Raw genomic sequence first — 57,671 nt, forward strand, 5'->3', positions numbered from 1 at the left:
TTTATGACACTTGTTCATGGTTTGGAAATGGGACAAAATATGTGGGATTTCAATAACCAGCTTATCTATCTGCTTATTTGGTCTGCAGCCCTTTGGCTGCTGGGAGGATTTATTACAAAAAGCAGAACAAACAAAGGAATTTATTAAACGGCAAAGACGGCTGGCGAGTATTCGATCCTTGAAGGGATGATAAATTCTGCTTAGGGATTCTAGTGACTGTAGAATCCCATTCCTACAATGAAACCGCCCCTCAGCGGGCTGATTCCTTGGTTGAATATTAACAAAAATAAGTCTCAGACCCTCTTCCCCCTTTAGGGACAACATAAAATCAAAAAAATTGATTAAATATCTTGTATTCCCTCCTCCGGTTCATATATAATCAATTCATCAAATAAATTTGATATTACAAAGAAGGGATTCCATATGAAACAGATACCTTTGCATAACGACCAAATGCAGCGTACATTTCAGCATTACGAAAAAAAATTCAAAGCCTTATCAGATCAAAAAAGACTCCACCTTTTACATATCCTTTGCGAACGCGGTTCGACCTGTGTATGTGATTTGGTTGAAGACATGCAAATGCCGCAATCGAAATTATCCTATCATTTGAAAATTCTCTTAGACGCCGAACTGATTCATAAAGAGACAAAAGGAACATGGAGCTACTATTCATTACATGAAAAAGAAATCAATCACTTATTATCAGAAGAATTATGCTGTTTATTCCGTCCTTCTTCGTAAGAGACGGTTCATTTCCAGTATATAAATCAAATATTTTTGATTTATAGGAGGATAACTTATGAAAAATTCATTACCAGTGGCCATTATCGGCGGAGGACCCGTAGGAGCGGCCGCAGCAGCCCGCCTTGTTCAAAAGCAAGTGCCCTTTATTTTATTTGAAGCCGGAGAAGGAATCGGCACTCACTTCTTAGACTATCGTCACGTTCGTTTATTTTCCCCATGGGCCTATAACATAGACCAAGCTGCAAAAGAATTGTTAATGAAGCACAATGTGCCTCTTCCTCCTGAAGAAGAATTGCCGCACGGAGAAGAAATTGTTTCATTATATTTAAAGCCATTAACACAGCTTCCTGAGCTAAAACCTCATATTTATGTCAATAGCCGTGTGGTTCATGTCGGACGAAAAGGATTTGATAAAGTAAAAACAGCCGAAAGAGAGAAGGCTCCGTTTGTCTTACGGGTGAAGCATAACGATACAGAAGAAAAAATATATGAAGCAAAAGCTGTCATAGACGCAACCGGCACTTGGCAAAATCGCAATCCCATTTCTTCTGGCGGTATTTTCTCAGCTCAAGAAAAAAAAGTAGCAAAGCACATCTACTATGGGATTCCAGATGTCCTAAACCGAGACCGTGATCGCTTTCAAAATAAAACAATTGCTGTTGTCGGAAGCGGCCATTCCGCTATTAATACATTACTTGATTTAGCACAGCTGAAGCAGAATACAGACTACACGAAGATGATCTGGATATTACGAAAACAAATGAATGAGACATTCGGCGGCGGAGACAATGACCAGCTGCCGGCAAGGGGAGAGCTGGGTTTAAGACTGCGCCGAGCCATCGAGAACGGCTTAATAAAAGTATATGATTCCATGTTCATTCATTCTGTACGTCCTGATGAGAATGGCACATTACAAATTACAGGAGAACGCCAGAATCAGCCTCAGACGATCGAACATATAGATGAAATCATCGCCAACACAGGGTCAAGGCCGGATTTTACATTTTTAAGAGAGGTTCGCCATACGTTTGACCCCGCTTTAGAATGTGTGCCGGATTTAGCAGAACTGATTGATCCTAACATCCACAGCTGCGGAACAGTCCGTCCTCATGGTGAAAAAGAATTACGGCAGCCGGAAAAAGACTTTTATATCATCGGCTCAAAAAGCTATGGACGAGCGCCGACGTTTTTATTGGCAACGGGTTATGAACAGGCCCGCTCAGTCGTCGAATATATAACAGGCGACAAAGACGCCGCAAAACGCGTAGAACTAAAGCTTCCGGAAACAGGCGTTTGCAAACTTACTTCTGCTCCGAATACTGAGAATTCCTGCTGCAGCTAAAAAAGGTCTCATACAGAGACCTTTTTTTATGGGGTTAAAATTTTCTCCATGGCCATGACATCAACATATTGCCCGTCCAATTTCCCCTGCTCTTTAAAAATTCCAACCTGCCGATATCCCATTGAAGAATATAACCCTTGGCCAAGCATATTAAACGGAAATGTAAACAATACAATCTTATGTATATCAGCATCCACAGCCTCTTTTTCAATGCTCGCTAAAAGTGCTTTACCGATCCCTCTGCCTCGGTACGAGCGAGAAATATAAATAGATAGATCAGCCACACCCCGGTAAGCGCAGCGATGAGAATAAGGATTAAGAGAAGCCCACCCCGCCACCTCATTTCCAATTGCGGCTGTCAAAACCGCGTATTTATCGGAACGCTGGAGAAACCAGTCAGACATGTACTTCAAGTCTTTCTCTTCTGTTTCAAGGGTAGCAATGCGATCCCGTATACCTTGATTATAGATGTCTAAAATAGCGATAAGGTCTTCTTCCTTTGCTCTTCGTATATGCACCATTTGTCTCCCTCCCCATTAGACATATTTTAATTAAATCAATATTTCAAGAAAATTCAATGTTAATTCTTAAAGATGGGGTAGCGTCAGGAAAATGCGGATTTACAACGTTAAGGAATTCTCAATATTAAAAAAGCCTAATTTCTCAATTAAATGCAGAGAAATTAGGCTTTTTTCATCACTTCATTTTTTGGCTTTTGATGAAATGTAGACCTATTTTTTTGTTGTATACTCTGACACTTTCTTCCGGAACAATTACTAATGACTATTTATCCGTTTGGATTAAGCCACAACAAGCGTTTCAGATTGTCATCTATAAATTTATTATCGACACTGTTGATTCCGCGACCGGCAAAATGGCCCCAGATAGATTCGATAGGATTAAAAACAGCATTAGGTATAAGCTTAGCCTCGTATTCGTTATCGTCTGCAGTGCAGAAGAGATCCGTACTCCCTGGCATGACGCAGGCTAGCGCTTTAATGTTTTTAAGCGCCTCATCGAAATCTCCATTATAGACAGGATTTGCACTAATATCTGCATTTTGGCCTGTCCATAACATGGCGAGGACATTGTGCGGATCCATCTTCATAAAGCTATCTTCCCAGACGCCAGCCACAAAATCTTCTAATGAGTCAAATCCCATATCACGATAAAGTTCCTCTCTGTAATACGCCTGTGATAGGCCCCATCCCGCATAGACACGGGCAACGGTGCGCATGTCTGCTGAAGTCAACTGGTTTAGTTTACTTGAATCGAAGCCAACTGCAGCCATGAGCGCGGCTTTCATTCCGTCCAGAACCACATACGTTTGCGGCCAAGTCTTTGCACCTCCGCAGAAAGGTGCAATTCGTTCTACCATGTCGGGATAACTTGCCCCCCATTGGTATGATTGAATGCCTCCCATTGACCATCCAACTACGAGTGCAATCTTTTGAATGCCGAATTTCTCGGTCACCAGCCGATTTTGAAATTTAACGTTGTCATAGATGGTTACCTGCGGAAAATTAGCCTTGTCGAATGGAGGAGGCGTGTTACTAGGAGACGAAGATAATCCGTTTCCCAGCAGATTTGGAACAATAATGAAATATTTCTGCGGATCTAGTGCCATGCCGTTTCCAATCAGCCATTCATTCTGACCATGCTGGTCTCCAAAAGCAGTTGGATAGACGATGACATTATCTTTCTTTTCATTCAATTCACCATAAGTTTTATAAGCAAGAAAAGCGTTAGGTAAAGTCACTCCTGATTGCAATGTTACGTCACCTAAATCAAAAATTTCATAATCCATTGTATGATTGCTCCCTTCAAAGTGAAATCCAAAATGTATTTCTTGTTGCTAGTATAAGCCTGTGGTAATTTCAAGAAAAGTGAATAAAATTCAAAGTAGTATTCAAAAATATTGAAAGCAAAAAGGAGGTAGTGTGATGGAATTGCGCCAACTGATTACATTCCGCACGGTTGCTACAACTTTAAACTTCAGTCGGGCTGCGGAAGTGCTAAACTACGTCCCCTCCAACGTCACGGTGCAAATAAAAGCATTGGAGGATGAACTTGGTGTTCGTCTCTTTGACCGCTTAGGCAAGCAACTCGTGCTAACAACTGCGGGGAAACGCTTTTTAACTCATATCCAAAGCGTTCTAGACAAATTGGACGAAGCTCGCAGTGTCGTTCATGACAACGAAAATCTAAGCGGCACCCTAACGATCAGTGCCAACGAGGTTCTTTGCGCTTATCGGCTTCCAGTTGTCTTTCAGCTATTTCGTTTGCGTCACCCGGGAGTTCGTCTCATCTTCCAATATGTTCCAAACCAAAAACTCAAGCAAACGCTCTTTGATGGAACCGCGGATGTCGTCTTTATGCTGGACGAAACCATTCTCTCAACGAGACTTGCAGTAGAACCGTTACTGGAAGAAACTTTCCGCTTGTTCGTCGCTCCTGACCATCCTCTTGCGAAACTAACTGTACTGCAGCAGGAAGATTTTCACGGAGAAGTGTTCCTGGTAAATGAAAAGGGATGTACCTATCGAACCATGTTTGACCGGTCATTTGAGAAGAAGGGCATTGATGATATTACTTATTTAGAGTTTCAAAATGCCGAAGCCATTAAACAATGTGCAATTACGGGAATTGGTATTGCCTTTCTTCCCGAAATAACAGTGAATGCCGAAGTTGAACGGGGTGAACTTGTTGCTCTTCCATGGCAAATTCCGGACTTGCACGTATATACACATATGGCATGGCATAAAGACAAGTGGCTTTCACCAATCATATTATCTTTCATAGAAGCAGCAAGGGAAGTTATAGCCATGAAGGATGAGAAAAAAACGATTTAGCCTATTCAGTGATATTTCGATATTTTCCTAACTTCTGTTGGTTATCTAATTGGTACTTTCTATCAGGAAATTTAATACTTACATACAGCAGTAAGACATCTTGGTGTGATAAATAAGATGCCTTACTTATGCTTTTCTATAAATAATGATGTATTTTTTGCAGTTTTATTTTAATAAAAGATGCTAACACCTATTCATTAAGGTTTCGCGAAGAGTCTCACTTAAACTATACTGCCAGTTACTTTAAGTGCAAAAATTCATGGCCTCTTCAATTTTTCTTCAAAGTATTACTCAATTAAAAGGCCATTTAACGGAATAAGGAATGATTATTGTTTTCCTTCTGATAGCTTTCTATATTAGGGAACGAACCATCATCAGCTTCAAAGAGCCAGTGCTTTAAATATAATAACCAATACCCTCAGTATCTGGAAACTCTATATTCGTCTATAGCGATAGAACATAAAAAAGGATTAGCTTCTAAATGAGGATTTGTTGCATCATATGTTATTCGGAAACAAAGATCTCTTTAGATACTTTAAGACCATTAAGAGTTCCTTAACGTTGTTAAAATCAGGATAATCGTCATGAAAATATGCTTAGCGTTGTAAATCCGCATTTTCCTGACGGTACCCCAAGATGGCAAGAGAGAGTTCAACAAAGAATTCACGGAAATCTGATGACTCATAATATGCGGCGATTACCAGCCTTTTCGCCTATATAAAATGAAAAAAACTATTAAAAGACGATTCTAAAAGAGGAACAAAGTCCGGTTGAAATCAAATAACCAATCAATTAGAGTAATGGTGAAAAGAAAATAACGCAGGTTTGTTACTGATAAAGCAGGCAAGACCTAAAATGTGTTAAGGGCAAAGTGTATTCTTTGGCGTCATCCCTTTACATATTTTAGGTCTTTTTTTATTGTGCGTAACTGACTTGCCATTTATCAAACAGGAGGGCTGGAAGAAGCAGACCGCTAACACAGTACATAAAAAAAGGAGACACGAATGATGAACATCAAAAAGTTTGCAAAACAAGCAACAGTATTAACCTTTACAACTGCACTGCTGGCAGGAGGCGCGACTCAAGCGTTTGCGAAAGAAACGGATAACAAACCATATAAAGAAACATATGGCGTTTCCCATATTACCCGCCATGACATGCTGCAAATCCCTGAACAGCAAAAAAGTGAGAAATATCAAGTGCCTCAATTCGATCAATCAACAATTAAAAACATCTCTTCTGCAAAAGGGCTGGACGTATGGGATAGCTGGCCTTTGCAAAATGCTGACGGCACCGTTGCAAATTATCATGGCTACCACATTGTATTCGCTTTAGCGGGAGATCCTAAAAACGCGGACGACACTTCTATTTACGTGTTCTACCAAAAAGCAGGCGAGACTTCAATCGACAGCTGGAAAAACGCAGGAAGAGTGTTTAAGGATGGCGATAAATTTGCAGCAAACGATCCGATTCTAAAAGATCAAACGCAAGAATGGTCCGGTTCGGCGACATTAACATCTGATGGAAAGGTTCGTTTATTTTACACAGATTTCTCTGGTAAGAATTACGGCAAACAAACCTTAACAACAGCTCAGGTTAATGTGTCTCAGCCTGATCAGAACTCTCTCAAAATTGACGGTGTTGAAGATTATAAATCTATTTTTGACGGCGACGGCACAACCTATCAAAATGTGCAGCAATTTATTGATGAGGGCAACTATAGCTCCGGCGATAACCATACGCTAAGAGATCCTCACTATGTAGAAGAAAACGGCCATAAATACCTTGTGTTCGAAGCCAATACGGGAACTGAAGTTGGCTACCAAGGCGAAGAATCTTTATTTAACAAAGCATACTATGGCAAAAGCACATCATTCTTCCGTAAAGAAAGTCAAAAACTTCTGCAAAGCGATAAAAAACGCACAGCTGAATTAGCTAACGGCGCACTCGGCATTGTTGAATTAAACAATGACTACACGCTGAAAAAAGTCATGAAACCGCTGATTACGTCTAATACTGTAACAGATGAAATTGAACGTGCGAATGTCTTTAAAATGAATGGAAAATGGTATCTGTTCACTGATTCAAGAGGATCAAAAATGACAATTGATGGCATTTCGTCTAACGATATTTATATGTTAGGTTATGTATCCGACTCCTTAACAGGCCCATACAAACCGTTGAACAAAACCGGCCTTGTTTTACAAATGGACCAAGATCCTGGCGATATCACCTTTACGTACTCTCACTTTGCCGTACCGCAAGCTGAAGGAAATAATGTCGTAATCACAAGCTACATGACAAACAGAGGCTTCTATTCAGACAAACAGGCTACGTTTGCGCCAAGCTTTTTACTAAACATTAAAGGCAAGAAAACATCTGTTGTTAAGAACAGCATCCTTGATCAAGGACAACTAACAGTTAATAAATAAGAAGAAGTACTGAATAAGCTCCTGTATAATAACGAAAAGAAAATGCCGATGAACCGTTGGCATTTTTCTTTTCGTTATTCATTTATTTTCCAGGTGTACAGATTCTTCTCCAAATCAAATTTAATTGCATACATTCCAAGATGTAAAATAATGAAAGCGGGAAATCTATTTGATAAAAAGAGTCTTTAACAAAAAAGTATATAAGCGGTTAAGTGTTTTCATTGTGTGTTGTTTAGGCCTATTCATCGGCATTGGGTTAGCGGTCCACCATAAGGAGGAGAAGAAGAAAACAACCGATCCCCCCTCTTATCGGGCAGCGTACCATTTTACAACACCGGATAAATGGAAAAATGATCCGCAGAAACCTATCTATTTTGACGGAAAGTATCATTACTATTATCTCTATAATGGTGATTATCCAAGCGGCAACGGGACAGAATGGCGCCATGCAATATCAGAAGATTTGGTGCATTGGACAGACGAAGGAGTCGCCATTCCTAAATATACAAATAAAAATGGTGATATCTGGTCAGGCTCAGTCGTTGTTGATACAGAAAATACGGCGGGCTTCGGAAAGAATGCCATTGTCGCAATTATGACACAGCCCTCTGCCAACGGCGGCAAGCAGGAACAATATCTGTGGTACAGCACTGACAAAGGACAAACGTTCACATCATACAGTGAAGATCCGGTTATGGCCAACCCGGGAACAAAGGATTTCAGAGACCCTAAGGTAATCTGGGATGACCAAGCCGGTAAATGGGTGATGGTGATGGCAGAAGGAACAAAGATTGGGTTTTATGAATCCCATAATCTAAAGGACTGGCACTATACAGGAGGATTCCTCACTCAACATACCGGTCTAATTGAATGTCCCGACCTTTTCAAAATGCGTGCAGATGACGGGACGTATAAATGGGTGCTGGGCGCCAGCGCGAATGGCAAATCCGAGGGCAATCCGAACACCTACGCCTATTGGATCGGCGACTATAATGGCAGGGAATTTACGGCCGAGGACAAGGAACCCCAATGGCTTGACTATGGATTTGATTGGTATGGCGGCGTGACGTTTGAAGACGGGACAAGCAGTGATAAATACCAAAAACGTTATGCGCTGGCTTGGATGAACAATTGGGATTATCCGGACAATACACCCACGCTGCGGGATGGCTTTAACGGAACAGATTCTATTGTTCGCCAAATCAAGCTGGCACATGAAGGAGATAATGGATACACTCTGAAATCAGAACCAATCGAAGCCTTGAACAGCTTAATCAGTTCAACGGATACTATTGAACATCTTGAGGTGACTGGTGAAAAAACACTGAATGTCACAGGTGACACGTATCAGCTTGACACCGATATCCTTTGGTCTGATATCAAAAATACAGGTATACGGCTTCGTGAATCAGCAGATAAAAAGCGCCATATTGATGTTGGCGTTTTTGCAGAAGGCTCCTACTCGTATGTCAGCAGAGCTTCTGTACGACAGCCCGACAAAAAGAAAACATATCTTGAAAGCAAAGCGCCGTTTGATGCACATAACAAAAAAGTCCATCTCAAAGTATTGATTGATAAGACAAGTATTGAAGTATTTATTGACGATGGGAAAACCGTTTTTTCAAGTGAAGTATTTCCCCGTGCACACGATAAAGGAATCACCCTTTTTGCTGAAGGCGGCACTTCTGTCTTTAAAAATGTCGAGATCAAACATTTAGAGTCTATCTATAAATAACAGACTCAAGAAAACAGGTGCAGCATGGTCTAGCACCTGTTTTTATCTTACTGCTTGTTTGAGTGCTTTCGGCTAATCAAATATCAATCAACAGATCGTGTATGATCGGCTTAAGAATGGGTATTGTAAGTAAAGCGATCATTCATTTGAAGTGTTAAAAACGGCTTGATCTTAAGGAGGAAGCGGATGTCTAAACAAGGAAATTTCCAAAAATCCATGTCGCTATTTGATCTTATTCTGATTGGAATGGGGGCCATCTTTGGTTCAGCGTGGCTGTTCGCTGTCAGTAATGTCGCTTCCAAAGCAGGTCCGTCAGGCGCTTTTTCCTGGGTCCTCGGGGGTGCCATCATCCTGTTAATCGGTTTGGTTTATGCAGAGCTTGGTGCTGCCTTGCCCCGTACCGGAGGAATTATCAGATATCCTGTCTATTCACACGGCCACCTTGTAGGCTATTTAATTTCCTTCGTAACGATTGTAGCTTATACAAGCCTGATTTCAATTGAAGTAACGGCAGTCCGCCAGTATGTGGCTTATTGGTTTCCCGGCCTGACAGTGAAAGGGTCTGACTCTCCGACCATCGCCGGCTGGATCTTGCAATTCGCCTTACTTTGCTTGTTTTTTCTATTGAATTATTGGAGCGTCAAAACCTTTGCAAAAGCGAACTTCATTATTTCTATTTTTAAATACATTGTTCCGGTCACCATCATCATTGTGTTAATCTTTCATTTTCAACCGGGCAATATGTCAGCCGGCGGGTTTGCTCCATTTGGTTTTACCGGCATTCAGGCAGCCATTTCCACCGGCGGCGTCATGTTTGCGTACCTCGGGCTGCACCCGATTGTGGCTGTTGCAGGTGAAGTAAAAAACCCAAAGCGCAACATCCCGATCGCTTTAATTATCTGTATCATCGTCTCAACGATCATTTACACCATCCTTCAGATTACTTTTATCGGAGCGATTCCGACTGAGACGTTAAAACACGGCTGGCCGGCGATCGGACGGGAGTTCTCATTGCCGTTTAAAGATATCGCGGTCATGCTCGGATTAGGTTGGCTTGCTACATTAGTCATCTTAGATGCCATTTTATCGCCGGGAGGCAACGGAAATATTTTTATGAATACAACCTCGCGTCTCGTTTACGCCTGGGCGCGGAACGGCACGTTATTTCATGTGTTTTCGAAGGTGAATAAAGAGACGGGAACACCCCGGGCCTCACTATGGCTGTCGTTCGGCTTGGCTATTTTCTGGACGCTTCCCTTCCCTTCCTGGAATGCACTCGTCAATGTTTGCTCTGTTGCGTTAATTCTTTCATATGCCATCGCGCCAATTTCTTCTGCTGCATTGAGAGTAAACGCAAAAGACTTAAACAGGCCGTTTTATTTAAAAGGAATGAGTATCATCGGGCCGCTCTCCTTTATTTTCACAGCCTATATCGTGTATTGGTCCGGATGGAATACCGTTTCTTGGCTTCTTGGCTCACAGCTTGTCATGTTTTTGATTTATCTCTGCTTCAACAAGTATGCGCCAAAGGAAGATGTCAGCTTAGCGCAGCAGCTTAAATCGGCCTGGTGGCTTGTCGGCTTTTACATCATGATGCTGATCTTTTCTTATATCGGCTCCTTTGGACACGGTTTAGGCATCATCAGCAATCCTGTTGATCTCATCTTAGTCGGCATCGGCTCGCTCGGAATTTATTACTGGGCGAAGTATACGGGCCTTCCGAAAGCGGCCATTGATTATGATAAATAATTGGTACAGGAGAAGTAAGAGTGAAATCTTACTTCTTTTGTTTACAAAAAAACAGCTTTAAGGTAAAATGAATGATAGTCATTCATTTTAGGAGGATCTTCACTATGCCAAAACACACGTCAGGGAAATATGAAAAAATACTGCACGCGGCCATTGAAGTCATTTCTGAAAAAGGATTAGATAAGGCTTCCATTTCAGATATCGTGAAAAGAGCCGGGACTGCACAGGGTACATTTTATTTGTATTTCTCATCTAAAAATGCTCTTATACCGGCTATCGCAGAGAATCTTCTGACACACTCTTTAGATCAGATCAAAGAAAAAATGAACGGAAACGAAAATTTCTGGTCTGTCTTAGATATCTTAATCGACGAAACATTCAATATTACGAACCTTCATAAAGATATTATTGTTCTTTGTTACTCCGGTCTTGCTATTGACCATTCCATGGAAAAATGGGAAGCCATCTATCAGCCGTATTATTCTTGGCTTGAGGGTATCATTAAGAAAGCTGTTGAAAACAACGAAATTATTAGCGATATTAATGTGAGATGGACGGCCAGAACGATTATAAACCTGGTTGAAAATACAGCTGAACGGTTTTATATCGGTTTTGAACAAGAGGAAAATATCGAAGTGTTTAAGAAGGAGATCTTTACATTCTTAAAAAGAAGCTTACTTACCGCATAAAAATTGAGCGGGTTGTCCTGCTTATTTTTTGCTTCCTATAAAATGACTGACGTTCATTCATAAACTACAGAGGTGTTTCAAATGTATTGGTTACTTGTTTTCATCGCCGGTTTCTTAGAAGTCGTATGGGCCTCGGGCCTTAAATACGCGGATTCGCTATTCGATTGGATTATTATCTTTATGTTGATTGCAGTAAGCTTTATTTTGTTAATTCGTTCTTACAAAAAAATACCTATGACAGCCGCTTATACCGTTTTTGTCGGAATTGGGACAGTCGGCACTTACGTAACGGGAATCTTTTTAGGCGAACCCTTTTCCGCAGGCCAATTATTCTTTTTAGCCTTGCTGTTATTCGGAATTTTAGGAATGAAACTCTTTACCAAAGAGCAAAACAATCAATCAAGAGGTGAACAGTAATGGCGTGGTTGTTATTATTCATTGCCGGCATAGAGGAAATTATAGCTGCAATTGCAATGAAATATATAGACGGCACAAGAAAAAAATGGCCCATCATCGTGATGTGTTTCGGCTTTATTCTATCATTTTACTGCCTTTCAAAAGCCATGCAGGTCTTGCCAGCAGGAGTTGCGTATGCCGTATGGACCGGAGTGGGCAGCATCGGAGTTACAGCAGTCGGGTTTTTATGGTTTAAAGAACGGTTTACCCTTTCACAGCTGATCTCCCTTAGTCTCATACTCGTCGGCGTCATCGGCTTAAGACTTACATCATAACTTATACACATTGGAGGATATCCCCATGCATAACCAGCTTAAATTGCGTCCGTTAGAACGAGAAGACTTGGCATTTGTCCACCGTCTTAATAATGATGCGAAAATCATGTCTTATTGGTTTGAAGAGCCTTATGAAGCGTTTGTAGAGTTGCAGGATTTATATGACAAGCACATTCATGACCAAAGTGAACGGCGCTTTATTGTGGAAAAAGACACAGAAATGGTCGGACTGGTTGAATTAGTCGAGATTGATTATATCCACCGCAGAGCAGAGTTTCAAATCATTATTGATCCGCGTTATCAGGGCAATGGCTACTCAGTCATCGCGACCTATTTGGCGATGAATTACGCGTTTTCAGTATTGAATCTGCACAAACTTTATTTAATCGTGGACGAAGAAAATACAAAAGCCATTCACCTTTATAAGAAATCCGGTTTTTCTATGGAAAGCGAGCTGCAAGACGAATTTTTCGTCGACGGATTTTACCATAATGCCATCAGAATGTGCATTTTCCAGAAAGAGTTTTTGACAATGAAGCAGAATAGATCATAACAATAATCAGTAAAATACCAAGGGCCTGGCGCTCTTGGTATTTTATGCTGTTCTGAAGAATCATGGGGCAATCAGACGCATGACATTCAGTGTACACCTCTAGCAGAATCCCAACTGCCCTGCTCTTTGCGGATATGAAGAATCTGTCCGATATGATAGGTATTGTGAAGAAATAGATGGGTCAGAACAGAGGACCATGGTTCGTCATCGTTTATATAAGCAACAGAAGTAAATTTTTCGTCATCACTATGATGTAATTCCTCCCGCCATCTGAGGAAAATGCTCTCCATGTTTTCAACTGTGTCATGCCAAGACGTTTTTCCCGCATGAAATGTTGTGTTATTATCACCTTTAGAAGACAATACTTCTTCTCCTTTAAAACGAAGTAAATAACGCTCATTATAAAAATTAAGATGATTCATGATTTCTTGTATAGAGTTTGTGCCGCTGACACTTTTCCATTGTGCCTGTTCTTCGGACAAACCTTCAATTGCATGCTTTAATGAAACAAACCAAGTATTTTGATCATAACAGGCAGCCAACTGGTCGATAAATATTGTTTTGTCAGTCATAAGTGATCCTCCTTATGTGTAACTAACAAGCATTATTCGATGACTCAGTAAGTAATCCCTGCTCGTACATCTAACGAAAGGTTTGCGATTTCTTTTTACACATAAAAAAAGACAAGGACGGCAAACTGCCAAATCCTTGTCTTTCCTGTTGTTCTATTGGACGCGCTCGGAGGGATTCGAACCCCCGGCAGACGTGGTACCGGAAACCACCGCTCTATCCAACTGAGCTACGAGCGCATATAAATAAAAATTTCTTACAACGTCAGCACAACTTATTATACGGGATTTTACGGCGGATGACAACCCTATAATTTCTGGTCCTTTGCCTTTTCACAAACTTGCTCACATAAAGATTCACTTCTCTTCATAAACCATAATACAATGGTTTGAACGCCTTTTATTTTGGGAAAAATGGTGAAAAGATACTTCTTTTTGTTTTTAGTCAGCTTTTTGTTTGACCTTTATTGACCAAAAATGTATCATGTAACTACATACTTACCTAAAAGGTGAAGGAGGAGCATTATGAATTTAATACCTACAGTCATTGAACAAACGAACCGCGGGGAAAGAGCATATGACATTTACTCTCGTCTATTGAAGGACCGTATCATCATGCTTGGATCTGCGATTGATGACAACGTTGCGAACTCCATCGTGTCACAGCTTTTATTCCTAGAAGCAGAAGACCCTGAAAAAGATATTTCTATTTACATCAACAGCCCGGGCGGTTCTATCACTGCCGGTATGGCGATTTATGATACCATGCAGTTTATTAAGCCAAAGGTGTCTACAATTTGTATCGGTATGGCTGCATCAATGGGTGCGTTCCTGCTTGCTGCCGGAGAAAAAGGCAAACGCTATGCGCTTCCTAACAGTGAAGTTATGATTCACCAGCCGCTTGGCGGAGCGCAAGGTCAGGCAACGGAAATCGAAATTGCTGCGAAACGCATTCTCTTGCTTCGCGACAAATTAAACAAAGTTCTTGCTGAACGCACAGGTCAGCCGCTTGAAGTCATTGAGCGCGATACTGACCGCGATAACTTCAAATCAGCCGAAGAAGCAATGGAATACGGCTTGATTGATAAGGTTTTGACACGCAACACTGAAGAACAGAAATAAGATGAAAGAGCTGCCTTAACAGGCAGCTCTTCTTTATCCAAACGGATGATCATATTCCATTCGTTTCGCGGTCTGCTTTGCGGTTTGTTCTCCGAGAAGCCTCCTTACAATATGAAAAGACATGTTGATCCCCGCCGATATTCCGCCTGAGGTGACGATATGCCCTCCATCCGTATACTTTACTTCTCTGACAACCTCAACTTCCGGAAATTCCTGTTCCAGTCTGTCATAGCTTGCCCAGTGTGTGGTTGCTTTTTTACCGTCCAGCAGCCCGGCTTTTGCTAAAAGAAGCGCTCCCGTACAAACGGACAGCAATAATTCAACAGATGCAGACCGTTCCTTGATCCAATCAATCAGACGGTCATTATGTATTTCTGTATTTCTAGCTCCCGGTCCTCCCGGCACAATCAGAATATCGAATTCCGGTGCCTGCTCAATGGAATAATCAGGACTGACAGTCAAGCCGTTTCTCGCCTTTACCGGTTCCCCTGTTTCTGAAATTGTTTTGACGGAAAAAGGTTTGCACTCATCCCCTTTTTGATCAGTAACAGCCGTGACCGAAAAAACTTCAAACGGCCCGGCAAAATCAAGCACCTCAACATCATCAAAAAGCAAAATACCGACACTCCAGCTCCCTTTCATACTCCGCCTCTTTTCATGAATGTTTCAGCCCGCCAGTTCAGAAAAAACCACCGCGGGCAATGGAAACAAGTTCATATCAGTCTTTTAAATCTCTGTCCACTTTTTCTCTAAAATCGGGTAAGCGTAGTCTCTCATCTGCTGTATTAATTCAGCCGGACGGGAGGAGCTGTGGATGAGTTTTAAATGTGACTCGTTTGAAAAACCTTCCTGAATGCTGTATTTGATCATTTTCATCATCGGCTCAAAATACCCGTTGACATTATAAAGCCCGATTGGTTTTTGGTGAATCCCGATTTGCGACCAGCAAAGCACTTCAAATAATTCTTCATATGTACCGAAACCGCCCGGCATGGCGATATATCCATCGGCAAGTTCGCTCATCTTCGCTTTTCGCTCATGCATTCCGTTCACTTCAATCAGTTCTGTCAGCTTTTGATGGACAACCTCCCCGGAAAAAAGACCGCTCGGCATAACTCCAATCGCCTTTCCCCCATGTTCCATCAGCGTATCGGCTATCGTGCCCATAAGACCGACTCTGGAACCGCCGTAAACAAGGCCTATCTCTTGCTCCGCCATATACACTCCCAGTTCCGCCGCTTTTCTTTTGTACTCTTCATTGACTCCCGGGTTCGATCCTGCAAATACACAAATTGTTTTCATCCCGCCATCTCCAAATCAATATATTGTATAAAAACATAAAAACCACACTATATATTGTCCCATGCGTATGAGATAATATCAACATCATTTATAAAAGTTACAGGAGTGATTTTTTTGCAGTTGGCTGAAGCTGAAAAATGGATGAAGGATTTTTATGAAAAAAGAGGCTGGACAGAGTACGGGCCTTTCATACGGGTGGGGTTTTTAATGGAGGAAGCTGGAGAGCTGGCGAGGGCTGTAAGAGCCTATGAAATCGGCAGAGACCGTCCGGATGAAAAAGAATCGACTCTTGAAGAACGAAAGCAAGAGCTGATTGAAGAAATGGGCGACGTCATCGGAAATATCGCCATTCTGGCCGATATGTACGATGTGTCTTTAGAAGACGTGATGAAAGCCCATCAAGATAAACTGACTAAACGATTCGAAAACGCATGAAAAAACGGCCGCAATGGCCGTTTTTTTTTAACCTGTGATTTCATCCTGATGATCAAAGAAATGCTGCTTTCCTATTTTGTGAAAGAGGCCTGTTTTATGCAGAAGCTCTTTAGGCTGGGATTGCAGGCCGACGATCATCAGTTTACCGTTATTCCGTTTCATTCTGTTCATAATATTCACCAAGACCGCTTCGGCGGACGTGTCCATATAATGCACTTTATTCATAAGTAAAATCATGGTCTTCGGTTTCTCTTGGACACGCTCTAAAAGGGATGATTCCAGTGAATCAATCGATCCGAAAAACAGCGGTCCTTCAATAGAATACATGCTGACAGAAGGATCGGCTCCCTGCTGTTTGTTTGCGGCTTTGGCCATGACGGGATGCGATTCCTGATTGTGAATGCGGGTCGCCTCGCTCATTCTTCTGATAAAGAACACAAAAGCGAGCAATAATCCCGTTGCCACACCAATAATTAAATCAAAAAGAACCGTTAAGATAAAGGTTGCTGCTAAAATGAAGGAATCGGCGTTTCTTAGCCTCAGCACATTCGCGACTTCCTTCCGTTCACTCATATTCCACGCCACGACCATCAGAACCGGCGCCATGCTCGCAAGCGGCACATGGGAAGCATATGGTGCGAATACAAGCAGCACGAGCAGCACAACGACGCCATGAACGACACCCGACACCGGCGAAACCGCTCCATTTTTAATATTGGTTGCCGTTCTTGCGATAGCTCCGGTAGCCGGAATTCCGCCAAACAGAGGCGCAGCCATATTGGCAATTCCCTGGCCGACCAGCTCTTTGTTGCTGTCATGTTTCGACCCCTTCATGTTATCAGCTACCATTGCAGACAAGATCGACTCAAGACCTCCGAGAAGAGCGATGACAAGCGCGGCCGGAAACAGCATCACCATTTTATCCAGTGTAAATTCCGGAAATTGAAACTCTGGCAAATGACGCGGGATTTCCCCATATGTGGAGCCAATGGTTGCCATGTGATCAGGGAAAAACACAACCGCAACCATCGTTGAAATAAGCAAAGCCAGCAGAGCACCTGGAATTTTCGGCATCAATTTGGCAGACACAAGCAAAATGGCGAGTGCAATAACCGCAATCAAAATGGCATACCAATTAAATGTGCCGATCTTCTGTGCAATTTCAAACATATTCAGATGAAAGTTCTCATGTTTTTCTACATTTCTCAATCCGAAAAAATTAGCGATTTGCTCAGTGAATATTAATACCGCGATACCGGCCGTAAAGCCGATGATGACTGGTTTCGGAACGAACTTCATAATTTTACCGAGTTTAAACAGGCCGAATAGCACCAGCATTACTCCTGCCATAAACCCCGCAATCAATAGGTTTTCAAGTCCGTACTGCATCACGATGCCAAACAATATCGGCACAAAGGCGCCTGTGGGACCGCCAATTTGAAATTTCGATCCGCCAAATAAAGAAATACAGATCCCTGCGACGACAACAGTATACAGCCCGTATTCAGGCTCGACTCCCGAGGCAATGGCAAAAGCCATCCCTAAAGGAATTGCCACAACTCCTACTACTATACCTGCAATCAGGTCTTTCTGAAATTTCTGTAAATTGTATCCCTTGTATCTCCCTGAGAATCGCATATTACGTTATAACCTCCCTTATGAATTAGTCTTTATTAACTCAGTTTCATAACCGTTAATGACAACATCAAGTTTGCCTGTTTCGGGATGAATGACAAGCCCATGAACTGGAAAATTTTCTGGTAACAGCGGGTGATTCTTGATCATATTCACACTATGGGTAACGCTTTCTTCTACGCTGTGAAAACCCGTCAGCCAAGTTTCCAAATCCAGGCCCGCGCTATTCAGCAAGTTCAGACAGCTTTCTTCCACTCCGCGTTCCTTTGCTTTTTCAAGAATGGACGAAGCATTCAGCCCTGACATTCCGCACTCATGGTGGCCAATAATACAAACCTCTTCAGCCTGTAATTCATAAATGGCGACCAATATGCTGCGCATGACACTTCCAAATGGGTGGGAAACGATGGCTCCTGCATTTTTCACAATTTTAGCATCGCCGTTTTTAAGCCCCATTGCTTGAGGAAGAAGTTCAGTGAGCCTTGTATCCATACAGGTGACAATGACAAGCTTTTTTGTAGGGAATTTTGTCGTTTTGTAAGGTTCATATTTCTTCTCCCTGACAAATTGATCATTGTGTTCCAAAATCGTTGTTAATGAAACCATTCAATTTCATCTCCCATCCATATGATATTGCAAGCCTTCTTTCCTAGCCTACAGTAAGGAATTATAGCATAGGAACAGACAGCAAAAAGGCTTTCAAAAAAAGACACTATAAATGAACTGTAAATTAAAAATCATAAAAATTTATATCTTTCAAAGATAATAAAATTTATATTCATTCAATCCTATAATCCTGCTTTAAGAGGTTTGCTAGCAATTGTCTGACAAAAAATATAGGTGAATTCAGATAATTTAAAAACTTTTTTAATCAGAGAACGCCTTATTTTTATTCTCATGAATCATTTTAAGTTCAAAAGAACCAGAAATATGATAAACGCAGTCATAATTTTTAACTTCTATTTATTTCCGATATAATAAAATAGACAACAGCAATATAAAGGGGGAGCCTTTTTGAAACCATTTGTATTTATCGCAAAACCGATTCCTGAAGACATTGAGAAGATGATCGGCGAGCATTGCCGCTATGAGATATGGCAGGAGGATACACTTCCACAAGAGGTGCTCTTCGAGAAAATGAAAGATGCTGAAGGGCTTTTAACTACTGGAACATCAGGGCCGTCCATCAACAGCGAGCTGCTTGAACATGCTCCTAAGCTGAAGGTCGTCAGCAATCAATCCGTAGGCTATGATAATTTTGATATAGAAGCGATGAAAGCAAGAAACGTCGTCGGCACTCATACGCCTTATACACTGGATGACACAGTGGCCGATCTGGCCTTTTCTTTAATTCTTTCCTCTGCCAGACGTGTTGCTGAACTGGACCGTTTCGTCCGGGCCGGTAAATGGGGGACAGTTGAGGAAGAAGCACTTTTCGGCATTGACGTCCATCATCAAACATTAGGCATTATCGGCATGGGCAGGATCGGCGAGCAAGCGGCCAGACGCGCCAAATTCGGTTTCGATATGGACGTGCTTTATCATAACCGCCATCGCAAACAAGAAACTGAAGAAAGCATCGGCGTCAAATACGCTGAGCTTGACAAACTGCTGGAGCAATCAGATTTTGTTCTGCTGATTACTCCGCTGACTGACGAAACATATCACATGATCGGGGAACGTGAATTTAAGCTGATGAAGGATTCGGCAATTTTCGTCAATATTTCCCGGGGAAAGACGGTTGATGAAAAAGCGCTCATCCGTGCCCTTCAAGAAGGATGGATTCGCGGTGCGGGTTTAGATGTGTACGAAGAAGAACCAGTCGCAAAAGACAATCCGCTCTTGCAGCTTGACAACGTCACCTTACTGCCGCATATTGGCTCAGCAACAGCGAAAGTGCGCTTCAATATGTGTAAACAGGCTGCCGAAAACATGATCGCGGCTATCAAAGGGGAAACACCGAAAAATTTGACAAGAGAATTTCAGTAAATCAAAAAATCCGGTCTGATGAAGACCGGATTTCATATTACATATGCTGGAGGACAGCACGCTTGTAAATATGACGAGTGACGATATAATAAACAGCCTGGAACACAAAATAAATGAAGATGACAATCACGGCTTCAAGAAATAAGTTAGCATTCAGCATGTTGCTTAACGCCGCATACGCAAAGCCGGCGTGAATCGTGCCCGCAATAAATGGGATGAAGAACAAAAATCCAATTTGTCTTCCAAGGATGGAGTGAATCTCTTTGTCGGTAATCCCCATCCTCTTTAATGCTAACACTTGCACTCGCGTATCTTCTATTTCAGTAAACATCCGCAAATACAGCATGCTTCCTTGCACGATAAAAAACAGCACGCTGACAAACAGACCGATAAACAGCATTAATGCGACTCCCTGCTTCACCATTTGAAAACTCGGAGCACGCGTTTGAAAATCAGATGTATGTTCTTTCGGCACCATGTTTTCAAGCTTTTCAGAGACATCCACCGTCTCCTTCCAATGCTCAAGCTCATAGCCTACCACTCTCGTCTGATCCTTCAGCGGCACCTCCTGTGTCAGGCTGTCAAAGCTTTTTTCGTTGACAACTAATAAACGGCTGACTCCTCCGACTGACATCAATATCCCTTTGTTTTGCTGCTTTTTCATGACATAGGAAAGTGATTTTCCTGATTTTATATGAAATGCTGCTTTTTCCCCTTCTCTGAACGTGTCTTTTACCATCATCTGAAACGGGACATTGATAAACGCTTCATTTTCTTGTAAATGAATAACAGGGAAACCTTTTTCCTTTGCGACTTGATTATAGATTTTCTCTGAAATCAGCAAGGCCTCTGCTTCCGCTTTCTTGTTCCCATACGGCAAATCTGATTGAAATGTGACAGGAATCCCTGTGGCATTCACCTTATACTTGATGTCAGCATCTGCTTTTTTCAATGTGTTCTCAGCCATCTCAGGCTTCATAACCTGAAAGCGGGAAGCGTCTTTTTCCACCCAGGCAACAGATTGAGGAATACTTTGCTCCTCCTGCCTTTCTAAATCAGCATAAAACATATAGATGACTCCTGTAGCAGTTAAAATGACCGCCGTAATGACAGAGGTTAAAAACAGCATGCGTGCATGATCCTTCAGCCTAAATATCATGTTGGAACGCACAATGATATTGGTTCCTTTATAAAAGCTGTGTTTCTTTCTGTACAGCATGCGGAAAAACGCGACACTGCTTTGTGTAAAGAAGAAATACGTGCCGATTAACACTAAAATCAAAATTGGAAAGACACGAAACATCATGTCGATCGCATTGGCTGTGGCAGACAGATAATAACCGCCCGCCAGACAAAGCAAAGACAGCACAGAAAGCCATTTCGAATAGGCCGGTAAACTTTTAGGTTTTTGAGCGGATTTAATCAAATCTATGATTTCAAGCTTGCGAATCTGTCCCAGCGATAAAATGAGCAGGACTTGAAACAATATAAGAAAACCGGCAGCCGTCAGCACAAACGCTTTCGGTACAATCGCAAATGAGATCGGCACCTTCACGCTGAGCATCCATGTCATGATCATAAAAAACAGTTTCGAAAATAACAGCCCCGTTCCGATACCGGCTGCAATAGCCGCAAGAGAAATCAACGACTGCTCATAGTAAATCATCTTTCGAAGCTGCTGCTTTGATGTCCCGAACAGCGTAAACAAGCCAAACTCTTTCTTTCTCGCCTGCAGAAACGCTGAATTAGAATAAGAAATAAAGAATATACAAAACACGATAATGACGATAAGAGCCGCGCTCAAACACGTTTTCACAAGGCTTCCGCCATACACATTGTCTTCCGTCACATCCGGGTGAAAAATAAAAGAGGTGAAGACAAAAAAGACCGAGACGGCAAACACACAGCTTAAAAAGTAGGCAACATATCTTTGCAGATTCCCAATAATGTTTTTACGGGCGATGGTTCTCAAATTCATGAAAATCGCCTCCCAACACACTCAGGGTATCTAGTATACTTTGATAAAACACCTGCTGATTCGTTCCCCTGCGGATCTCTGAAAAAAATCTTCCGTCTTTAATAAAGACGATCCGTTTACAGAAGCTTGCCGCTGTAGCATCATGCGTAACCAATAGAATCGTTGCTTCCTTTTCTTCATTCAGCTGAGCCAGCGTGTTCATCACCTGTTTGGCAGACTTTGAATCAAGGTTGCCTGTCGGTTCATCCGCCAATATAAGTGCCGGATTATGAATAATGGCTCTTGCGCAGGCCGCACGCTGCTGCTGGCCGCCCGACACTTCGTATGTACGGTGGTCTAAAATATGTTTGATTTGCAGGGTATCTGCCAGTTCATCTAAGCGGTTTTCCATTTCACTCAGCTTTACGTTGTCCAATGCGAGCGGAAGCAGGATGTTTTCCCGAATCGTGAGCGTATCAAGCAGATTAAAGTCCTGAAAGACAAAGCCCAGCTCTCTTCTGCGAAACAAAGCCAGCTCTTGATCCTTTAACGTTTTTGGCTGAATGCCGTTGATCATCATCTCACCCTGAGTCGGCTTATCAATGGTGGCCAGCAAATTCAAAAGCGTGGTTTTTCCGCTTCCGGACGGCCCCATGATGCCGACAAATTCTCCTTTATCGACATTGATGTCAAAATCGGTGAGCGCCTGATAATTGAGTGTTCCTTTATTTGAATAATACGTTTTGCACAGTTTTTTTGTTTCTAATACTTTCATGTGTTCTGCGCCTCCTTTTTCTTTATTATAAAAAGGAAGTCAGCAGCCTCCCATCGAACTTTCTTTCAAATCGGTCGCTGTACCTTACAATATTGTCACATAGTAAGAGTATCGCTGGAAAAGACGAGCGTCATCACCGTTCCTTTCCCTTCCTCTGATTCGGCGGTCAGCCTATGTCCGAGCTGATGGCAGACTTCCTTTGCCAAATAGAGGCCCATTCCGGTCGCCTGTGCCATTTTCCTCCCATTCTCTCCGGTAAAAAACGGCTCAAACACCCGGGGAAGGTCATGGTCGGGAATGCCGATTCCTTCATCAGCCACCGACAAACGAACCTCAGGCCCGCACTCTTGAATACTGATTAAAATGCTGTCTCCCGAGCCCTGATGAGAATATTTTAACGCGTTAAAAAGAAGCTGCTCTAATACGAAGGTCAGCCATTTTTGATCACTGGAAATGTTCACAGGCATTTGAGGCGCTTCCAGCACCGGAAATATACGCCGTTTTATAAACTGCCGCTTCTCTTTATTGATCAGACTTCGGACGAGCCCCGCCACATCAAAGGTTTCAGGTTTTACATCAAAGGCGAATTCATCAAGCCGGGCGGTCTGCAGCATCATTTCAAGCCCGTGACGAAATCGCTCATTTTCAGCTTCAAGCTCTTCTAAGAAAACTTCAGTTGATGGCGAATCCATTTTTTTGCCTTCCTGTATCATCATGGAAATGACGGAGACCGGTGTTTTCATATGGTGAATCCACTGATTAATAAATGTTTGATGCTGTTTTTGTTTATTCATATATTGTGCGATCTGCCTATCGTACTGCTGATTCAGCTCTTTCAAAATATCAGTCCATACCGCCTGCTCCCTCGTGCGGGGATTTCGAGCCGACAATGCGGCCCCCATGTTATAAGCCGGCGAATCCGCTTGGTCCGCGCAGCTTTTCAAAAATGTGAGAAACGAATATTGCCTGATATAATCCGCAGTAAAACCGACAGCCAATAACACGCCAGGGAGAACCCAGAGGTAGATCAAGTTTTCTAATGAAAGCTTAGCGCCGCTTTCCGTTATGCTAAAAAAAGCGATCAGCATGGCAGCCCCTATACTCAAAAAGGAAAAAAGAATAATGACAATGCGGTCAAGCAAATAGGTCTTTAACACTCTTGTTCATCCTTCCGGTTTATTTCAAATTTATAACCCTTTCCTCTTATCGTAGTGATGGCCTCTTGTAAGCCCGCATTCTCCAGCTTTTTTCTCAAGCGATTGACATTCACCGTCAATGTGTTGTCATCCACAAAATCAATCTCATCCCACAATGCCTCAAGCAATTCATCCCTTGTCACAATTTTTTTATGTTCTTTTACGAAAATGGACAGAAGCTGAAACTCTTTTTGCGAGAATGACATTCGATTGTTTTTCCATTCCGCTTCATACTTATCCGGATAGATATATAATTCACCAATCTCTACTACTTTTGATTCTTGTGAGATTGAGGGAGAATACTCCCCATACGTCCGGCGCAGCACACTTTTGATTTTTGCGAGCACCACTTCCAGATGAAACGGCTTTGTGATATAGTCATCGCCGCCGTGTTCAATGGCCATCACCTGATTCAGCTCGTCCGTGCGCGCGGAAATAAAAATGATCGGAACGTTTGAGATCGTTCTGATCTGCCTGCACCAATAAAAACCATCAAAATAAGGAAGATTAATATCAAGCAGCACAAGATCCGGCTTCATAGCCGTAAATTCTTCTTTAATCTGATTCAGCTTCTCAGCTATTTGCACATGGTAGCCGTATTTTTGCAGATGTCCGCACAATAAAGAGGCTATCCGTGTATCATCTTCAACAAGCAATATACTGTACATCTTTTATCCCCTTTTTTCTCAAAGTGTTCCTGTTATTTTTAGCCCAATGCTAGTCGAAAAGAATTATTTTTCAGAAAAATTAATTTATTTTAATTCGTTGCTGTTACAATACGTAATAGATAAACATCGTTAGAGCCTCATACCTCTTGAAATTCATTAAAGACAGGAGGAAGGTTAATTGAGGAAAAAATGCTTATCACGGATTGCTGTATGTATGATGCTGCTGTTTTCAATGACAAGTTTGCTGTTTTCACCAGATGCGAAAGCAGAACAGAGATCAATGGAATCAGCCGCTGCATCAGCTCAGGTTATTAACACCTTTGACGGCGTTGCTGATTATTTACTGACGTACAAAAAGCTTCCAGACAATTATATCACGAAGGCACAAGCCCAGGCGCTTGGCTGGGTAGCTTCTAAGGGCAATTTGGCAGAAGTAGCGCCGGGAAAAAGCATTGGCGGTGATGTATTCAGCAACCGTGAAGGCAGGCTGCCGGCAAAAAGCGGCCGCACATGGCGTGAAGCCGATATCAATTATACATCTGGCTTCAGAAACGCCGACCGGCTGCTGTACTCCAGCGACTGGCTGATTTACAAAACAACAGATCATTACGAAACATTTACACGAATCAGGTAGATGCGCGACAAAAAAACGGTTACCCTAGGGATAACCGTTTTTGCATTATTGCTTGAAAAAGTGTTCTTCCAGCTTCCGGCCAAAATCTGATGCATGAATATTTTCTTTGGCAGATTCACCGTTCTTCCGGTTCATAGTCAAATGATCCTCTGTCAAAACCAAATATCCGTCAGGCGTCAGTTTGGAAGCGAGCGGCTTTTTATTAAAGGGTGACAGGTCATGATGATAAATGATGTCTCTCATAGCTGACAGGTCATCAGCCTCTATTTCTTTAAGGGTAAAAGCGTATCCCGTCTGCCAGCCTTCTCCTTTGTCCATCTCAAGCACATGGCTGCCCATTTCTGTCTGTTGTTCTATGATGCGGTATTTGCCTGTGGCGGCTTCCACGGTTTCTCCTGATAAAGGAATTGGCTGCAAAGCGAGATTAACGCCGAAACCGATGTCGATGATATAATCGCCTTCTTCAGTAGATAGCAGAACAACGGCGTGCGTTCCCTCTAACGCCCACTGGCCTTCCTTTTGAGTATAGACCGTGCCGCTAATCAGCCTGACATCAAACCCCGCTTCAAAGAGCACATAGTAAAGAAATCCGTTCAGATCGTAACAAAGACCTCCATGCCGCTCTTTCACGATGTGATTCCATAAGCCGTCCCTGGACATATCATATTGATGTTTCTCCAAAACGGCCCGATTTTCAAACGGAAGCTGATAAGCCAGTTTGGTTAAAAAACGAGGAAGTTCGTCAAAAGCCAGTGTATCCTGATCCCATCCTATTTTTGTAAAACATTCTTCCAGAAATTCGTTCATCTTCCGGACCTCCCTGCATGCGCTTAAACTTCTTCCTGAACGTAAGCAGTAAGTTTTTCAAGCGCTTCTTGTTCGTCTTCTCCCTCTGCAATCAAGGTCACTTCAGTGCCTGTGCTTACCGCAAGGCTCATCAAGCCCATAATGCTTTTCGCGTTGACCTTTTTTCCATCCTTCTCAAGAAATACATCTGATGTATATCGGTTTGCTTCTTGTACAAACAAAGCAGCCGGACGTGCTTGCAATCCCGTTTTTAATCGCACTTCCACTTTCTGCTGAACCATAAGATCTCCCCTTTTCTGTACGGTTTATTTTAAAGTGATGGTTTGCCCCGTTCGCAGCTGTTCTGCGATTTCGTCAAGTTTCCTTAGACGGTGGTTGATACCGGACTTACTGATCTTTCCGCTTGTGACCATTTCCCCTAGTTCTTTGAGTGTTACTTCTTGATAATCTATCCGAAGCTGTGCAATTTCTCTGAGCTTATCAGGAAGTGCTTCCAGCCCGATTCTTTCATCGATGTACTTAATGTTTTCCACTTGTCTGAGCGATGCCCCGATTGTTTTGTTTAAGTTTGCCGTTTCACAATTGACGAGTCGGTTCACGGAGTTACGCATATCTCTGACGATTCTGACGTCTTCAAATCGAAGCAGAGAATTGTGGGCTCCGATGACATTCAGGAATTCGGTGATTTTCTCAGCTTCCTTTAAATATGTGATATAGCCCTTTTTCCGTTCCAATGTTTTACTGTTCAAATGAAACTCATTCAACAGTTCACATAAGGAATCGTTGTGCTCTTTATAGAGAGAGAATATTTCCAGATGATAAGAGGAAGTCTCAGGATTATTGACAGAGCCTCCCGCTAAAAACGCCCCTCTCATATAAGAGCGCTTGCAACATCTTTTTTTGACAAGCTCCTCGGAAATATTTCGTTCAAACACAAAATTCTCGCCGAGTATTTTTAAGTCCTCTAATATCAATTTTGCTTTTTCTGAAAAGCGTACGATGTAAACGTTGTTCTTTTTAAGCCGCATTTTTTTTCTGACGAGCAGCTCGACCGACACATCATACTGCTTTTTCAGCAATGTATAAATGCGGCGGGCGATCGCCGCATTTTCGGTTTGGACATCAAGCACAAGATGGCGGTTGGAAAACGATAAAGACCCATTCATCCGAATGAGCGCTGAAAGCTCTGCTTTTGAACAGCAGTCCTTCACTTCAAGATTGGTCAGCTCTTTTTTTGTTTCTGATGCAAATGACATATAGCCACCTCATTTCAAGGCTTCTATTCTTTCAATAAATCCACGAGAAGAGAAGCCACTTTATGTGTATCGTGACGAATTACGTCATTTTTATAAGTTACGATGCGGTCTCTGATGACCTCGAGCCCCATCGTCTTCAGATCATCGACATTGAAATCAACAGGGCGCGCCAATTCCATTGCGTACTTCTGTTTTATTTCGTCAGGAATATCCTCATTGTTTATTAAAATCGTATCAATAAATGGACGATCCATATGATCATTCAGCGCTTTTACATGGTCGGCGGCGCTGTAATTCAGCGTTTCGCCAGGCTGGGTCATCACATTGCATATATATACTTTTTTCGCTGATGCCTTTAATACTTCCTCACCGATCTTCGGAACGAGCAGATTCGGAAGAATGCTTGTATACAAGCTGCCTGGACCGATAATGATCAAGTCCGCTCCCCGGATCACTTCAAGGGTTTCCGGCAGCGGATCAATTTTTTCGGGTGTAAGGAAAACCCGCTTAATGCGCTGTCCGTATGACGGAATCGTGGATTCTCCGGATACCACCTGGCCGTCCTCCATTTCAGCGTGAAGGATGACACTGGTATTGGCAGCCGGCAGCACTCTCCCGCGGACATTCAACACCTTACTCATTTCTGTCACAGCGTGAAAAAAATCACCGGTTATATTCGTCATCGCTGCAAGAATTAAGTTTCCGAGTGAATGGCCTGTCAAATCGCTCCCTTTGTTGAAGCGATGCTGGAACAGGTTTTCAACCAATGGCTCCACATCGGATAAAGCGGCAAGCACGTTTCTGATATCACCTGGCGGCGGAATTTGCAGTTCGTCTCTTAAACGCCCTGAGCTCCCGCCGTCATCGGCAACCGTTACAATTGCAGTAATATCAACAGGCTTATGCTTTAAGCCCCTCAGTAAAACCGAAAGGCCTGTTCCGCCGCCAAAGATTGCGATTTTCGGCTTCTGTCCCATTTTATTTACGGCTTCTCTTTTCAATGTCCCGGTGAGTGACATGAGTATAGTAATCCTGTTTAAAATAGTCAGCCAAATATTCGACAAGCGTGACTGAGCGGTGCTGTCCGCCTGTACATCCGATAGCGATGACGAGCTGGCTCTTTCCTTCCCGTTTATAAGACGGCAGCATAAAGCTCAGCAAATCAATAAGCTTTTCATTAAACTTTTGCGTTTCATTCCATTTCATGACGTAAGAGGACACCTCTTCATCCTTCCCCGTCAGCGGCCGCATACTCTCAATGTAATAAGGATTCGGCAAAAATCTGACGTCAAAGACGAGATCTGCATCAATCGGAAGACCGTATTTGAATCCGAACGACATAATATTGACTGTAAAAGTTTCACCTTGATTTGTCGCAAAGTGATTTACAATTTTTTCACGCAGATCCTTCGGCTTCATGTCAGACGTATCGTAAATCATTTGGGAACGGCCTTTCAGTTCCTCAAGTAGCTCACGTTCAATTCCGATTCCTTCAAGCGGAAGGCCGGTAGTCGCCAGCGGATGCGAACGCCTTGTTTCTTTATATCGTGTCACGAGAATGGAATCCTTCGCGTCTAAAAATAAAATGCGCGGCGTAATCCAGGAGCTTTCCCCCATTTCATCCAGCGCCTCGATCAGCCGGTCAAAAAATTCACGGCCACGCAAATCCATCACAAGCGCGACCTTGCTCATTTTAGAGTTTGATTCCTTCATCAGCTCTAAAAATTTCGGAAGTAATGAAGGCGGCAGATTATCGACACAGAAATAGCCGAGATCCTCAAAGCTCTGAATGGCAACTGTTTTTCCCGCTCCCGACATTCCAGTTATAATGACGAGCTGAATATCATGCGTTTCACTCACACTCATCTTTTCTCCCCCTGCCGTATCTGTTTTTATTTTATATGCTGCGGATCTAAACGGTAACTCAGCAGCTCAAAATCCGGTGTATACGTAAAGGTGCCGTGAAGCAGTCCTTGTCCTTTCATCATAAAATCGAGAATATGCCCGTCTCCAGGCGCCATTGGCAGGTTGTGAATATCTTTGACATCATGCAATTTTAAAATGCCTTCCTCCGATTCGGAGACGTTTCGCCCTGTATAGGAATCGGCGACAAACGTAAACATCATCCACTCAGAAATGATCTGATCCTGTTCTTTTATGATAAAGGTAAAAACGCCTTTAAGCTGCGGGTTTAATATATAAATCCCAGTTTCTTCTCTGTACTCTCTGATGACGGAATCTCTGACCGACTCTCCACTCTCCATTTTTCCGCCGGGCGCTACCCACCAGCCGCGTCTCGGCTTTTGAAGGAGAAGAACTTGGTCATCCGTCTGAAGCACACAATTTGTCACTCGTTGCAAAGTGCGTCACCTAACCTTTTCATCCCTGTCATCGTCTCTTCATTATACCGTTTCAAATGGTCCCTCACAATGCAGAGACATTAACATTCTTTTTCTTTTATTTTACAGCAAATCCTTCCGTTCGATCAGCTGAATTTAGATAACTCTTGAAAAAAGTGTGTCCATCTTTGTTTGGACAAAAAAAGGGCACGGATACTGGAAGATCCGTGCCAAAGTGTATTCATTATAAAAAGGGGGTCAATTACTGTTTTCATCATAACGCAGAAGTATTTCACCCGTGTTACAGAGGAATTAAAACCCAGTAACGATTTATGAAACTCTAATGACAGCCCTTTTTATTTCATTGCTTTTAACGTTTCCTGAAGCTCCTCGACATAGTGCTGTACGCTTTGTGCAGCGATACTGCCGTCTCCTGTAGCTGTTACAATTTGGCGTAAAGATTTTTCGCGAATATCTCCGGCTGCAAAAATACCGTCTACTTTTGTTTCCATACGGTCATTAGTTTCGATGTAGCCTTCATCATTGGTGATGCCCAGATTTTCAAATGGTTTTGAGAGAGGCAGCATTCCGATGTAAATGAATACGCCGTTTGTCGCAAACTCCTCTTCTTCGCCGCTGATTGTATCAACAAGGGTTACTTTGCCCACTTTGCCGTTTTCCTCATGAATTTCTTTTACGGTCTTATTCCAAATAAAATCAATTTTTTCATTATCAAACGCGCGTGCTTGAAGAATGCTTTGAGCACGGAGTTTATCTCGTCTGTGTACGATCGTAACTTTTGATGCGAAGCGCGTTAAATAGACGCCTTCTTCTACAGCGGAATCTCCGCCGCCTACAACAACGAGCTCTTTGCCTTTAAAGAAAGCTCCGTCACATACAGCGCAGTAAGACACGCCGCGGCCGCCTAATTCTTTTTCGCCCGGAACGCCGATTTTTTTGTATTCCGCCCCGGCAGAAATAATGATGGCACGCGCTTTGTATTCTTTTGAACCGGCTTTGACAGTTTTGTACTCTTTGCCGTCAACAATTTCTTTAATATCGCCATACGCATATTCAGCGCCGAATTTTTTCGCATGGTCAAACATTTTATTAGAAAGCTCAGGGCCGAGGATACTTTCGAAACCGGGATAGTTTTCAACATCTTCGGTATTGGCCATTTGGCCGCCCGGTATTCCTCTTTCGATCATTAATGTTGATAAATTCGCTCTTGATGTGTATACCGCGGCCGTCATCCCAGCGGGACCTGCGCCGATAATTATCACGTCATAAATTTTTTCTTCAGACACAATGCTCACTCCTTAACCAGTCTTTTCGAGATTGGGCGTTTATGATAAGAATCCCCATCAAACGTATTCCTTACCCATATCCTATAAAATCTTCAGGTGAAGCGCTATTTTTTTGCTCATCTTTTTCAAAACAATGATTACATACGCTTACAAAGGGTATATATATAATGAAGCCCTTTTTTTAAAAGAAAGAGCCTTCTGCAACAGAAGGCTCCGAAGTCTTATTATTGAACGACACGTCTAACGTTGCCGTTGAATGCTTTTTTCCAGTAAGGGTTGCTCATAGAGTCAATAGACACACCATGTGACGTATTGTCATTAAGGAACGTACCGTTTCCTAAGTAAATGCCGACGTGGCCGTTTGTTTTGTAAGTATTAAAGAACACCAAGTCGCCGCGTTTCATTTCAGATGCACTGACAGCTTTTCCTCTGCCGATTAATGTATCTGTGTTTGTTCCGCTCGCAGGTCCTAGATTCACACCTGCTGATGCGTATGCCCAGCGTACGAATGAAGAGCAGTCAAAAATACGGTTGTTAATATCAGACTGAGTACGACCGCCGCCAAATTTGTACGGAGAATTACCGACAAGGCTTGAACCTACGCTGATTGCTCCTTCAATGCCGCCAGAGTTACTGATGACAGAACCGCCGCCTGAGCCGCTGTCAGAGTCATTAGAGCTTGTGCTTTTCTTAGATGTTGAACCTGATGATTTGTTTGATGAATTTGATGCTGTATTGTCAGATGATTGAACTGTTGCTTTTTTAGCCGGAGCTGATGCCGTCTGGCTGTCATCTGTTTGATTCTCATCAGCAGAAGCTTTTTGAGCTTCTTCTTGTTTTTTGATCATTGCAGCTGCTGCTTCCTGCTGCTTTTTGATGCGTTCTTGCTCTTTTTCAGTATTCGCTTTTTGATTAGCAAGCTTTGAAGCCTCTGATTTTAATTCAGAAATTGCAGCCGTTGCTTTTTCTTGGCTTTTCTTTGCTTCGTCAAATAGCTTGTCTTTTTCATCAAGCTGTTTATCAAGATTTTTTTGCATTGTTTCCAGCTTAGCAAGTGTCGCTTGGACTTCTTTCAGCTTATCATTCAGATCTGCTTCGGAATCTTCAAGCTTCGCTTTATCCTGCTCCTGCTGTTTGATCAAATCTTTGTCTGCATCAACAATAGATGATACAGCAGTTGCGCGTGAAACGAAATCACCGAAACTGGTTGAACCTAAAAGCACGTCTATGTACCCTTGTGATCCGCCGCTTTCCTGTAATGAACGAACGCGTTTTTTCAGGATTTCATTGCGTTTTTCAATGCGGGCTTCTGTTTCTTTAATTTCTTTTTTCAATGCTTTGATTTCTTTTTTCGTTTTATCGTTTTCTTCTTTTTTATCTTCTACTTTGTTGCTTGTATCAAGCGCCTTGGCGTTAATTTCTTTTAGTTCTTTTTCGATTTTAGATTGATTGTTCTGAAGCTCAGTCAATTCTTTCTCTTTTGCTTCAATGTTGGAAGCTACTTCTGATTGCTTGCTCTCAATCTGCTGTTTCTTGTCTTCTAATGTTTCCGCCGATGCAGTTTTGCTTGTAAACGGGATCAAAAAACTGCTTGTCCCGATGACGGAAGCCAAACTAAGTGTTAATAAACTCTTTCTCACTTTTTGTATCCTCCCTTTTACTATAAAGCTGTTCTTATTTGGATTCTTTTATTTTGCACATCAAAATTAGGTTCCTCATACTACTACGAGGAATGATGATATTTTATGGTTATTTTACTAATCTCTGTAACTGGTTTTATGTGTTCTTTTCATTTGTCATCATATGTAAAAAACACTAATCTTTTTATGTACGAGACTCATTATACCATCAAGTTTCGACATTTTTACGATAAATTTTATTACATTTATGTTTCAAACACATGTCAAGAACGGCGATGTTTGTCATCTTTTTTAAAAGTCACGGAAACTTGTCGAAATTATTTTTGTGATATCATTTTTTCAAAAAAATAAAGCTGACACTTCAATCACAAAGTGTCAGCTTTATTTATATATATTATTCTAGTATATCATCAATCTGTTTCATATATTTCGTCAAAGTCGCTGCGGATATGCCGAATTTGGCCGCAGTCTCTTTTTTGGAGTGCTTTTCGCCATTGACTTCTTTCCAAATATAATAGATGGCTGCTGCCCATCCGCGTTCATTTTTCTTAGCGGCGGATGCGCGGATTTGCTGAATGACATGAAATACCCAGCAGCTCATAACATCTGTTTTCATGCCGTTTTGTTCTGCTTGCTCAAGCAGCTTGACCGTACGGTATGCGAATAAAGCGTCTGATGAAACATTGAGAGCTTGCGATTCTCCGGAGAGAAGAAGCTGGACGAATTGATTCTCAAACGGTGCCGTAATTCGTTTTGAGCGGATCACAGCCTCGAGCTGCTCGGTTTCACCTTTTGTGCTGCTGAGGTAATACGCTGCCAGGCGCTCTTCTATTGAAGTCTTTGAAGGAAGAGCCTCGCGGCGTTCTTCCCATGGAGCCAAACGGGAAGTTTCCGGATATTCTTCTCTCGCTCTCTTCCAAACGCTTTCGGCAAATTCACGGCTGCCTGTATAGTAAGCGGAGCTGGCGAGCCAGTAATAAAACGTGTCGTCTCCTTCAAAACCGCTTCTGTATAAAGATTTCAGCCACTTGTAGCCTAGATCGTAACGGCCGACAAGCGCCAAGGTGGCTCCGAGTTTATAGCGCTGTTCAAATAACATCGGGTACACATTGGCAAGCTGTCCGCTTAATTCGCTTACTTTCTCGTCTTCCCGCTCATAATAGCAAAACACGAGCAAATTGCATAAAGCATGAAGGTTCCCGGTGCTTTCTTCCAAGACTTGATAAACCGTTTCCTTGGCTTTAACCACCTTGCCGGAGTAAAAGTAAGCGAGCGCCAGATTATTATAGGCGGACCAAAATTCCGGATAATCCTGAATGATTTCCTCCAGCATGACAATGGCTTCCTCAAGCTGGCCGCTTTCAAGGAGCGCTTTGGCGCGGTCCTGTTTCACGAGCAGATCATCCTGATCATATAGAGAATCTTCCCGCCCGCCTTCTCCTAAATCAAGCAGTTCAAGCAGGCTGTCATTTTCTTCACTGAACTCGCCTTCAGGCTCCGCGTTTAAATAGGCGGACGCTTCTTTATAGGCTTCCTGAAAGAGTCCGAGATGCGCGTAATTATTTGCCTTAAAATAGTGGCATTCCGGCATTTCTTCTTTCAGTTTCACTAAAATAAGATCAAGAAGCTCGTTTGACTGCTGATAATGGCCCATTTCAGAATAGATAACCGCCAGCTGCGAAAGCATTTCAGAATCTTTCGGCTCAAGCTGCACCGCCCGTTGGATCAGCTTGCTCGCCCGCTGGAGATTTCGCTCTCTATAAGCCTTCAGACCTTTATGAAAAAAATATTGTCCATCTTGAAACAGCTGGACAATTTGTGTGTCATTTTTATGTTCAGAAGTGTGTTTTCCCACAACTACCCTCCGTTTATCAATATTACCGTCAGTAGTATACCATAAATCCTTAGCGCCTCAATAGATGAAAAGGAAGGATTGGGAAAATTCATTCGCTTTTTTTCTGGCTGAATCGACCAAATTTTAGATTGGATGCCGCTTTTCACATGATAGCCGGAATCAAAATAACTGCCTATTCTGTCTGTCAAACGGCTTTGTTTTCCAAGTCGGCATTCATCTTCAGCTGCTGCTCGGCAAAGTCGCGGTACAGGTCATGAGAATCCATTAATTCATGGTGTGTGCCCCGGCCCGTAATTTCGCCCTGTTCGATAAATAGCAGCTGATCTGCATCCACTACGGTTGATAAGCGGTGAGCGATGACGATGGTTGTGCGGCCCGCCATCAGTACATCAAGCGCCTGCTGCACTGATTTCTCAGACTGGCTGTCAAGGCTTGAAGTCGCTTCATCAAGCATCAGTATACTCGGATCACGAAGAAGCGCTCTTGCAATTGCGATTCTTTGCCGCTGTCCGCCTGACAGCATGATGCCGCGTTCACCGACTTCTGTATCAATCATATCCGGCAGCTCTTTAATAAAATTGAGAGCATATGCCATTTCCGCGGCTTTTTCGATTTCAGCGTCAGTCACTTCACGTTCTAAACCGTAGCAAATATTGTCGCGGATTGTTCCGGACATTAACGGGCTTTCTTGCGATACGTACCCGATCTGCTGCCTCCATGATTCAAGCGAATAGCTGTCAATCGGATCATCTCCAAGTCTGATTGTACCTACAGTCGGGTCGTAAAAACGTTCAAGCAGCTTAAACAATGTGGTTTTTCCTCCGCCGCTCGGTCCGACAATCGCTGTTACTTTGCCGGCCTCAATTGTGGCGCTGATATTTTTCAGTATGAGCTGGTCTTGTTTATAGCCAAATGATACATCCTCTAACCGAATCGGCTGGTGGGCATTCTCTATTTGTTTTCCCGTTACGGTATCTTCTTCTTTCTCCGCCAAAATTTCAATCATACGCTCTGTTGCTCCGATTGATTTTTGGAGTTGTGTAAAGAAAGCCGTAATCTGCCCCATCGGCATAATGATTTGAAACAAATATAAAATAAAGGCAACGAGCGATCCGGCGGTTAACTCGCCTGACGACACCTGCATGCCGCCATAGCCGATAACGGCAACAAGCGCTGCCATTAAGACAAGAGTGATAAGCGGGCCGACAAGCGACTGTACCTTTGCTTCACGAAGGCCAAGCCGGAATAACGACGAAATTCCCGCTTTTCCCCGTCTGTACTCCACATCTTCTGCATTCGAGGATTTGACAAGGCGGATCTCAGGTAAAATCTGATTCAGCAAACCGGTAAACCGGGCCGTTTCATCTTGTGTTTCACGAGAAATGGTAAACATTTTGCGTCCGATCGGCACCAAAATAAGAGCTGCCAGCGGAACCACAATCAAAACGAGCAATGTCAGCTTCCAGTTCATAATAAATAAAATGGTGATAGAACCGATGACAGAAATGATTCCTGTAATAAAGCCGCTGATGTGATTTGTGATCAGTTCCTTTACGACCATGGTGTCATTTGTCACCCGGCTGATCGTTTCCCCTGACGCTTTTGTGTCAAAGTAGGACACAGGGAGCTTAATTAATTTCTTCCATAATAAATCGCGAAGTCCGGAAATGATTTTTTGGCCGCTGTAGTTCAGGGCATATGTGGCATACGCACTTAACCCTGCCTGAATGACAAAGACGAGTACGATGAGGCCGATTTGCCCCCCTGATAATGAAGACATCGAAAAGCCGTCGACAAGCTGCTTTGTCAATAGAGGAATAAGCAGGCTGACCAGCGTTGTGACGATACTGAGTGTGAGGGCAAACGCTAATTTTCCGTACGATGGCTTTGTCTTTTTCACCAGTGTAAAAAATGCGCTGAATTTTCCTTTTTGCGTTGGCTGTTTATTTGGCATATGGTTTCCTCCTGTTTCTCATACCTAGACTATACGTGGCGAGGACGGAATATAAACAAATCATAAATTGAATGATTTGTTAATTTCATAAGTATAAAGAACTGCTTACTAGATCATATCAATTCAGCAAAATTTTTTCAGCTTCTTTTTGTTATTCAACCCAATATAAATAGAAAAATCTCCTACCCGGTATTCGAATAGGAGAATGTGAAGCTGTTCTAAAAGCCCTCTTCAGGTTCTTTTTTTATAATAAAGCGTTACATCTTGCACTCTTAGATCTTCAGTAATGCTTTTATAAAGACTCACTTTATTGATATTTTCTTCTTTTATAGTTTTAAGTGCAGATTGCCGTTTTTCGCTTTTCGAATCAATTTCTTCTTTGATTTTGTCAATAATCAACCCTTTTTGCCCCTTGATTTCATCCTTTAATGAGGATTCAAATTGCTTTGTCAGGTGCAGAATATCATTGATCGGTTCATTAATCCGGCTAGCTTTGTCCTTCATTGGATCACTGGTTAAAAAATGATATGTCGTTGATATGACGATAAGGGTAAACAGTTAGAAGATGTTGAAGATATTCTCAGAAAATGAACGTACCCGTGACCATAACCGTGACTGATAGCGAAAATGAAGTAACTGTAAATGCTGGACAAGTATTGATACAACTGCAGAAAGACATGAACGAGCAAAAAGAAATTTAATCAGTCATTGGTTGAACGATTAGACCAACAACAGGAATACATAGACAACAAGCTAGAAAAACGTGATTAGAAACTTATGGAATTATTATGCAACCAAACGTTGCAGCTCCTTTTTTATTCAGACTCCGAATGGCGTTTCTGCAAAACCTCAAGCACATCATCCAGCGGGAGCGATTGTTCACGCAGAAGAACGAGCAGGTGATACAGCAGGTCAGCCGCTTCCCATTTCAATTCTTCGTGATCCCGGTTTTTGGCTGCGATGATCACTTCGGATGCTTCTTCTCCTACTTTTTTTAATATTTTATCAACCCCCTCACGGAAGAGGTATGTTGTATACGCTCCCTCAGGCATTTCCGCTTCACGTTCCGCGATGACGCGCTCCAGTTCATTGAGAATGCTGAAGCGGCCGCCTGTCTTTTCCTCGCCTTGCTCAGAAGTGAAGCAACTGTAGCTTCCTTTATGGCACGCCGGGCCGCCCGGCTCCACAAGCACGATAAGGGCGTCCTGATCGCAGTCATAGCGAATGCCCTTTACGGCTTGTGTATGTCCGGACGTCTCTCCCTTGTGCCATAATTCTTGTCGTGATCGGCTGTAAAACCATGTTTCTTTCGTTTCCAATGTTTTTTCATAGGATTCTTGATTCATATATGCCAGCGTCAGAATTTCCTTGCTTGCGGCATCCTGCACAATGGCAGGGATGAGCCCATCCTCGTTAAATGTTAATTCATCTGCCCGTTTCATCTCACCTTCACCCCGTGCTCTTTAATATAGGCTTTGACTTCTTTGATAGATGTTTCTTTGTAGTGAAAAATAGATGCGGCAAGTGCGGCATCCGCTTCTCCTTTTGTAAAGGCGTCAAGCATATGCTTTGCGTTTCCAGCTCCGCCTGAGGCGATGACAGGAACAGGCACGGCTTGTGAGACCAGCTTTGTCAGCCTGTGATCAAAGCCTTTTTTCTCGCCGTCTGAATCCATGCTTGTAAGGAGAATTTCACCCGCTCCCCATTTGACTGCTTTCTTCGCCCAAGCGGTCACTTCCCAGTCTGTTTTCTTTCGGCCCCCATGTGTGTACACCTTATACGTATCTGATTCCCGGTCATACTTGGCGTCAATGGCAAGGACGATGCATTGCGAGCCGAAAAATTCCGCTCCTTCGGTGATCAGCTCAGGGCGAAGAACAGCCGCCGTATTCACTGATACCTTATCCGCTCCGGCACGGAGGATGGTTTTCATATCACTTAACTGATTGATGCCGCCGCCGACCGTGAAAGGAATCGCAAGCTTTGCGGCTACACTTTCCACGACATCAACCATTGTTTTCCGTCCTTCATGTGAGGCAGATATATCAAGAAAAACCAGCTCATCGGCGCCTTCCTTGTCATACATCTCAGCCAGCTCCACCGGATCACCTGCATCTTTCAGCCCCAAAAATTGAATTCCTTTTACAACGCGCCCCTCTTTGACATCAAGGCATGGAATAATCCGTTTCGTAATCATTAGCCCTTCACCCTTTCAAGCGCTTCCGCTAACGTAAACTGCTTTGTATAAAGCGCTTTTCCGATAATCGCACCAGATACGCCGTCTGTCTGGCAGCGGGAGAGCGCTTCGAGATCTTGGACAGAGCTGACTCCGCCTGAGGCGATAACTGTCTTTCCTGTTTCTTTTGCCAGCTCAACCGTGCTGTCTATATTCGGGCCTGAGAGCATGCCGTCTGTCGCGATATCGGTAAAAATGAATACTTCCGCTCCTTCATTCGCCAGCTCCTTCCCCAGTTCAGTCGCTTTCACGCTTGACGTTTCAAGCCAGCCTTCGGTAGACACTAATCCATTTCTCGCATCAAGTCCGATAGCAATCTGATGCCCATATTCTTTGAGCATTTGTTTGACGAATGGCGGGTTCGAGACAGCTGAGCTTCCGAGGATGACACGGTCCACTCCTTTGGATAAATAATCATACACATCCGCTTCTGAACGGATGCCGCCGCCGATTTCGATTTTCAGATCAAGTTTTTGCGCGATCTCTAATACGTGGCGGTCATTCACTTTCTTTCCTTCTTTCGCACCGTCAAGGTCAACGAGATGAATCCATTCTGCACCTTCCTTTGCAAACAGGGATGCCATATCGAAGGGCGAATCTCCATAAATGGTTTCCTGATTGTAATCACCTTGGACGAGCCGTACACATTTGCCGTTTCTCATGTCGATTGCAGGATATAACGTAAAAGAACTCATTTCTTCACCTTCTGTTCCGCAGCCATTTTCGTAAATTGAACCAAGATAGACATTCCGACCGTGCTGCTTTTTTCAGGATGGAACTGGGCGCCGTAGACATTATTTTTGCCGACGACCGCGGGGACGCAGACGCCGTAATCAGCGCTCGCTAATAATGCTTCATCTTCCACTCCGCTCATATAGAAGGAATGCACGAAATAGACGCATCCTTCTTCAACACCTGATAAAAGCGGCGATTCTTGGTGAAAGGTAAGGCGGTTCCATCCCATATGAGGAACCTTCAGGCGATTTCCTTCCGCATCAGAGTCTTTCAGCCGCACCGCTCTTCCTTTCAATAAAGCAAGACCGGCAGTCTCCTCCCGTTCATCACTTTCTTCAAATAAAAGCTGCATTCCGAGGCAGATGCCGAGGAGAAGCTTTCCTTCACGAACAGCTTCGTGAATAAATTCATCAAGCTTTGTTTTTCGGAGGATGCCCATTGCATCCCGGAAAGAGCCGACTCCGGGCAAAATATACGCATCCGCTTTTCTCAGCTCTTCCGTCTTGTCAGAAACAAGGTACGGCACACCGACACGCTCCAGCGCCTTTGACACGCTGTATAAATTGCCCATTCCGTAATCTATCACGCCGATCATTTACAGCATCCCTTTCGTCGATGGAATCCCTTTGACACGGGGATCTATCGTTGTCGCTTCATCAAGCGCCCGTCCCAATGCCTTAAAAACAGCTTCAATCATGTGATGGGTGTTCGTTCCGTAATGAACAATGACGTGCAGGTTCATCCGCGCTTCAAGCGCAAGCTTCCATAAGAATTCATGCACCAGCTCTGTATCGAAGGTTCCCACCTTCGCCGCAGGGAAATCAACGCGCATTTCCAAGTGCGGGCGGTTGCTCAAATCCACAACCACTTGCGCTAGCGCCTCATCCATCGGTACAAAAGCTGAGCCGTAGCGTTTGATTCCTTTTTTATCGCCAAGTGATTCGAGCAAAGCCTGCCCCAGACAAATGCCGATATCCTCCGTCGTATGGTGATCATCAATATCCACGTCGCCTTTTGCGTTGATTGACAGGTCGAACTGGCCGTGCTTTGCGAATAAGTCAAGCATATGCGTCATGAACGGCACATCCGTTTTGATATCTGACTGCCCTTCTCCATCTATTCCGAAAGCCAGCTCAATATCCGTTTCATTTGTTTTTCTGGCGCGTTCCGCTTTTCTCATTTTGAATTCCTCCGTTCTCTCGCTTCAATTGATCTGGCGTGCGCTTCAAGCCCTTCCAGTCTGGCAAAGGCCGCGATGCTCTCAGCCTGTTCTTCAAAGGCTTTTTGGCTATATGAAATAATGCTGGATTTCTTTTGAAAATCCGTCACATTCAACGGGCTTGAAAATCTGGCTGTTCCATTGGTCGGAAGCACATGGTTCGGCCCCGCAAAATAGTCGCCGACCGGCTCAGGGCTGTATCGTCCTAAGAAAATCGCCCCGGCGTGTTTGATGCCGCCAATCAAGGCTTCCGGAGATTTTGTGATGATTTCCAAATGCTCCGGCGCCAGTGCGTTGACTGTCTCAACAGCTTCATCCATTGATTCCGCCACAAAAATATGACCGTACTCTCTTATTGACTCCTCTGCTATCGCTTTTCGCGGAAGAGTGTCAAGCTGCTCGTTCACTTCCGATTGAACGGCTTGTGCAAGAGCTGCGGAATCTGTGACAAGCACAGCTGAACTGAGTTTGTCATGTTCAGCCTGAGACAGCAGATCTGCAACGATCTCTTTTGGGACGGCCGTATCATCGGCCAACACGACAATCTCACTCGGTCCGGCAATCATATCAATATCCACGTCACCGAACACCTCTCGTTTTGCCAACGCGACATATATATTTCCAGGGCCAGTGATTTTATCTACTGATTCGATGGTTTCGGTACCGTATGCAAGCGCGGCAATGGCCTGAGCACCGCCCATTTTGTAAATTTCCTTTATACCAAGTTCACTTGCAGCCGCCAAAACACCCGGAGAAAGCTGCCCGTCTTTTCCCGGAGGTGTAACGAGTACAATTCGCTCAACCCCAGCCGTAAGTGCGGGAATCACATTCATCAGTACCGATGACGGATAAGCTGCTGTTCCTCCCGGGACGTAAACACCCGCTGAATCGAGCGCCGTTATTTTCTGCCCCAGCATTGTTCCGTCTTTCCGATGATAAAACCAAGAAGACTGAAGCTGTCGTTCGTGATATTCTTGAATGTTTCTAATCGCCTGCCGAATCACCTGTAAAAGCCGTTCGTCCAGTAAGCTGTATGCTTGTTTAATCTCCTCTTCTGTGACACGTGTATCGTCGAGACTGATGCCGTCAAATTTTTCTGTATAAGCTTTGACTGCTTGATCCCCATGTCGTCTGACATCTTCAATAATGGAACGCACGGTTTTTCTTTGTTCTTCCGTTCCGGCGTCAATGGAGCGCTTTAAGGAAAAACGATCGCTGTTGCTGATGGTTGTGATCTTCATTTTGCCGTTTCTCCTTCCACAACAAGTGACAGCCGGGACGCCATTTCATCAATCACAGTATCTTTCATGCGGTAGCTTACGGGATTGACGATAAAGCGCGACGTAATGTCACATATATGCTCTGTTTCGATAAGTCCGTTTTCTTTCAATGTTTGACCTGTGGACACGATATCCACAATTCTGTCTGCCAAACCGATTAAAGGGGCGAGTTCAATAGACCCGTTCAGCTTAATGATTTCAACCTGCTCTCCCTGTTCTCTGAAATAGCTGGATGCGACATTCGGATATTTCGTGGCAATTCTAGGCGCGACACCGCTCCAATCTGCATGAGGAAGTCCGGCAACGGCGAGATGGCATTTGCTGATATTTAAATCGAGCACCTCGTATACGTCTCGTTCTTCCTCCAGCATGACATCTTTTCCTGCAATGCCGACATCAGCCACTCCATGCTCTACGTATGTCGTCACATCCAACGGCTTTGCCAGAATGAAACGCAGGTTTTCCACAGGAACATCAATAATCAGCTTTCTTGAATCTTCAAATTCTTTCGGCAGCTTATATCCCGCTTGCCGCAGCAAGCCTGCCGCTTCTTCAAATATCCGGCCTTTCGGCATCGCCATTGTGAGAACCTTACCCATTTTGCTCTTCCTTTCTGGCACCGATAAAGTATGTGACGTTAGCAAATGATTTCGTCATTTGATCAATATTTTCGATTCCTAATAAATCCTGAAGCACGATTTTTCTTCCTTTCAAACGCTCTTCGTCGGCAAAAGCAATCGCTTGCGCTCTCTGTTCCTTGCTGAAAATTACCGCATCCATTTCACATGTTTCGTCTTTGACATGCAGCGCTTCTATCATCCGGTCGATTCGAAGGCCGAAGCCTGTAGCCGGCGCGGGTGAATCAAAGTGTCCCAAAAGCTTGTTGTAGCGTCCGCCGCTTCCGACGACAAAGCCGACATTTGCCGCATAGACCTCAAACAAAATGCCTGTGTAGTAGCTCATATGGCTTACCATATTCAGGTCAAACCGGACGTTTTCAGTACAGCCGTAATCTTCGAGAATATCCCAAAGCGCCTTCAGTTCATCCACTACGCTTTTCCCTTGGGGGGAGCCGACAATTTCCTCTGCCCTGGCGCAAATTTCTGTTCCGCCCCGCAATTTCAACAACTCCAGCAGCCTGCTTTTATCTATTGAAGAAAGCGGAAGTGATTTGACATGCTCTCTATAGCCGACATAATTCTTTTCATATAAGAATCGCCGCAATACGTCCGCCCGCTCTGCATTGCCAAGCACCTCGACAAACAGCGCGTCCGCAAGCCCCGCGTGTCCGATCGCAATTTTAAAGGAACCGAGCCCCGTATTTTTCAATGCGCCGACCACCAGTGCGATCACTTCGGCATCCGCACTCGTCGTCCCGTCACCGATCAATTCCACACCGACCTGTTCGAATTCCGCGGGACGCCCGCCTTCCCGTTCCTGTGCACGGAATACATTTGCCGCATATCCGATTCTGAGCGGGTGATCCTGCTTATGGAGCTTGGATGCCGCCACTCTCGCGATCGGTCCAGTCATATCAGGCCGAAGCACAAGCGTTTTACCGTCTTGATCCAGCAGTTTAAATAGCTGCTGCTCTTCGATCGCAGACTGAACGCCAACCGTATCGTAAAATTCAAGCGTCGGCGTTTCCATAAATTGATAACCCCATTTTTCAATGATTTCAGTTAACGAGGAGCGTACCTTTTTTTTCGTTTCATATAATCCAGGCAATGTATCTCTCATGCCGTGCGGTTTTTCAAACATAAACATCAATCCGTGCACCTCCGAGTTCGATTGAAGGAAAATTCCGAATCCTTTAGTTCGCTAATATGATAATATGCTAACAGATAAAAGAATGAAAATCAATAACAGCTTTTTATCTCATCACGCCCATATTTTTACCCTCTCTGTAAATATGAAAAATTGATGAACAAATCATTAAAGTCCTTGAACATGTCTTATTGCGAAAAGTTTGCATGCTATAATACAAACAAGCATTTTAGATAGGAAGAGACAGGAGAGTAAGATGAAAATACTGCGAACTTTATTTGTGCTCATTTTGATTTCTGCCGCGTTATTTGTCGGCTTTAAAATGTATACACAAGATATAACGATCCCTTTTTTGAATCAGGATAAAAGCAAAACGTTGACATTAAAAGGCAGCGCCTCTCCGCTTGATGTCGTGCTTTATAATCAAATGGATTCGCCAAAGCTCTATAACGGCTGTGAGGTAACTAGCCTTGCCATGGTGCTGCATTACGCGGGCTACAACGTGTCAAAAAACACGCTGGCCGAGAATATCCCAACCGTTCCTCTGACTTACAGCAGCGGCTTGAAAGGGGATCCTAATGAAGGTTTTGTCGGTGATATGGAAAACGGCCCAGGTCTCGGCGTATACCACGAACCGATCTACAAACTGGCCAAAAAATACGCTGGCAGCGATGTAAAAGATTTAACAGGCCAAAATATAAAAGCGGTTTACCGTGAGCTAGAGCAGAGACGTCCTGTCTGGGTCATTACCACATCTAAATTCGCTCCGGTTGATAATATTGAGACGTGGAAAACTTCAAACGGCAATGTGGATATCACATACAGCGTCCATAGCGTTGCAGTGACCGGATATAATGAGGATTATGTATATGTGAACGATCCGTACGGCCATAAAAACAGAAAAACAGATAGGAAGAATTTCGAGAAAGCTTGGAAGCAAATGGGCAGTCAGGCGATCGCCATTGAGAACTAGGCAAAAAGCGCGGGGATTCCGCGCTTTTTCAATTTGCATTCCGACTATATACACCCATTAACCTTACAAAATAGAGATTAAGACAGTCAGTCATTTACATACATCGACACATTTTTTATTTTTTGTCAGAATATTCTTTACATTATAAACCCAAAATTTATAATAAAAAGTAGATTCACACATTGTTCTGTTCTAAATTGAGAAAAGCCCGGAGCAAAGTGTGAAGCTTTTCTCAAATCATTTACAGTATATAAATTACGGGAGGATCAAAATTGAAAAAAATCGCTTCTATATTACTGATGCTCGGTCTGTTCATTGGTTTATGTCAATTCCAGCCTTCAACCGTTTTTGCTGCTGACGAAGTCGTGCAGCAAACAATTGTGGTGCCTAAAAATACAACGTATGACGGAAAAGGAAAGCGCTTTATTGCAGGTTCTGCTTTAGGGGATGGGAGCCAGAAAGAGGGTCAAAAGCCAGTTTTTAAGGTTGAAGACGGCGCGACGTTAAAAAATGTCGTTCTTGGCGCACCTGCTGCTGACGGCGTTCACACATACGGCAATGTCAACATTACAAATGTCGTGTGGGAAGATGTCGGTGAAGATGCATTAACGGTGAAAAAAGAAGGAAAAGTAACAATTGACGGCGGTTCCGCCCAAAAAGCATCCGATAAAATTTTTCAGATCAATAAAGCCAGTACCTTTACAGTGAAAAATTTCACAGCGGACAATGGAGGAAAATTCATTCGCCAGCTCGGCGGCTCCACATTCCATACTGATGTCATCATTGACAGATGCACCATCACAAATATGAAGGAAGCGATTTTCCGCACTGACAGTAAAACAAGTACTGTCACAATGACAAATACACGCTATTCCAATGTCGGCCAGAAATGGATCGGCGTTCAGCATGTAACTGAAAAAAATAATACTCCATTTTAAAGGAAAGCCCGCCGATTTCTTAATCAGCGGGCTTTCTCATTCGCTCTTGCATTTCTTCCTTGGTATTAATGATCTTCATCGGGTTTCCGCCGACAAAGGCACCCGCGGGGACATCTTTATGGACCAGCGTGCCTGCTGACACAATGGCGCCGTTTCCGATTTCCACACCGGGTAAAATCGTGGTGTTTGCTCCGATCATAACTTCATCCCCGATAGATACGTTTCCGATTCGGTATTCTTTGATTAAATACTCATGAGCCAAAATGGTCGTATTATAGCCGATGATCGTATTGGTTCCGATGGAGATTTTCTCAGGAAACATGATGTCAGGCATTACCATCAGCGCAAAGGATGTCTGTTTTCCAATCTTCATCCGTAAACATGTACGGTACAGCCAGTTTTTCATTGCTATAAACGGTGTATATCTTGCTGTCTGGATGACAATGAAATTCTTCACAACCTTAAAAAAAGGAACCGTTTGGTAAACATGCCAAAGCGAATTGGCACCTGATACCGGATGACGATCAGTTTTTCTCACAGATTACTTCACTCCAACGATTTGTAATAGATCACTCATTTTTTCAAGCATGTAATCAGGCTGATGCTTTGCAAGCTCTTCCGCCCCTTTTATCGTCCAAGCGACTCCGGCCGTAGCCGTGCCCGCGTTTTTGCCGGCCAGTACGTCGTGGTAATTATCGCCGACCATGATGGCTTCGCCCGGTTTGCTGCCGATCTGCTCGAGTGCTAAAAGAACGGGTTCCGGATCGGGTTTTGGCATTTTGACATCATCCATTGTAACGATGACCTCAAAAAATTGGCCGAGATTTGTCAGCTTAAGACCCATATTGACAGTATCTCTAATTTTCGTCGTCACAATCCCCAGTTTATACCCCGCTTTTTTCAGTTCGTCAAGCGTCTCATAGACCGTCTCATACTCAGTTACAAGCGTATCATGCTTCTCATGGTTAAAGGCTCTGTACATTTGTATCATTTCATCACATTTTTCAGCATCCATACGCGAAAACGTTTCGAAAAGAGACGGGCCGATAAAGGCAAGCACATCCTCACGTGTAAAACGCTCCGGATAATAGTGGTCAAGCGTATGGAGAAATGACGCGATAATCAATTCGTTCGTATTAATAAGAGTACCGTCTAGATCAAACAAAATGGTCGTTACTTGTTTAGTCTCAGTCATACAGCTTCCTTTCCAACCATTGTCGGTTTCAGTTTTTTCCACATATAGGCAATGGCCATTGTCAATAAGATAGCTGTGGTGACACGTATGAAAAGCAGCGGCCATACCGGTATGCCGAGCGGAATAAAGACGAGCGTATCTTCGACGACCGCATGGCAGGCAACGAGGAAAATAAACGCGAGCGTCATATCCCTCCTGCTCACACCGTCATCCTCGACCGCTTTAATCATCACACCCGCTCCGTAGGCTAGACCGATTGTCAGCCCCGCAACCATTGTCATTGACGTGTTTTTATTCATCCCGAGCATCTGCGTAAACGGAGACAGCCACCTCGAAAAAGTGTTCAGCCAGCCCAAGTCCCTCATAAACTGAATCACAATCATCAGCGGAATGACGATCGCAGCCAGCTGCAAGACACCAAGCCCGGCTTTTGTCAACGCTTCCGTAAACATGGCGAGCCAGCCGTCAGGCGCTTCACTCTTTGGAGCGATGAAACCATATTGCGCTGTTTTCTGTCCGCCGTGCCACACAAGATGAATGATAACGGCCGATACTGCCGCCAATCCGATACGAACAGCCAATATCACGCCTATTTTGATGCCGACCTTTGCGGCGACTGTCGATTCAATAATTAAGTTATGACAAAATGAAAGCATTACAGCCAATATAAAGACTTCTTTGACTGATAAATCAAGGGTTAGAATCCCCGCAATTCCGGCATACAGATTCAGCATATTGCCGAGAACGAGCGGAATCGCCGCTTCGCCGGAAAGGCCGAATAATCCCATAACCGGTGAGATCAGCTTAATCAGCCAATCCATGACCGGCGTATGCTGCAGCAGAGTAACAAGCAGCGTCACCGGGAAAATGATTTTTCCAAGTGTCCACGTCGTATGAAGACCTGCCGTCAGGCCATCCCGAAAGATTTTCTTCATCCCCATCTCCCCTTTGAAATCGTCTACTCAGCGTATCTTTGCGCTGAATATCCCTTAACCCGTCTGACGATGATCACAACGATTGCCAATACGATCAGAACAATCGAAATCACCTGCGCCATCCGCAGCGTATCAGTCAGCATTAAGCTGTCAGTCCGCATTCCTTCGATAAAGAAACGGCCGATTGAGTACCAAATGATATAACCTAAAAACAGCTCGCCCCTCCGCAGATTCGCCCGGCGGAGCCATAACAGAATGATCACACCGACAAAGCTCCATAATGACTCATATAAAAAAGTAGGATGATAATATTGTCCGTTTATGTACATCTGGTTAATAATAAAGTCCGGCAGATGCAGACTTTCTAAAAATCCCCTGGTCACAGCTTCTCCGTGCGCTTCCTGATTGACAAAGTTGCCCCAGCGGCCGATCGCCTGACCGAGCAAAATGCTTGGCGCTGCAATATCAGCAAGCTTCCAGAAAGAGAGATTCTTCACTCTGGAGAATACATACCCTGTCACAATCGCACCGATCAGACCGCCGTGAATCGCGATGCCGCCATTCCAGATCTGAATGATCTCCCCCGGGTGCTCAGAATAATAATCCCATTCAAATATGACATAATATGCCCGCGCGCACAGAATTGCAATCGGAATCGCAAACAGGACGAGATCAATGAAGGTATCTTTCTGCAAACCTCGTTTTTCACTTTCCTTTATCGCTATCCATAAGCCCAGTAGTGCGCCTATTCCAATGATAATCCCATACCAATGAACGGCAAAAGGCCCCAGTTCAAAAGCAATCGGATTCAGTGGTTTTATCGCTTCATTCATATTGCCAACTCCTATTCGTCTTGTTCGCCGTCTTCAATGACATCCGCCAGCTTGCTTGTGAATTGCTCAGCTGCGTTCAGGCCCATCCGCTTCAATCGGAAGTTCATGGCGGCCACTTCAATGATGACAGCCAAGTTTCTGCCGGGGCGTACTGGAATCGTCAGTTTTGTAATGTCTGTATCAATAATTTTCATCGTTTCTTCTTCCAGGCCGAGACGGTCATATTGTTTCCCCTGCTCCCAAAGCTCAAGATTCATCACGATTGTAATTCTCTTATTGCTTCTGACGGCGCCGGCTCCAAACAGTGTCATAACATTTATAATGCCAAGCCCTCTGATTTCAAGCAAATGCTCTATTAAATCAGGCGCGTTGCCGACAAGTGTATCCTGATCTTCCTGTCTGATTTCCACACAGTCATCCGCAACAAGGCGGTGGCCTCTTTTCACAAGCTCCAAGGCTGTTTCGCTTTTCCCTACGCCGCTTTTGCCGGTAATCAGCACGCCGACGCCATATATATCAACCAGCACTCCGTGAATCGCAGTGGTAGGCGCAAGCTTGCTTTCAAGGAAGTTTGTCAGTCTGCTTGACAGCCTTGTCGTTTTCAGCGGCGACCTGAGCACCGGCACTCCGTTTGTTTCGGACGCCTCTATGAGTTCAGACGGAATCTGCATATCTCTCGAAAGGATAATAGCAGGCGTCACATCCGTGCATAGTGAATTCATTCTCTGTTTTTTCTCATCTTTTGGCAGCTGTTCAAAGAAAGAAAGCTCTGTTTTTCCCAGCAGCTGCACACGTTCCCTCGGGTAATATGTAAAATATCCCGCAATTTCAATGCCGGGTCTTGATAAATCGCTCATCGTAATCGGGCGGTTAATTCCTTCTTCACCGCTGATTAGTTCTAAATTGAACTGTTCCATCACATCTTTTGTCCGAACTTTTGCCACGATATGTTCCTCCTGTTCCGGGCTGATCCAAGCTTGCTCACAATATATTTCATTTTATCACTTTCAAGTATGAACCTAAAACACATTTTATAAAAGAGAAAGAAACAAGGTGAGCAGTGGTCTAGATAACTAGTCTTAAAAGGGGTAGAATAAAAGGTAACAACAGTTTCCTGAAAGGCGGGATGAACGATGGAAGAAAGTCTCCTCATCAGCAATGTTCATATTGTCACGGAGAATGCCATCATTAACAACGGTTTTGTCGGGATCAGACAAGGAATCATTACTTCCGTGTCAAAAGAAAAACCTGCTGAACCTTATGATAACGAAATGCACGCGCCGGAAGAATCATTCCTGCTCCCAGGGATGATTGATATTCACATTCACGGCGGATATGGGGCTGATACAATGGACGCAAGCTTTTCTGCTCTCCGCACATTGTCCGCTCGTCTTCCTGAGGAAGGGACGACAAGCTTTTTAGCCACAACCATTACCCAAAACCATGAGCAAATTGAACAAGCGTTGCTCAATGCGAAGGAATGGAAGGCTGCTGAAGGCTCCTCGGCACCAGGCGCAGATATGATCGGGATTCATTTAGAAGGCCCCTTCGTCTCCCCGAAAAGAGCGGGAGCGCAGCCGAAAAAATGGATCAGGCCGGCTGACCTTACACTCTTTCAGAAATGGCAGCAGCTGGCGGACGGTTTGATTAAAATCGTGACGCTTGCGCCTGAAGAAGATAAGGACTTTGAACTGATTCGTTATTTAAAAGAACAATCCATCATCCCTTCAATGGGACATACCGATGCGGACTCAGAACTCCTATTAAAAGCCGCCGAAGCAGGAGTTCAGCACATCACTCACTTGTATAATGCAATGAGCCCGTTTCATCACCGCGAACCGGGAGTTATGGGCACCGCGCTTACACATGACGGGTTTTTCACAGAGCTGATCACTGACGGCATTCATTCCCACCCGTTAGCCGCAAAGCTTGCCTTCTTGGCGAAGGGCAGTAAAAAGCTTCTGATGATCACTGATTCGATGCGCGCGAAAGGACTTGAAGACGGTGAATATGATTTCGGCGGCCAAAATGTGACTGTCCGGGACAAAACAGCTCTTCTTTCTGACGGGACGCTTGCCGGATCTATTTTAAAGATGAATGAAGGCGCCGGACATATGCGAAGGTTTACAAACTGCACATGGATGGATATAGCGAATATGACATCTGCAAATGCGGCAAAGCAGCTCGGTCTTTTCCACCGAAAAGGCAGCGTTGCAATAGGCAAAGACGCCGACGCCGTGATATTGAACAGCAAATGCGAAGTGCTCTTGACCATTTGCCGCGGAGAAATCGCTTTTCAATCAAAGGAGGCTGACTGGTAATGAATATATTCGAATGTGATTATTATGAAGATCTAAGCAAAAAGGCTGCCGACATTATAGCGGAAACAGTTCGCCAAAAGCCGGATGCCGTCCTCGGACTGGCGACTGGCGGAACACCGGAGGGCGTGTACCGTGAGCTGGTTCGGCTTCATAAAACAGAGGGTCTTTCCTTTAAAAACATTACAACGATTAATCTGGATGAGTACGCCGGAATTTCTTCCGAGGATCCAAACAGCTATCATCATTATATGAATACTCATTTGTTTCAGCATATCGACAGCGAAAAAACCAGGAATTTTCTGCCTGATGGGAAAGCCGAGGACGTTGAAGCTGAGTGCGAACGATACGACAGACTTATTGACTCGCTCGGAGGCGCGGACATTCAGCTTCTCGGTATCGGGCAAAATGGCCATATCGGATTTAATGAACCGGGAACATCATTCAAATCACGCACCCATTCCGTGGAGCTGAACGAACAAACAAGGCAGGCAAATGCGCGATATTTTCCTTCCATTGATGACGTACCGAAAAAAGCGATCACGATGGGCATTGAAACGATCTTGTCCAGCAAGCGCATCGTCTTAATCGCTTCAGGAAAAAGCAAAGCCGCCGCTGTAAAAACGCTTTTAGACGGCAAAATCAGTGAAGAGTGCCCTGCATCAGCGCTGCATTTACATCCTCATGTCTCAGTCTTGATTGATAAAGAAGCCGCTTCACTAAGACATTGAAAGGATCTGACACATGCACATTGATAAACAATCTCCCATTCCGATTTATTATCAGATTATGGAGCAATTAAAGAGCCAAATTAAAAACGGAGAGCTTCAGCCGGATGCGCCGCTGCCTTCTGAACGCGAGTATTCCGAACAATTCGGCATCAGCAGAATGACGGTGCGGCAAGCTCTGTCAAATCTTGTGAATGAAGGCTTTCTATACCGGCAAAAGGGACGCGGAACCTTTGTCAGCAGGCCGAAAATGGAACAAACGCTCCAAGGGCTGACAAGCTTTACCGAAGATATGAAAAGCCGCGGAATGGTGCCGAGCAGCAAACTTGTTGACTATGAGCTTATTGACTCTACAGCGGAGCTTGCCAGCATATTGGATTGCGAACACCCGTCCAAAATCCACAAAGTCATTCGCGTCCGGCTCGCCAATGATATTCCGATGGCGATTGAAGCTTCCTACATTCCGTTTGACATGGCCGGTGAGTTACATGACTCGCATTTCCAAACATCCATTTATGAACACATCGAACAATACAACAGCTCGCCAATTTCTCATGCCAAGCAGGAGCTTGAACCGAGCGCGGCAACTCAGGAAGAGGCAAAATTGCTGGAGATCAAGAAGGGGGCGCCCGTTCTCCTGATCAAAAGAACCACCTACCTGCAAAGCGGGATTGCCTTCGAGCATGTAAAATCAATCTACCGGGGCGATCGCTATACATTTGTGCATTATATGGACCGGCTTAAATAAAAACATCTCCAATCCTAAGGATTGGAGACATGCCTGAAATCAAACTGATCGGGAGCCGGGCGCTGTTTTGCTTTCTTCGTAGCCAATTTCCAGATCGGTGATTTTGTTTTGCCGTTATATGCATCTTCAACGATTGTGTACCAATAATATATGGAATTCGGCTGAAGATTCTCCCACTCGAATTCTGCCGTATCTCCGCTTTTCACCTTCTCTTTTTTACCGAGAAGACTGTCAGTATACACATTTAATTCAAAGTAATCGGTTTCTACCTTTTTCGTTCGCGGCTTCAGCTTCATTCCAATAGAGAATTCATCCTTATTGCCGTATGTTTCGGTGTCATAATAATTCTGGTCATCCAGATACGGAGAATAGGTTGATACATGCACTTGATCATTCGCTTGATCAAATTGCATGATCCGTACATAACCCTGTCCTCCCTCAGGCCCTCCTTGATAATCAGCCAGCATTTGATGGACAAGGCGGTCAGGCTTACCGTCCCCATCATCATCAAGGGCATCCGTTTTTCTCATGGCGCTATGGTAATGGCCGCTTAACACCGCGACAACGTTTCGATTCGGTTTGACTACGTTTTTGAAAATTTTCTCTCCGATCGGGCTTCTGTTTCCGCTCACCAGCAAATATTCATGGAAAGAGAGAATCGCCGTACGGTCGGGATATTTTTTCAATACTTGATTGAGCCAGGCAATATCTTCATCTGTGATACCCCAGCCCATATACAACATAATAAAATCGTTGCCGTTGCTCGATATTAAATCGTAATGGCCGCGATTATTTTTATACGATTCACCGTAATGCAGCTTCCCTTCAAAGCGATGGCTGCCGAAATATTTGCCAAAAGCTTTATAAGATCCGTCTTTATGGCCGACATCGTGATTTCCCGCTAATACGCCGTACGGAATGCCGCTGTCATCCAGCACACGCATCGACCTGTCGGCGTTTTTCCATTGCTTTTCCTGTACAGAATCATCAACAATATCTCCTGTATGGAAGACATATTTAATATTGAGCTTCTTTTGATTATTTTTGATCCATGCCGTTTGCTTATCAAAAATGTGCGGATAGCTTTCCGCGTAATATTGCGTATCCGACATCCAGACAAAGGTATACATATCCTTTGGCGCCGGGATTTCATCCTGTACAATCACATTCATTTTCGCATGTCTGACATAATCGGCGGCAGTTACAGAAGCCTTTAGGGTAAATTGTTTTTTGTCTTTTGCAACAAAGCTGTCTATCGCCTGCCATTGAAGCATCCGGTAATTCCAAGCATACATGGTCACTTTTCTTCCCGGCAGTGAGCTTCCCTTCCAGACTGCCTCTGTCACATCATTTCCGTCAATTGACGGATCCACCTCCACTTCAAACCGATGATAAGGAAATAGGTTCTGATGTTCAGTTTGTATCGTCTTTCCGTCAGCAGCTGAAATCTGTTCCATCTCTCTATTTGAAAGCAGCGACTCACTTGGCGGTATAAAGCTTTTAGGCGGTTCAGTCAATGAAGCATGTGTAAAGACTTTCATGCTGCCGCGGTCACGCGCCGTATATTGAAAGCCCTGATAAAAGGAAATATCCATGTCGTCCTTTGTCGGATCTTTTACCCGTACAGAAACACGTGCTTTATCCTTCCCGGCTTTGCTTTCCGCGAGTTCCGGCTGCTCAGGATGCTCTTCTTCTGTGGTAAACGTGCGCTCTGTCACCGTCTCATTTCCCGCCAAATCAACGGCTGTTATTTTCAGCACGTGTTTTCCGGGAGCAAGCTCCGAACTCGATGTATGATAAGGCAGCGTAATATCTTCATTATCAAGTGAAGCCTTTACCTCTTCAATCTTGCTCCACTTATCATAAATATCGGCTTGAAGAACAACATTTCCTTTATAGGTTTGTCCGCCGGTAATGTTCGGCTTAATTGCCGGTCCTGTATTATCCACCCGTACCGTCAGATTGAGCTCTTCCTTACCGTCGGAGGCTGCGATAAGATGGACTCCTTCAGACAGCTTTGCCGTGTCCAGCTCAAGCAAGCGCGACGTAAACAGCTCGTCCGGGAGATGAAAGTGAAACTGCCTGCTTTTATCTGAGCGCTGATTATCCCCGATAAATAGTTCCTTATTCGGTAAAATCCTTGAATCCCTGAGGACGGTACCGTCTGATAATACCAATCGGACGTTTTTCACCAAGAAATCATCGCGATTTTCTGCCGTATCGAACGGGGATACCTTTGAACCCGATCGAATTGTGATGCGCTGCTGCTGTTTTCCTTTTTGCAGGAGCGGCTCCGGAAGAGGAACGGAATATGTCCGGTATCGGTGAGTGGTGTCATCAAAAATTTTCAGCACCTTGTCTCCCATTATCACAGCATTTTTAAAATAGAGATTCGTTTTACGGGTGTCAAACGCAAAATACGCCTCCTTTTCCATTGACGGCTCTGTCTTTTGTTCTTTTCCGTCAATCCACAGCTTTATTCTGTCCGTTCGTTCATCAGACGTTGCCTTCAGATATTGAACTCCAGATAATGTATCGCGATTTTCAAGATTCACCCTAAGACCGTGCGACTTGCTTGTTTGCTTAATATCAACCATTTTGACCGGTGTTTTTGCTTCATTCGTCCCGTCACCCGCGGCCACGTAATACTCAAGCTGATCCTTTCCAATCAGTTCCGGGGAATAAACGATATAATGATACAAATTGTCGTTGCGGTCTTTTTCAGCAAAAATGCGCTTGAACGGCTTTGTCTCATCCGTCCGATAATAAAAGGCCGCCGTTTTGACAAGGCTGCGGTCGTGTATATCAGCCCGTAATTCAATGCTTTCAGCAGGACGGACAGGCTTACGGTCGGTTAAATCCTCAATGACCGGCTTTTCTTTGTCGGGCATTGTTGTCCGTTTTTGCTCCGGCACCTGCGCCTGCAACACCGAACCCGGCGCAGGCTTTTTCTCTCCGATTGAGATATTCAGCAGCTCCGTTGTGCCGTTGAGCGGGTATTTGTAAAGCACCGATGACAGCCGCTGTAAGACATTTTTCCGATAATGCGCTACTGCTATATCTTTTCCCGTATTGGTTGATATGGCAACCGCGCGCGGCCGGGAATTGGCCATCCCTTCTGTGCCTTCGATAACAGTCAGGTTTTTTCCTTCAATCAAAGACGTACGATAGTACTGATTAAAATCATCCGCCGTTAATTCAGCACTTACTTGATTTTTCAGCCAAAAAACGTGCGACCCGCCTGATGGGATTATAATATGTTCATTTTCAGGCTTCCATATCAAGTCTGATTCAGGACCTTCCTTCGGGTAGCGGTACCGAATATTGTAATCTTTAAAATCAATGGACCTGTCAGTCGTGTTGTAAATCTCAATAAACTCAAAGCCATCGGCTCCCCCGGCGTTTTTCGTATCAATGGCAAGCTCTGTGATCAATAGCTCCGGAATATGGTCCAGATCAGCCCGATAGCCTTCTAGCTTCAGCTTCTTCGTGTCCGTTTCCACCTGCTGTTTTCCGTTGGAGAGCACGATATAATATTCAATCTCGCTATTCCATATAGACCGCTTCGGAATCCGCGCGATAAATTGCCGCAAAACCCCGGGACCGGCATCCATCGGCACCATCTTATAGCCCAGTTCATTACTTTGTTTATAAAACAGAAAGGCAGAAAAAGCTTGATACTCAGGGTCACGCACTTGAGCCTGAATGAGCAGGTTTTCCTTCATTTCAGACTTCACTTCAATTTGAGGAGGGTTTTCAAGCAGCGGTATGTAATGTGGCGTTTGGACAGATTCCTGTTTCAGAATAGGAAATGAAGGTCCGTTATTTTTCATTGGCAAAAAACCTTCGGCGCTCACAGCGGGAACAAAACCGAACAGGCTGATAAGAACCAAAATGAGCATTTTATATTTCACAAAAGCACCTCCCTCTGAATGTATTTTGCGTCGGGAGGATGCAGCTTATGTAGTTTTTTATGTAAATGCACCATTAAATTGAAATTTCTTTAAAAGACATAACAAAAAAGCCGCCAGATCGGCGGCTTTTTTATTTTTTTCCAAGCGGTTCTAAAATTCCCTTTTGAATCAGCAGATGAAAAACCGAGAGTACAACTGACGCCCAGATCGCCGTGCCGAAGCCGTCGATTTGGAAGTTGTCTCCCATCAGTGCCGCGGTCATCATCAATGTAATCGCATTGATGATAAATAAGAACAGACCAAGCGTTACCACTGTGACAGGCAATGTTAAAATGATTAAAAATGGCTTGACCAGCACATTTAAAACAGACAAAATGAGGCTGGCAATAATGGCCGCTCCAATACTGCTGACATGAACAGAATCAAAGTATCCGGCAATAACAATTAGTAATAATGCATTAACTAAAATGCTGACTGCCCATTTCACCATTTATCCGATTTCCTTTTCTGACGGAACGGCAAAAATCCATATGATATAAACAAGCGGAACGATTCCGCTTGTAACGAATGCTAAAATCACTGTAATAATTCTAAGCAGTGAAGCGTCCATATTTAAGTAATCGGCAAGCCCGCCGACTACACCGGCTATCATCTTATTCTTTTTCGAACGATAAAGCTTTTTCATTTTATCACCTCTGTGTATGCTTTAGTTTAATAGCGCCTGTTAATGATTCTGAGAATATGGCGATGTTTTGATCATGTCCTTGATTTGAAGTAAACATCATTTCCTTTTGGATCGTTTCGTTTTTTTCTTTCAGCATCTCAACATCCAGCAGCTCGTGGGACAGTGAGCCGAGATTGCTTTTAAGCTCAGCCTTTACTGCAACGTCGCTTGGAATCGCAAGCTCCACATTGCCGGTCGTTGTTTTTGTATAAATCGAACGGCAATCAGGTTCTGTCACAGTGACCGCGATATTTCCGTTAAAACTTTGAACATCAACCGACTCGCTTCTTCCCCGTAAGTCGATCAATCCGTTAATGGTTTCAGCTTCTATTGTGCCGCAGCTGTGATTCGCCAGTTTAATTTGCCCGTTCGCCGTTTCAGCAGACGCTTTTTCAGCAGTTAAATGGGAAAAGGACAGTACACCGTTTGTCGTTTTGGCTGAGAACTCTTTTACATGTAAATGTTCCCCTCTTATCGGCCCGTTAAACAGTTTCACCCGAATCTTATCATACTGCTTTTGCGGAATGTATAAGGTCACATTCGTTTTCATCGTTTTCTTTTCTGTCCGGATGAAAAACTTGCTTCCTTTCGCTTCACATTCAATGTGCTGGAGAAATGCGTCTCTTGCCGCTTCCTGGCTATCGGCGCGAAACACCTTCGCATGGCACTCAGCTCGGACATCACTGTCGTCCCACGGCACGATATTGACGCTGCCGTTTGCGATTTGAAGCTCCAAGCTGGAAAAATCGGTTTCTTTAAATTGAAAAATATGCTGCACATCAAACGCATGCCCGAAATTCAAATCCAAGTCAACCTCTTTGACCTTTTTCACAGCAGAATCAATCCAGTCGAACAGCT

58 protein-coding genes, 1 tRNA gene and 2 pseudogenes (2 of these 61 cut by a window edge) are annotated in these 57,671 nt (G+C 43.8%); 21 read left to right on the plus strand and 40 right to left on the minus strand.

Annotation, left to right across the window (positions count from 1 at the left end; genetic code table 11):
- From AAHT65_RS03030 to AAHT65_RS03040, 3 genes and pseudogenes are all read left to right on the plus strand, one after another.
- Positions 1 to 147 (plus strand): annotated as a pseudogene (locus tag AAHT65_RS03030) (ABC transporter permease) (its annotated part extends 438 nt beyond the left edge of the window); the annotation flags it as partial.
- A 276-nt stretch (positions 148 to 423) separates the two neighbouring features.
- A complete protein-coding gene (locus AAHT65_RS03035) occupies positions 424 to 744 on the plus strand; it encodes an ArsR/SmtB family transcription factor (protein WP_106033843.1) in 321 nt (106 codons plus the stop codon).
- Positions 745 to 802: 58 nt separating this feature from the next.
- A complete protein-coding gene (locus AAHT65_RS03040; protein WP_343310969.1) occupies positions 803 to 2,089 on the plus strand; it encodes an NAD(P)-binding domain-containing protein in 1,287 nt (428 codons plus the stop codon).
- A gap of 26 nt (positions 2,090 to 2,115) precedes the next feature.
- Here the strand turns inward: AAHT65_RS03040 and AAHT65_RS03045 are convergent, their stop codons facing one another.
- Both AAHT65_RS03045 and AAHT65_RS03050 read right to left on the minus strand, forming a co-directional pair.
- Entirely contained in the window at positions 2,116 to 2,610 is a 495-nt protein-coding gene (locus AAHT65_RS03045; RefSeq protein WP_199679792.1) for an arsinothricin resistance N-acetyltransferase ArsN1 family A, read from the minus strand.
- A 266-nt stretch (positions 2,611 to 2,876) separates the two neighbouring features.
- On the minus strand, positions 2,877 to 3,896 hold the full coding sequence (locus AAHT65_RS03050; RefSeq protein WP_063638039.1) for an alpha/beta fold hydrolase: 1,020 nt from the start codon (positions 3,894 to 3,896) through the stop codon (positions 2,877 to 2,879).
- A 136-nt stretch (positions 3,897 to 4,032) separates the two neighbouring features.
- On the opposite strand from AAHT65_RS03050, the gene AAHT65_RS03055 reads away from it, so the two are divergent.
- From AAHT65_RS03055 to speG, 9 genes and pseudogenes are all read left to right on the plus strand, one after another.
- Complete coding sequence (locus AAHT65_RS03055; RefSeq protein WP_343310970.1) at positions 4,033 to 4,941, plus strand: LysR family transcriptional regulator; 909 nt, start codon at positions 4,033 to 4,035, stop codon at positions 4,939 to 4,941.
- Positions 4,942 to 5,304: 363 nt separating this feature from the next.
- Positions 5,305 to 5,500: pseudogene (locus AAHT65_RS21585) on the plus strand (hypothetical protein); the annotation flags it as partial.
- A 448-nt stretch (positions 5,501 to 5,948) separates the two neighbouring features.
- Positions 5,949 to 7,373, plus strand: coding sequence for a glycoside hydrolase family 68 protein (locus AAHT65_RS03060; protein ID WP_088118023.1), 1,425 nt, complete (start codon positions 5,949 to 5,951; stop codon positions 7,371 to 7,373).
- Positions 7,374 to 7,542: 169 nt separating this feature from the next.
- Positions 7,543 to 9,108, plus strand: coding sequence for a glycoside hydrolase family 32 protein (locus AAHT65_RS03065; RefSeq protein ID WP_268513110.1), 1,566 nt, complete (start codon positions 7,543 to 7,545; stop codon positions 9,106 to 9,108).
- Between the two features lie 186 nt (positions 9,109 to 9,294).
- A complete protein-coding gene (aspP, locus tag AAHT65_RS03070; RefSeq protein WP_003326818.1) occupies positions 9,295 to 10,857 on the plus strand; it encodes an aspartate/proton symporter AspP in 1,563 nt (520 codons plus the stop codon).
- Between the two features lie 104 nt (positions 10,858 to 10,961).
- On the plus strand, positions 10,962 to 11,546 hold the full coding sequence (locus tag AAHT65_RS03075) for a TetR family transcriptional regulator (RefSeq protein WP_003326817.1): 585 nt from the start codon (positions 10,962 to 10,964) through the stop codon (positions 11,544 to 11,546).
- A gap of 81 nt (positions 11,547 to 11,627) precedes the next feature.
- Complete coding sequence (locus AAHT65_RS03080; protein ID WP_010790011.1) at positions 11,628 to 11,963, plus strand: DMT family transporter; 336 nt, start codon at positions 11,628 to 11,630, stop codon at positions 11,961 to 11,963.
- The gene (locus AAHT65_RS03085) at positions 11,963 to 12,277 is read left to right on the plus strand and encodes a DMT family transporter (RefSeq protein ID WP_010790012.1); all 315 of its coding nucleotides are present in this window, start codon (positions 11,963 to 11,965) and stop codon (positions 12,275 to 12,277) included. Before AAHT65_RS03080 ends, AAHT65_RS03085 begins: the two co-directional genes overlap by 1 nt.
- A gap of 25 nt (positions 12,278 to 12,302) precedes the next feature.
- Positions 12,303 to 12,830, plus strand: coding sequence for a spermidine N1-acetyltransferase (speG, locus tag AAHT65_RS03090; RefSeq protein WP_003326814.1), 528 nt, complete (start codon positions 12,303 to 12,305; stop codon positions 12,828 to 12,830).
- Between the two features lie 86 nt (positions 12,831 to 12,916).
- On the opposite strand, the gene AAHT65_RS03095 is transcribed toward speG, so the two are convergent.
- Both AAHT65_RS03095 and AAHT65_RS03100 read right to left on the minus strand, forming a co-directional pair.
- Positions 12,917 to 13,402, minus strand: a complete 486-nt coding sequence (locus AAHT65_RS03095) for a DinB family protein (RefSeq protein ID WP_106272584.1) — start codon at positions 13,400 to 13,402, stop codon at positions 12,917 to 12,919.
- A gap of 161 nt (positions 13,403 to 13,563) precedes the next feature.
- A tRNA-Arg gene (locus AAHT65_RS03100) sits at positions 13,564 to 13,639 on the minus strand.
- 285 nt (positions 13,640 to 13,924) lie between these two features.
- On the opposite strand from AAHT65_RS03100, the gene clpP reads away from it, so the two are divergent.
- Entirely contained in the window at positions 13,925 to 14,521 is a 597-nt protein-coding gene (gene clpP, locus AAHT65_RS03105; RefSeq protein WP_003326811.1) for an ATP-dependent Clp endopeptidase proteolytic subunit ClpP, read from the plus strand.
- A 33-nt stretch (positions 14,522 to 14,554) separates the two neighbouring features.
- On the opposite strand, the gene AAHT65_RS03110 is transcribed toward clpP, so the two are convergent.
- Positions 14,555 to 15,163: a DJ-1/PfpI family protein gene (locus AAHT65_RS03110; protein ID WP_094232825.1), complete on the minus strand. Its 609-nt coding sequence runs from the start codon at positions 15,161 to 15,163 to the stop codon at positions 14,555 to 14,557.
- 84 nt (positions 15,164 to 15,247) lie between these two features.
- A complete protein-coding gene (locus AAHT65_RS03115) occupies positions 15,248 to 15,823 on the minus strand; it encodes a TIGR00730 family Rossman fold protein (protein WP_088118028.1) in 576 nt (191 codons plus the stop codon).
- 114 nt (positions 15,824 to 15,937) lie between these two features.
- Between AAHT65_RS03115 and AAHT65_RS03120 the strand changes: the two genes are divergently transcribed.
- Complete coding sequence (locus AAHT65_RS03120; RefSeq protein WP_010790015.1) at positions 15,938 to 16,258, plus strand: MazG nucleotide pyrophosphohydrolase domain-containing protein; 321 nt, start codon at positions 15,938 to 15,940, stop codon at positions 16,256 to 16,258.
- Between the two features lie 27 nt (positions 16,259 to 16,285).
- On the opposite strand, the gene AAHT65_RS03125 is transcribed toward AAHT65_RS03120, so the two are convergent.
- Together AAHT65_RS03125 and AAHT65_RS03130 are read right to left on the minus strand one after the other, a co-directional pair.
- Positions 16,286 to 17,896: a SulP family inorganic anion transporter gene (locus AAHT65_RS03125; RefSeq protein WP_094232826.1), complete on the minus strand. Its 1,611-nt coding sequence runs from the start codon at positions 17,894 to 17,896 to the stop codon at positions 16,286 to 16,288.
- An 18-nt stretch (positions 17,897 to 17,914) separates the two neighbouring features.
- On the minus strand, positions 17,915 to 18,499 hold the full coding sequence (locus AAHT65_RS03130) for a beta-class carbonic anhydrase (protein ID WP_094232827.1): 585 nt from the start codon (positions 18,497 to 18,499) through the stop codon (positions 17,915 to 17,917).
- 408 nt (positions 18,500 to 18,907) lie between these two features.
- Here AAHT65_RS03130 and AAHT65_RS03135 point away from each other — a divergent pair, with 408 nt between their 5' ends.
- Positions 18,908 to 19,882: a 2-hydroxyacid dehydrogenase gene (locus tag AAHT65_RS03135; protein WP_094232828.1), complete on the plus strand. Its 975-nt coding sequence runs from the start codon at positions 18,908 to 18,910 to the stop codon at positions 19,880 to 19,882.
- Between the two features lie 37 nt (positions 19,883 to 19,919).
- Here the strand turns inward: AAHT65_RS03135 and AAHT65_RS03140 are convergent, their stop codons facing one another.
- From AAHT65_RS03140 to AAHT65_RS03155, 4 genes are all read right to left on the minus strand, one after another.
- On the minus strand, positions 19,920 to 21,860 hold the full coding sequence (locus AAHT65_RS03140) for an ABC transporter permease (RefSeq protein ID WP_343310971.1): 1,941 nt from the start codon (positions 21,858 to 21,860) through the stop codon (positions 19,920 to 19,922).
- Complete coding sequence (locus tag AAHT65_RS03145) at positions 21,835 to 22,614, minus strand: ABC transporter ATP-binding protein (RefSeq protein WP_010790020.1); 780 nt, start codon at positions 22,612 to 22,614, stop codon at positions 21,835 to 21,837. The genes AAHT65_RS03140 and AAHT65_RS03145 overlap by 26 nt, the downstream gene beginning before the upstream one ends.
- 95 nt (positions 22,615 to 22,709) lie before the next feature.
- Positions 22,710 to 23,771, minus strand: coding sequence for a HAMP domain-containing histidine kinase (locus AAHT65_RS03150; protein WP_277713936.1), 1,062 nt, complete (start codon positions 23,769 to 23,771; stop codon positions 22,710 to 22,712).
- Positions 23,765 to 24,478: a response regulator transcription factor gene (locus AAHT65_RS03155; protein ID WP_003326800.1), complete on the minus strand. Its 714-nt coding sequence runs from the start codon at positions 24,476 to 24,478 to the stop codon at positions 23,765 to 23,767. The genes AAHT65_RS03150 and AAHT65_RS03155 overlap by 7 nt, the downstream gene beginning before the upstream one ends.
- 232 nt (positions 24,479 to 24,710) lie before the next feature.
- Here AAHT65_RS03155 and AAHT65_RS03160 point away from each other — a divergent pair, with 232 nt between their 5' ends.
- Positions 24,711 to 25,112, plus strand: a complete 402-nt coding sequence (locus AAHT65_RS03160) for a ribonuclease (protein WP_420915263.1) — start codon at positions 24,711 to 24,713, stop codon at positions 25,110 to 25,112.
- 45 nt (positions 25,113 to 25,157) lie between these two features.
- Here the strand turns inward: AAHT65_RS03160 and AAHT65_RS03165 are convergent, their stop codons facing one another.
- The 19 genes from AAHT65_RS03165 to AAHT65_RS03255 all read right to left on the minus strand — a co-directional run bounded on the left by AAHT65_RS03165 (position 25,158) and on the right by AAHT65_RS03255 (position 43,507).
- Positions 25,158 to 25,919, minus strand: coding sequence for an arylamine N-acetyltransferase (locus AAHT65_RS03165; RefSeq protein ID WP_151290160.1), 762 nt, complete (start codon positions 25,917 to 25,919; stop codon positions 25,158 to 25,160).
- Between the two features lie 23 nt (positions 25,920 to 25,942).
- Positions 25,943 to 26,200, minus strand: coding sequence for an HPr family phosphocarrier protein (locus tag AAHT65_RS03170; protein ID WP_003326797.1), 258 nt, complete (start codon positions 26,198 to 26,200; stop codon positions 25,943 to 25,945).
- 24 nt (positions 26,201 to 26,224) lie between these two features.
- Positions 26,225 to 27,175 (minus strand): DNA-binding protein WhiA, encoded by a 951-nt coding sequence (whiA, locus tag AAHT65_RS03175; protein WP_003326796.1) that lies wholly within the window; start codon positions 27,173 to 27,175, stop codon positions 26,225 to 26,227.
- Positions 27,176 to 27,198: 23 nt separating this feature from the next.
- Positions 27,199 to 28,152 carry a gluconeogenesis factor YvcK family protein gene (locus AAHT65_RS03180; RefSeq protein WP_003326795.1) on the minus strand — a complete coding sequence of 318 codons (954 nt, stop codon included), beginning with the start codon at positions 28,150 to 28,152 and terminating at the stop codon, positions 27,199 to 27,201.
- Between the two features lies 1 nt (position 28,153).
- A complete protein-coding gene (rapZ, locus tag AAHT65_RS03185) occupies positions 28,154 to 29,041 on the minus strand; it encodes an RNase adapter RapZ (RefSeq protein WP_094232833.1) in 888 nt (295 codons plus the stop codon).
- A 26-nt stretch (positions 29,042 to 29,067) separates the two neighbouring features.
- Positions 29,068 to 29,535 (minus strand): 8-oxo-dGTP diphosphatase, encoded by a 468-nt coding sequence (locus AAHT65_RS03190; RefSeq protein ID WP_343310972.1) that lies wholly within the window; start codon positions 29,533 to 29,535, stop codon positions 29,068 to 29,070.
- A gap of 335 nt (positions 29,536 to 29,870) precedes the next feature.
- Positions 29,871 to 30,821 (minus strand): thioredoxin-disulfide reductase, encoded by a 951-nt coding sequence (gene trxB / locus AAHT65_RS03195; protein ID WP_003326791.1) that lies wholly within the window; start codon positions 30,819 to 30,821, stop codon positions 29,871 to 29,873.
- 224 nt (positions 30,822 to 31,045) lie between these two features.
- On the minus strand, positions 31,046 to 32,461 hold the full coding sequence (locus AAHT65_RS03200) for a PcsB-like coiled-coil domain-containing protein (RefSeq protein ID WP_088118036.1): 1,416 nt from the start codon (positions 32,459 to 32,461) through the stop codon (positions 31,046 to 31,048).
- A 394-nt stretch (positions 32,462 to 32,855) separates the two neighbouring features.
- Complete coding sequence (locus AAHT65_RS03205; RefSeq protein ID WP_010790031.1) at positions 32,856 to 34,316, minus strand: tetratricopeptide repeat protein; 1,461 nt, start codon at positions 34,314 to 34,316, stop codon at positions 32,856 to 32,858.
- 184 nt (positions 34,317 to 34,500) lie between these two features.
- Positions 34,501 to 36,270, minus strand: a complete 1,770-nt coding sequence (locus AAHT65_RS03210) for an ABC transporter ATP-binding protein (RefSeq protein ID WP_088118037.1) — start codon at positions 36,268 to 36,270, stop codon at positions 34,501 to 34,503.
- A 231-nt stretch (positions 36,271 to 36,501) separates the two neighbouring features.
- Positions 36,502 to 36,828 carry a hypothetical protein gene (locus AAHT65_RS03215; RefSeq protein WP_157763293.1) on the minus strand — a complete coding sequence of 109 codons (327 nt, stop codon included), beginning with the start codon at positions 36,826 to 36,828 and terminating at the stop codon, positions 36,502 to 36,504.
- Positions 36,829 to 37,085: 257 nt separating this feature from the next.
- The gene (gene hisIE, locus AAHT65_RS03220) at positions 37,086 to 37,712 is read right to left on the minus strand and encodes a bifunctional phosphoribosyl-AMP cyclohydrolase/phosphoribosyl-ATP diphosphatase HisIE (RefSeq protein ID WP_010790040.1); all 627 of its coding nucleotides are present in this window, start codon (positions 37,710 to 37,712) and stop codon (positions 37,086 to 37,088) included.
- A complete protein-coding gene (hisF, locus tag AAHT65_RS03225; protein WP_151290158.1) occupies positions 37,709 to 38,467 on the minus strand; it encodes an imidazole glycerol phosphate synthase subunit HisF in 759 nt (252 codons plus the stop codon). Before hisF ends, hisIE begins: the two co-directional genes overlap by 4 nt.
- A complete protein-coding gene (hisA, locus tag AAHT65_RS03230; protein WP_088118039.1) occupies positions 38,467 to 39,201 on the minus strand; it encodes a 1-(5-phosphoribosyl)-5-[(5-phosphoribosylamino)methylideneamino]imidazole-4-carboxamide isomerase in 735 nt (244 codons plus the stop codon). Before hisA ends, hisF begins: the two co-directional genes overlap by 1 nt.
- Positions 39,198 to 39,836 (minus strand): imidazole glycerol phosphate synthase subunit HisH, encoded by a 639-nt coding sequence (gene hisH / locus AAHT65_RS03235; RefSeq protein WP_088118040.1) that lies wholly within the window; start codon positions 39,834 to 39,836, stop codon positions 39,198 to 39,200. Before hisH ends, hisA begins: the two co-directional genes overlap by 4 nt.
- Positions 39,837 to 40,421, minus strand: a complete 585-nt coding sequence (gene hisB / locus AAHT65_RS03240) for an imidazoleglycerol-phosphate dehydratase HisB (protein WP_343310973.1) — start codon at positions 40,419 to 40,421, stop codon at positions 39,837 to 39,839.
- Entirely contained in the window at positions 40,418 to 41,701 is a 1,284-nt protein-coding gene (gene hisD / locus AAHT65_RS03245; RefSeq protein ID WP_343310974.1) for a histidinol dehydrogenase, read from the minus strand. Before hisD ends, hisB begins: the two co-directional genes overlap by 4 nt.
- Positions 41,698 to 42,339: an ATP phosphoribosyltransferase gene (gene hisG, locus AAHT65_RS03250; protein ID WP_094232841.1), complete on the minus strand. Its 642-nt coding sequence runs from the start codon at positions 42,337 to 42,339 to the stop codon at positions 41,698 to 41,700. Before hisG ends, hisD begins: the two co-directional genes overlap by 4 nt.
- On the minus strand, positions 42,332 to 43,507 hold the full coding sequence (locus tag AAHT65_RS03255; RefSeq protein WP_311187000.1) for an ATP phosphoribosyltransferase regulatory subunit: 1,176 nt from the start codon (positions 43,505 to 43,507) through the stop codon (positions 42,332 to 42,334). The genes hisG and AAHT65_RS03255 overlap by 8 nt, the downstream gene beginning before the upstream one ends.
- Before the next feature lie 256 nt (positions 43,508 to 43,763).
- Between AAHT65_RS03255 and AAHT65_RS03260 the strand changes: the two genes are divergently transcribed.
- Positions 43,764 to 44,480 carry a C39 family peptidase gene (locus AAHT65_RS03260; protein WP_343310975.1) on the plus strand — a complete coding sequence of 239 codons (717 nt, stop codon included), beginning with the start codon at positions 43,764 to 43,766 and terminating at the stop codon, positions 44,478 to 44,480.
- 272 nt (positions 44,481 to 44,752) lie between these two features.
- Complete coding sequence (locus AAHT65_RS03265; RefSeq protein WP_010790048.1) at positions 44,753 to 45,418, plus strand: pectate lyase; 666 nt, start codon at positions 44,753 to 44,755, stop codon at positions 45,416 to 45,418.
- A 19-nt stretch (positions 45,419 to 45,437) separates the two neighbouring features.
- Here the strand turns inward: AAHT65_RS03265 and AAHT65_RS03270 are convergent, their stop codons facing one another.
- From AAHT65_RS03270 to hprK, 5 genes are read right to left on the minus strand one after another with little or no spacing between them, the layout of a single operon-like run.
- Positions 45,438 to 45,956 (minus strand): acyltransferase, encoded by a 519-nt coding sequence (locus AAHT65_RS03270; RefSeq protein ID WP_343310976.1) that lies wholly within the window; start codon positions 45,954 to 45,956, stop codon positions 45,438 to 45,440.
- A 3-nt stretch (positions 45,957 to 45,959) separates the two neighbouring features.
- A complete protein-coding gene (ppaX, locus tag AAHT65_RS03275; RefSeq protein ID WP_003326772.1) occupies positions 45,960 to 46,613 on the minus strand; it encodes a pyrophosphatase PpaX in 654 nt (217 codons plus the stop codon).
- Positions 46,610 to 47,548 carry a nucleoside recognition domain-containing protein gene (locus AAHT65_RS03280; RefSeq protein ID WP_343310977.1) on the minus strand — a complete coding sequence of 313 codons (939 nt, stop codon included), beginning with the start codon at positions 47,546 to 47,548 and terminating at the stop codon, positions 46,610 to 46,612. The genes ppaX and AAHT65_RS03280 overlap by 4 nt, the downstream gene beginning before the upstream one ends.
- A gap of 23 nt (positions 47,549 to 47,571) precedes the next feature.
- Positions 47,572 to 48,381 (minus strand): prolipoprotein diacylglyceryl transferase, encoded by an 810-nt coding sequence (gene lgt / locus AAHT65_RS03285; RefSeq protein WP_094232845.1) that lies wholly within the window; start codon positions 48,379 to 48,381, stop codon positions 47,572 to 47,574.
- Positions 48,382 to 48,392: 11 nt separating this feature from the next.
- Entirely contained in the window at positions 48,393 to 49,325 is a 933-nt protein-coding gene (hprK, locus tag AAHT65_RS03290; RefSeq protein WP_003326768.1) for an HPr(Ser) kinase/phosphatase, read from the minus strand.
- Between the two features lie 189 nt (positions 49,326 to 49,514).
- Between hprK and nagA the strand changes: the two genes are divergently transcribed.
- The 3 genes from nagA to AAHT65_RS03305 are packed head-to-tail and all read left to right on the plus strand — an operon-like array spanning position 49,515 to position 52,175.
- Positions 49,515 to 50,702 (plus strand): N-acetylglucosamine-6-phosphate deacetylase, encoded by a 1,188-nt coding sequence (gene nagA, locus AAHT65_RS03295; protein WP_094232846.1) that lies wholly within the window; start codon positions 49,515 to 49,517, stop codon positions 50,700 to 50,702.
- Positions 50,702 to 51,430 carry a glucosamine-6-phosphate deaminase gene (gene nagB / locus AAHT65_RS03300; protein ID WP_343310978.1) on the plus strand — a complete coding sequence of 243 codons (729 nt, stop codon included), beginning with the start codon at positions 50,702 to 50,704 and terminating at the stop codon, positions 51,428 to 51,430. Before nagA ends, nagB begins: the two co-directional genes overlap by 1 nt.
- A gap of 13 nt (positions 51,431 to 51,443) precedes the next feature.
- Positions 51,444 to 52,175: a GntR family transcriptional regulator gene (locus tag AAHT65_RS03305; RefSeq protein ID WP_088118049.1), complete on the plus strand. Its 732-nt coding sequence runs from the start codon at positions 51,444 to 51,446 to the stop codon at positions 52,173 to 52,175.
- A gap of 14 nt (positions 52,176 to 52,189) precedes the next feature.
- Here AAHT65_RS03305 and AAHT65_RS03310 read toward each other — a convergent pair whose 3' ends face one another.
- From AAHT65_RS03310 to AAHT65_RS03325, 4 genes are all read right to left on the minus strand, one after another.
- Positions 52,190 to 56,008: a metallophosphoesterase gene (locus tag AAHT65_RS03310; RefSeq protein WP_343311500.1), complete on the minus strand. Its 3,819-nt coding sequence runs from the start codon at positions 56,006 to 56,008 to the stop codon at positions 52,190 to 52,192.
- Between the two features lie 211 nt (positions 56,009 to 56,219).
- Positions 56,220 to 56,579 carry a phage holin family protein gene (locus tag AAHT65_RS03315; RefSeq protein WP_094232849.1) on the minus strand — a complete coding sequence of 120 codons (360 nt, stop codon included), beginning with the start codon at positions 56,577 to 56,579 and terminating at the stop codon, positions 56,220 to 56,222.
- Positions 56,580 to 56,774 (minus strand): PspC domain-containing protein, encoded by a 195-nt coding sequence (locus AAHT65_RS03320; RefSeq protein WP_003326760.1) that lies wholly within the window; start codon positions 56,772 to 56,774, stop codon positions 56,580 to 56,582.
- 4 nt (positions 56,775 to 56,778) lie between these two features.
- Positions 56,779 to 57,671 carry the 3' portion of a DUF4097 family beta strand repeat-containing protein gene (locus AAHT65_RS03325; RefSeq protein ID WP_003326759.1) on the minus strand. It continues 202 nt past the right edge of the window, so the window shows 893 of its 1,095 coding nt (coding positions 203–1,095); the start codon falls outside the window, past its right edge; its stop codon occupies positions 56,779 to 56,781.

The sequence above is a fragment of the Bacillus atrophaeus genome (assembly GCF_039519175.1).
GTDB lineage: Bacteria > Bacillota > Bacilli > Bacillales > Bacillaceae > Bacillus > Bacillus atrophaeus.

Bases quoted from the DNA above. Each gene is read 5' to 3' on its own strand.
- AAHT65_RS03035 (WP_106033843.1), top strand. From the start codon at position 424: ATGAAACAGATACCTTTGCATAACGACCAAATGCAGCGTACATTTCAG.
- AAHT65_RS03040 (WP_343310969.1), top strand. From the start codon at position 803: ATGAAAAATTCATTACCAGTGGCCATTATCGGCGGAGGACCCGTAGGA.
- AAHT65_RS03045 (WP_199679792.1), bottom strand. From the start codon at position 2,610: ATGGTGCATATACGAAGAGCAAAGGAAGAAGACCTTATCGCTATTTTA.
- AAHT65_RS03050 (WP_063638039.1), bottom strand. From the start codon at position 3,896: ATGGATTATGAAATTTTTGATTTAGGTGACGTAACATTGCAATCAGGA.
- AAHT65_RS03055 (WP_343310970.1), top strand. From the start codon at position 4,033: ATGGAATTGCGCCAACTGATTACATTCCGCACGGTTGCTACAACTTTA.
- AAHT65_RS03060 (WP_088118023.1), top strand. From the start codon at position 5,949: ATGAACATCAAAAAGTTTGCAAAACAAGCAACAGTATTAACCTTTACA.
- aspP (WP_003326818.1), top strand. From the start codon at position 9,295: ATGTCTAAACAAGGAAATTTCCAAAAATCCATGTCGCTATTTGATCTT.
- AAHT65_RS03075 (WP_003326817.1), top strand. From the start codon at position 10,962: ATGCCAAAACACACGTCAGGGAAATATGAAAAAATACTGCACGCGGCC.
- AAHT65_RS03080 (WP_010790011.1), top strand. From the start codon at position 11,628: ATGTATTGGTTACTTGTTTTCATCGCCGGTTTCTTAGAAGTCGTATGG.
- AAHT65_RS03085 (WP_010790012.1), top strand. From the start codon at position 11,963: ATGGCGTGGTTGTTATTATTCATTGCCGGCATAGAGGAAATTATAGCT.
- speG (WP_003326814.1), top strand. From the start codon at position 12,303: ATGCATAACCAGCTTAAATTGCGTCCGTTAGAACGAGAAGACTTGGCA.
- AAHT65_RS03095 (WP_106272584.1), bottom strand. From the start codon at position 13,402: ATGACTGACAAAACAATATTTATCGACCAGTTGGCTGCCTGTTATGAT.
- clpP (WP_003326811.1), top strand. From the start codon at position 13,925: ATGAATTTAATACCTACAGTCATTGAACAAACGAACCGCGGGGAAAGA.
- AAHT65_RS03110 (WP_094232825.1), bottom strand. From the start codon at position 15,163: ATGAAAGGGAGCTGGAGTGTCGGTATTTTGCTTTTTGATGATGTTGAG.
- AAHT65_RS03115 (WP_088118028.1), bottom strand. From the start codon at position 15,823: ATGAAAACAATTTGTGTATTTGCAGGATCGAACCCGGGAGTCAATGAA.
- AAHT65_RS03125 (WP_094232826.1), bottom strand. From the start codon at position 17,896: ATGCGATTCTCAGGGAGATACAAGGGATACAATTTACAGAAATTTCAG.
- AAHT65_RS03130 (WP_094232827.1), bottom strand. From the start codon at position 18,499: ATGGTTTCATTAACAACGATTTTGGAACACAATGATCAATTTGTCAGG.
- AAHT65_RS03140 (WP_343310971.1), bottom strand. From the start codon at position 21,860: ATGAATTTGAGAACCATCGCCCGTAAAAACATTATTGGGAATCTGCAA.
- AAHT65_RS03145 (WP_010790020.1), bottom strand. From the start codon at position 22,614: ATGAAAGTATTAGAAACAAAAAAACTGTGCAAAACGTATTATTCAAAT.
- AAHT65_RS03155 (WP_003326800.1), bottom strand. From the start codon at position 24,478: ATGTACAGTATATTGCTTGTTGAAGATGATACACGGATAGCCTCTTTA.
- AAHT65_RS03160 (WP_420915263.1), top strand. From the start codon at position 24,711: ATGACAAGTTTGCTGTTTTCACCAGATGCGAAAGCAGAACAGAGATCA.
- AAHT65_RS03165 (WP_151290160.1), bottom strand. From the start codon at position 25,919: ATGAACGAATTTCTGGAAGAATGTTTTACAAAAATAGGATGGGATCAG.
- AAHT65_RS03170 (WP_003326797.1), bottom strand. From the start codon at position 26,200: ATGGTTCAGCAGAAAGTGGAAGTGCGATTAAAAACGGGATTGCAAGCA.
- whiA (WP_003326796.1), bottom strand. From the start codon at position 27,175: ATGTCATTTGCATCAGAAACAAAAAAAGAGCTGACCAATCTTGAAGTG.
- AAHT65_RS03180 (WP_003326795.1), bottom strand. From the start codon at position 28,152: ATGGGACAGAAGCCGAAAATCGCAATCTTTGGCGGCGGAACAGGCCTT.
- rapZ (WP_094232833.1), bottom strand. From the start codon at position 29,041: ATGAGTGTGAGTGAAACGCATGATATTCAGCTCGTCATTATAACTGGA.
- AAHT65_RS03210 (WP_088118037.1), bottom strand. From the start codon at position 36,270: ATGCCAAATAAACAGCCAACGCAAAAAGGAAAATTCAGCGCATTTTTT.
- hisIE (WP_010790040.1), bottom strand. From the start codon at position 37,712: ATGAAACGGGCAGATGAATTAACATTTAACGAGGATGGGCTCATCCCT.
- hisF (WP_151290158.1), bottom strand. From the start codon at position 38,467: ATGATTACGAAACGGATTATTCCATGCCTTGATGTCAAAGAGGGGCGC.
- hisA (WP_088118039.1), bottom strand. From the start codon at position 39,201: ATGAGTTCTTTTACGTTATATCCTGCAATCGACATGAGAAACGGCAAA.
- hisH (WP_088118040.1), bottom strand. From the start codon at position 39,836: ATGATCGGCGTGATAGATTACGGAATGGGCAATTTATACAGCGTGTCA.
- hisB (WP_343310973.1), bottom strand. From the start codon at position 40,421: ATGAGAAAAGCGGAACGCGCCAGAAAAACAAATGAAACGGATATTGAG.
- hisD (WP_343310974.1), bottom strand. From the start codon at position 41,701: ATGAAGATCACAACCATCAGCAACAGCGATCGTTTTTCCTTAAAGCGC.
- hisG (WP_094232841.1), bottom strand. From the start codon at position 42,339: ATGGGTAAGGTTCTCACAATGGCGATGCCGAAAGGCCGGATATTTGAA.
- AAHT65_RS03255 (WP_311187000.1), bottom strand. From the start codon at position 43,507: ATGTTTATGTTTGAAAAACCGCACGGCATGAGAGATACATTGCCTGGA.
- AAHT65_RS03260 (WP_343310975.1), top strand. From the start codon at position 43,764: ATGAAAATACTGCGAACTTTATTTGTGCTCATTTTGATTTCTGCCGCG.
- ppaX (WP_003326772.1), bottom strand. From the start codon at position 46,613: ATGACTGAGACTAAACAAGTAACGACCATTTTGTTTGATCTAGACGGT.
- AAHT65_RS03280 (WP_343310977.1), bottom strand. From the start codon at position 47,548: ATGAAGAAAATCTTTCGGGATGGCCTGACGGCAGGTCTTCATACGACG.
- lgt (WP_094232845.1), bottom strand. From the start codon at position 48,381: ATGAATGAAGCGATAAAACCACTGAATCCGATTGCTTTTGAACTGGGG.
- nagA (WP_094232846.1), top strand. From the start codon at position 49,515: ATGGAAGAAAGTCTCCTCATCAGCAATGTTCATATTGTCACGGAGAAT.
- nagB (WP_343310978.1), top strand. From the start codon at position 50,702: ATGAATATATTCGAATGTGATTATTATGAAGATCTAAGCAAAAAGGCT.
- AAHT65_RS03305 (WP_088118049.1), top strand. From the start codon at position 51,444: ATGCACATTGATAAACAATCTCCCATTCCGATTTATTATCAGATTATG.
- AAHT65_RS03310 (WP_343311500.1), bottom strand. From the start codon at position 56,008: ATGAAAAATAACGGACCTTCATTTCCTATTCTGAAACAGGAATCTGTC.
- AAHT65_RS03315 (WP_094232849.1), bottom strand. From the start codon at position 56,579: ATGGTGAAATGGGCAGTCAGCATTTTAGTTAATGCATTATTACTAATT.
- AAHT65_RS03320 (WP_003326760.1), bottom strand. From the start codon at position 56,774: ATGAAAAAGCTTTATCGTTCGAAAAAGAATAAGATGATAGCCGGTGTA.